Here is a 56,750-nt window from a genome sequence, read left to right on the forward strand (position 1 = left end):
AACTGAGCGTTACCTCGCCTTGCAACAGCGCCGGCCCCTTCGGGTTGCGCAATGTGGCTTGCTCGAAACTCCAGCCCAAACCACACGCTTGGGTCGGGTCCTTGACGTTGGCGGCCTTCATGCCCTTCACCACCCGGGGGATGGCTTTGGCGATGGAAGGCAACTTGCGGAGCATCATGCCCCAGGTAATCGTGTCGTTCGACGTACGGCTCATGATTGCTCCCGTTCGATCTTTTTTTATTGTCGGGCGGCGATGACTGAGCCCGAAAATACGTCAACGGTTCTTGAGCTGTACACGCGGTTTTTGAAATGTTTTGTATCCGCGATCTTGATCCGCGATTGCGCTGCGCGAAGATGATCCCGTGCGCGCCAATTGGTTCCATCGAGTCGCCGACGTACCTGCAAAATGCAGGATGCACGATGGCCATTCATGCAGATTGCACGAAAGCAAAAATCACTAAAAATAGTAAGCTATTGATTTTATTAATATTTAACAACTTAAAATACTGGCACAAAGGCTGCAACAGTCTCTCCATGCTTGCCATTCAAGTCATCATGGAGCTGAACGACATGAGCCTTATTCAGGAAAAATTTTCGTCCTTGTTCTCCAACTTCGCAGTCACTACCCAGGACCGCCCTGATGGCGGGATTCTGCTGACCTTGCGCAGCGCCGACGGCAGAGAATTCATGCGCTCGATCTCCTACCAGCAATTGCACAATGGCGATCAACTGTCCTGGGTCATCAGCGCGATTCGCCGCGACCTCGCTGAACAAGCCAGCGAATTACCGCAGATTTCCATGCTGCAGAGCCAGCAACGGTTTGCCCTGCCGACCTATCACTCGCTGTAAAAAATGTGGGAGCGAGCCTGCTCGCGAAGAGGGCGTGTCATTCAACGTTGATGTTGACTGACACGCCCTCTTCGCGAGCAGGCTCGCTCCCACAGGTTTTGTAGCGTTTAGAAATTAGCAGGATCGATCCGCGCAAAACTGTTCACGGTGACATGCCCTGCCAGTTCGCCGCCTTCGCGGGCCAGCCCGCAAGTAGCCATCCCCGCCGCACGCGCCGCGTCGAGTTCTTCGACGATGTCCGACAAAAACAGAATCTGCCCCGCCTCGAGCTCAATCGCCTGCGTAATGTTGGCGTAGGACTGCGCCTCGCGCTTGGGCCCTGAAGTGGTATCGAAGTAGCCACTGAACAACGGCGTCAGGTCTCCCGCCTCGGAGCAGCCGAAGATCAACCGCTGGGCCTGGATCGAACCGGAGGAATAAACAAACAGTTGAAAACCATCCTGGTGCCAGCGTTTGAGCGCTTCCACGGCGTCCGGGTACACGTGCCCCTTCAACTGCCCGGCCTGATAGCCCTGCGCCCAGACCATTCCCTGCAACGCTTTCAACGGCGTGGCCTTGCGGTCTTCGGCAATCCAGCCCAGCAGGATCTCGACAACGCGCTCGACATCGGCGTCCGGCTCGTTGCTGTCACGACGCACGGCAGCCAGTTGCTCAGCCACATCGGCGCGCTCGGCCTGCTGGCGAACAAACGTCGGCAGATGCTTGGCCGCGTAAGGAAACAGCACGTCGAACACAAAACTCACTGCACTGGTGGTGCCTTCGATGTCGGTGAGAATCGCTTTGATCGTCATCGACTCAGTCCTCAAGACGCGGGAATTGATTGGCGATGTCTTCGCCGGTGAAGTTGGCCACCCAGCCTTCCGGGTTGTTGAACAGGCGGATCGCAATGAAATGCGGGTGCTCGCCCATGTCGAACCAGTGTTTGGTGCCCGCTGGCACCGAGATCAGGTCGTTTTTCTCGCACAGCACGGCGTAGACGTAATCGTCGATGTGCAGGGTAAACAAGCCACGGCCGGCGACGAAAAATCGTACTTCATCTTCGCCATGGCGGTGTTCGTTGAGGAACTTGGCACGCAATTCGGCTTTTTGCGGGTGATCGCTATTGAGGCTGATCACGTCGACGGTGATGTAACCGCGTTCGGTCATCAGCTGGTCGATTTGCTCTTGATAGGCGGCGATCACTTCATCCTGGCTGGCGCCCGGCTGGAGTTTTGTGGCGGCTTGCCAGCGGTCGAAACGCACGCCCTGCTCGGCCAGGGTCGAGGCAATGTCTTCGAAATGGGTCAGCACCTTGTTGGGGATTTCAGGGCTGGAGACGTGATAAACGGACAGGCTGCTCATCAGGGCAACTCCTTAACGGTTCATGCTTTAAAGAGCGAGCGCATCTTCAACTCGCACTCGAACAAAAATTCAAAGGCCTCGATCTGCCGCAGGGCATCGCCCATGCGCGCGCCCCAAGTGTAGAGGCCATGACCACGGATCAGGTAGCCGACGCAATCGGGATGGGCGTCCAGCCAAGGCTGCACCTTGGCGGCCAGGCGCGCAATGTCCTGATCGTTGTCGAAAATCGGCACCCGCACCCGGGATTCGTGGGTGGTCACACCACTGAAGGCTTTTTGCAGTTCGTAGTCTTCGAACTCGATGAAGTCTTGCGGCGTCAGGCGCGACAGCACGGTGGCATTCACCGAATGGGTGTGCAGCACCGCGCCGATCTCCGGGCGCCAGCTGTAGAGCTGGGTGTGCAACAGGGTTTCGGCGGACGGTTTCTTGCCCGGTTCCAGGCTATTGCCTGACAGATCGGTGGCCAGCACATCGTCCATGCCGAGTTGCCCCTTGTGCTTGCCGGACACGGTCAGCAAGGCTTCGGTCGGCGACAGGCGGGTCGAATAATTGCTGCTGGTGGCCGGCGACCAGCCGCGGCCGTACAGAAAACGCCCGGCGTCGATGATTTCCTGGGCGAGGTGTTCACGGGTAAGGCTCATGGCCTGTCCTCTTGCATACGTGTGGCAATGATAACGGCAGCGGCGAGCGCTGCGAGGCTGGCAATACTAAATGTCCATGCCGCACCGAGGGCATTCCAGCTGTAGCCGGAATACAACGCGCCCAATGCACCACCGGTGCCGGCCAGTGCGGCGTACAACGCTTGACCCTGGCCTTGCTGGCGCGCACCGAAACTACGTTGCACGAATGAAATGGCAGCGGCGTGAAAGCTGCCGAACGTCGCCGCGTGCAGCACCTGGGCAAACAACAGCACCCAAAGAAACTCCGCGAGCGAACCCAGCAACAGCCAACGCAACGCCGCCAGCAGAAAACTGGCCATCAACACCCGGCGCAGCGAGAAGCGCGCGAAGATCCGGCTCATGGCCAGAAACATCAGGACTTCGGCGACCACGCCGACCGCCCAGAGCATGCCGATCACGCCACGGCTGTAACCCAGTCGCTCAAGGTGCAGGGTTAAAAACGTGTAGTACGGTCCGTGGCTCATCTGCATCAGCGCCACGCACGCATAAAACGCCAATACGCCGGGGTTGCGCAGTTGCTTGAGGAAGCCCTCCCCCGCCACCCGGTTGCCCGGCGCCGGTTGGGCATTGGGCACCCACAGGCTGCTGAGGACGATACCGGCCATGATCAACACCAGCGCCGCCGGGTAGATGTCCAGGCTCAGCCATTCGAACAGCCGACCCAGCGCGACCACGGTGATGATGAAACCGATCGAGCCCCACAGGCGAATCTGGCTGTAGCGCGAGGTCTGGCCCTGCAAGTGCGCCAGGGTGATGACTTCGAACTGCGGCAGCACCGCGTGCCAGAAGAACGCATGCAAGGCCATGACCATCGCCAGCCAGGCATAGCTCTTGCTGACGAAAATCAGCGAGAACGTCAGCAGCGTGCACACCGCGCCGAAGCGCACGATGGCCAGCCGCTGACCGGTGTAGTCGCCCAGCCAGCCCCAGATATTCGGCGCCACGCAGCGCATCAGCATCGGGATCGCCACCAGCTCGCCGATGCGCGCGGCGCTGAATCCGAGGTGATCGAAGTACAGCGCCAGAAACGGCGCTGTCGAGCCGAGCAAGGCGAAATAGAACAGATAGAAACTGGAGAGCCGCCAGTACGGGAGCGCCGCAGTCGCCATCAGACGGCTGCGACCATGAGGTCAGCCATTTACAACTGACCCAGCACCGGCGTGCTCACACGCACATCGGCATTCTGCCCACGGTGACGCAGCAGGTGGTCCATCAGCACGATGGCCATCATCGCCTCGGCAATCGGCGTGGCACGGATGCCGACGCACGGGTCGTGACGGCCCTTGGTGATCACTTCCACCGGATTGCCATGAATGTCGATGGAACGGCCCGGCGTAGTGATGCTCGATGTCGGCTTCAGCGCCAGGTGCGCAACGATGGGCTGACCGGAGGAAATACCGCCGAGAATGCCGCCCGCGTTGTTGCTGAGGAAACCTTGCGGGGTCATTTCATCGCGATGCTCGGTGCCACGCTGGGCGACGCTGGCGAAACCGGCGCCGATTTCCACGCCCTTCACCGCGTTGATGCTCATCAGCGCATGGGCCAGTTCGGCGTCGAGGCGGTCGAAGATCGGCTCGCCCAGGCCCGGCATCACGCCTTCGGCGACCACGGTGATTTTCGCGCCGACCGAATCCTGGTCGCGGCGCAATTGGTCCATGTAGGCTTCCAGCTCAGGCACCTTGTCCGGGTCCGGGCTGAAGAAGGCGTTCTGCTCGACCGACTCCCAGGTCTTGAACGGAATTTCGATCGGCCCGAGCTGGCTCATGTAGCCGCGAATGACGATGCCCTGGCTGGCCAGGTATTTTTTCGCAATCGCACCGGCCGCGACGCGCATCGCGGTTTCGCGGGCCGAACTGCGACCGCCGCCGCGGTAGTCGCGCTCGCCGTATTTGTGGTGGTAGGTGTAGTCGGCGTGGGCCGGGCGGAACAGATCCTTGATCGCCGAGTAGTCCTTGGACTTCTGGTCGGTGTTGCGGATCAGCAGGCCGATGGCGCAGCCAGTGGTGCGACCTTCGAACACGCCGGAGAGGATTTCGACTTCGTCGGCTTCCTGACGCTGGGTGGTGTGGCGGCTGGTGCCGGGCTTGCGGCGGTCCAGGTCACGCTGCAGATCCTCCAGGGATATCTCCAGCCCCGGCGGGCAGCCATCGACAATGGCGACCAACGCCGGGCCATGGCTTTCGCCCGCGGTGGTGACAGTGAACAGCTTGCCGTAGGTATTGCCGGACATGCAGGACGCTCCGTGAAATGAACCTGAATACGTAATGCGCGCCAGTATACGCAGGCTACCCAAGTAGTTCATCCTCGAACCTTATGGGTGCCTGTGTGTCCAACCGGCATCTTCTGGATAATGGCGCGATGATGCTGCGAGTTCTTGCCTTGAGCCTTACCCTGATTTCCGGCTTCACCCAGGCGACTGTCCTGCAACGACCGATCACATTGGATACCGGCACCGGCGAGCTTTTCGGCTCGCTGTTGCTGCCAAAATCCGACGACCCCGTGCCGGTTGTCCTGATCATTTCCGGCTCCGGCCCTACGGATCGTGACGGAAACAACGTCGATGGCGGGCGCAATGACAGCCTCAAGCGCCTGGCCTGGGTGCTGGCCAAACACAACATCGCCAGCGTGCGTTACGACAAGCGCGGTGTGGCCGCAAGCCTGGCCGCCACGCCGGACGAACGCAATCTGACGGTAGAGGCCTACGTGTCCGATGCGCAAGCCTGGGGCCAGAAGCTCAAGACCGATCCGCGTTTCGGCAAGCTGATTGTGCTGGGGCACAGCGAAGGCGCCTTGATCGCCAGCCTCGCCGCTCCGGGCATCGATGCCGACGCGGTGATTTCTGTCTCCGGCAGCGCCAGGCCGGTCGATCAGGTCATCCGCGAGCAACTGGGCAATCGCCTGCCTCCCCCGCTGATGCTGCGCAGCAATGAATTGCTCGACAGCCTCAAGGCCGGGAAACCCGACGACAATGTGCCGCCACCGTTGCAGGCGATTTTCCGCCCGAGCGTGCAGCCGTACCTGATTTCCCTGTTCCGCCAGGACCCGGCCGCGGCGTTTGCCAAGCTGAAAATGCCGGCGCTGATCATCCAGGGCAGCAACGACATCCAGGTCGGCGTCAATGACGCAAGACTGCTCAAGGCCGCCAAACCGGACGCCGAACTGGCGCTGATCAAGGGCATGAACCACGTCATGCGCATCGTGCCCAACGATGTCAAACGCCAACTGGCCTCTTATAAAGATCCGCAGTTGCCCCTGGCGGCGGAACTGGGCACGCGAATCCTCGGTTTTATTGACGGACTTCGCGCCAGTTAAACGCCCCTGGCCCTCCAGTCTTGAAAAAAACGGCCGATAAGCCTTTGTCGCCAACACATTGGTTGGCAACAAGCTGAGCTTGGACAGGATCTCGCCGTTATGACCGACACCCAGACTTCACCCGACACCAGCGCTGAAAAAGACGCACCGCCAGCGGTCGAGCTGCCCTGGACGGACGTCCACGTCGAGCACCACAAGATGCTCCGTCTGGCGCCACTGCAGACTGACCGCAACACCGGCGGGCGCCCATTGCGCTTTGTCGAGTTCGGCTATGCCGAGCGCAACGACAAAGAACGCAGCCTGATGCGCATGAGCATCACCCTGCCCGGCCAGCGTGTGCGCAAGGAACAGAATCATCTGGACGTGTGGGTCGATCACGCCGAAAAGCGCGTGCATTTCGGACCGGACAGCGGATTGCAGATTGAACCGCTGAACCGTGGCATTGGCCGCTACATGGCGGCCCAGGGCATCAACTGGGTGAAAAAGCGCTGGCCGACCTACACCGTCGACGGCTTTGACCTGAACAACAAGGATGCGCTGAACGAAGACACCCGTCTGCGCCGCGATCATTTTTTACGCGTGCACGGTTTCGACGTGGTGTATGCCGATGCCCAACATTTGAAAGGCAGCGTCAAGCCGGTCAAGGTCGGCGACCTTTCTGGCGACTGGAACAGCGAAAAACTGCAGGTCGTGGAGATTCTCGAGGCGGCGCAGATGCTCCAGCAAGCCGAGCAGAATCTGGCCGAGCAGGAAGTCAAACTCAAGAAACACGAAGAGAAAGTCAGCAAGTACAAACGCGAAGACGCCGGGCTGCGTTTCACCATCACCTGCCTGGTGGCGTTCGCGGTGTTTCAGGCGGGGTTGCTGATCTGGATTGCCACGCACCGGTAATCGGCGGTGCGGCCATTCCTTGTAGGAGCGAGCTTGCTCGCGATGGTCGTTAACGATGACGCGTGCTTTCTGGATAAACACATCGCTCTCAGGTCCATCGCGAGCAAGCTCGCTCCTACAAAGGTCAGACGCGAGAAGCAAACAACGCCTGATGCTCCCGGCACTGCTGCGCACTCAGCATGAACACACCATGCCCGCCACGCTCGAACTCCAGCCAGGCGAAGTCGACTTCCGGGTACAACGCCTCGACGTGCACCTGGCTGTTGCCCACCTCGACAATCAGCAAGCCCTTCTCGGTCAAATGATCCGCCGCTTCGGCGAGCATGCGCCGCACCAGGTTCAAACCGTCATCACCGCAGGCCAGGCCCAGTTCCGGCTCGTGCTGGTATTCGTCCGGCATGTCGGCGAAATCTTCCGCATCGACGTAGGGCGGGTTCGACACGATCAGGTCGAAACGTTGTCCCGGCAAGCCCTCGAAACCGTCGCCCTGGACCGTGTACACACGCTCATCGACACCATGGCGCTCGATGTTCTGGTTAGCCACTTCCAGCGCTTCGAACGACAGGTCCGCCAACACCACCTCGGCATGCTGGAACTCGTAGGCGCAGGCGATGCCGATGCAACCGGAACCGGTGCACAGGTCGAGAATCCGCGCAGGCTCGGTAGCCAGCCACGGGGTAAACCGGTTTTCGATCAACTCGCCGATGGGTGAACGCGGGATCAGCACGCGCTCATCGACGATGAACGACATGCCGCAGAACCACGCCTCGCCCAACAGATACGCCGTAGGCACCCGCTCTTCGATGCGGCGCTTGAGCAAAAGCTGCAGGTGAACCACTTCGTCTTCTTCCAGATTGCAGTCGAGGTAGCTGTCGGCGATTTCCCATGGCAGGTGCAGCGCACCCAACACCAATTGCCGGGCTTCGTCCCAGGCATTGTCGGTGCCATGGCCAAAAAACAGATCCTCCCCATGGAAGCGGCTGACGGCCCAACGGATATGGTCACGCAGGGTGCGAAGGCGGGAAGTGATCACGACGGCAAACTCCAGAAAAATCGACGGGCGATTCTACCAGTCAAACGGCGTCACGACGACGCGGGAAACTACCGATTCAAATGTAGGAGTTATCCGTTTTTTCACCAGGCTATTGAACAAAACGCGACTATTGACAAGGCTACAGGCCAGCAATGACGGCACCTACGATCGTAGCGATTCACAGAACCGCTCAGCCAGAGGACAATGTCGCAAAAGCCCCACTCCAAGGAGCCCCAGAATGACCGTTCCAAAAACGATGTTTCAACTCAGCGGCCGCGGTTATCCGGCAGCCAAACTGAGCCATGCGACCCTTATCATCATCGATGCCCAGAAAGAATATTTGAGTGGGCCACTTGCCCTCAGCGGCATGGATGAGGCCGTCGCGAACATCAAGCAATTGCTCGCCGCTGCCCGTGCCGCCGGCCGGCCGATCGTGCATGTCCGTCATCTCGGCACCCTCGGCGGAATGTTCAACCCGCAAGGCGTCGGTGGTGAATTCATTCCGGGCCTGGAGCCGCAGGGTGACGAAACCGTCATCGGTAAATTGCTGCCAAGCGCGTTCCACGGCACCGAACTGGCCAAACGCCTGGAAGACCTCGGCGCCCTCGACCTGATCGTCTGCGGTTTCATGAGTCACTCCAGCGTCAGCACCACCGTACGCGCAGCGAAGAACCTTGGCTTTCGCTGCACACTCATTGAAGATGCCTGCGCCACCCGCGACCTGCCTTACAAGGGCGGCGTGCTCAGTGCCGAACACGTTCATCAGACGGAAATGGCGATCATGGGCGACAACTTCGCCACCCTCGCGCTGACCCGTGAACTGATCTGATCGACGCTCAATGAGCGGCCTGGAATGCCGCTCATCCGCAAAAGCCTCTCAACTGCCATAATTGTCTTAGCCTCAGGAACATCCCGGTCAACTCCCGGTCGAAGGGCCGATACCCATTGAGGAAGGTCGGAATGAAGTTATCCGATGGTTTTGACGCTCGCCGCTTGCGGCCCAAAGGCCAAAGCAGCTGGCGTTTCCGAATCGGCGTGACGTTCGCGGCATTGCTGGCGATGTGCGGCGTGCTGCTCGCCATGGCCGGTGCCGCCAGCCTGTTCGGCCACGCACCCGCCCTCGGTGAATTGAACACCAGCCGCACCGGTGCTGCCGTGATCCTGGTCATCGGCCTGTTCGTGCTGTACCTCGGCGTGTGGCTATGGCGCCGTTGCCGTCGTCGCTCGCGCCAGTCGCGGGAACTGGCCATGTCGCCGCACCTGATGAAAAAACACGACTGAGCCAAGCGTCGCGCGCGTTATTTGTCGCGCCCGATTCGCTTCGAGTTGGGTAAACTGGCCGCCCTTCGCGGAGGCTGACATGCAAGACAACGATTTTTCCCTGTTCAAAAGCGCGATCCAAGGCGTCAAGCCAATCAGGCACGATCGCGCCGAAACCGGCAAACCCAAGGCTGACCGCGCGCAGATCGCCATGCTGCGCCAAGCGGCCACCGTGCGCACCGAATCCACCACCGTAGACGGGCTGTCCGATCAGTTCGTCATCGACGTCGGTCCTGAAGACGAGTTGATGTGGGCACGTGACGGCGTGCAGGAAAGCCAGATGCGCAAGCTCAAGATCGGACAGATTCCGTTCGAAGGCAGCCTCGACCTGCACGGCATGAGCGTGGAAAAGGCCCGGGAAACCCTTTGGGCGTTCCTCGCCGAAGCCACCCGATTCGAAATCCGATGCGTACGCGTCACCCATGGCAAGGCGGTACGCCTGGATGGCAAGCGGCCGATGATCAAAAGCCACGTCAATACCTGGCTGCGCCAGCATCCACAAGTGCTCGGTTTTACCTCCTGCCAGGCGAAACACGGCGGTGCGGGAGCCGTTTATGTGATGCTCAAACGCACCATGATGGAAGGTCGTGACGAGTAAAGCTGACGCGCCACGCTTGCAGCGTCGTGTCCGCCACCGTACCCTTGCCCTTTGCGTAAAATCCCACAGGTAGTTTCATGTCCCTGGAACAGAATTACACCGCGATCCTTGGCCAACTGGGCGAGGACGTCTCCCGCGAGGGCCTGCTCGACACGCCCAAGCGTGCCGCCAAAGCCATGCAGTACCTCTGCCGCGGCTATGAACAGACACTGGAAGAGGTCACCAACGGTGCCCTGTTCAGCTCCGACAACAGCGAAATGGTGCTGGTCAAGGACATCGAGCTGTACTCGTTGTGCGAACACCACCTGCTGCCGTTCATCGGCAAGGCTCACGTCGCCTACATCCCGAGTGGCAAGGTCCTGGGCCTGTCGAAGGTGGCGCGGATCGTCGACATGTACGCCCGTCGCCTGCAGATCCAGGAAAACCTCAGCCGCCAGATCGCCGACGCGGTCCAGCAGGTCACCGGCGCCCTGGGCGTTGCGGTGGTGATCGAGGCCAAGCACATGTGCATGATGATGCGCGGTGTGGAAAAGCAGAATTCGTCGATGATCACCTCGGTGATGCTCGGCGAGTTCCGCGAGAACGCAGCGACCCGCAGCGAATTCCTCAGCCTCATCAAGTAATTCGCGGCACGAAGAAAACCGGCATTCATCGCCGGTTTTTTTTCGTCCGCAGAAAATCAGGTAAGCTGCGCGCCCTTCTTCGTTTGCACCGTGAGGCTTTCAACGTGTTCGTAAAAGCGCTTCGTGTCGGCCTTGGCCAACTGATCATCTTCATCGACTTCATTACTCGCCCAAGCAAGAAAAAGCGCCCCGCCGCCGCTCAGGCCCAGGTCGAATCCGCCGCCAAGGGTCTGACCCTGTATCAATTCCACGCCTGCCCGTTCTGCGTGAAGACCCGCCGCACCCTGCGCCGCCTGAATGTGCCGGTGGCCCTTCGCGATGCGAAGAACAACGAACAGGATCGCCAGACCTTGCTGGAGCAAGGCGGCAAGATCAAGGTGCCATGCCTGCGCATTGAAGAAAATGGCCAGATCACCTGGATGTACGAGTCCAAGGTGATCATTGATTATCTGGACAAGCGATTTGCTGCAGCCTGATGTTTATGTGGTGATCTGACTGACGCCATCGCGAGCAGGCTAGCTCCTACAGGGGAACGCATCCCAATTGTAGGAGTGAGCCTGCTCGCGATGAGGCCGGCCCTCAGGACGCAAATCTCGGACAAAAATAAACCGGCCCTTGCGCCGGTTTCTTTGTTTTCAGGCCGCTTGCGCCGCTTGCCCCTGTCGCACCACCGCCGCCAAACGCCTCAGCCCTTCATCCAGCCGCGCCGGATCAATGTGGCTGAAGTTCAACCGCAGATACCCCGGATGGTTATCCGGCTCAGGGAAAAACGGCTCGCCCGGCATGAACGCCACGTCATTGGCCAATGCGGCATCGAGCAAGGTGCGGGTGTCTTGCGGCTGCTTGAGTTTCAACCAGAAAAACAACCCGCCCTGCGGTACGTTCCAGTCCGCCAGATCCGAGAAGTGAGTTTCCAGCGCAACCTGAAACACATCCCGACGCCCCCGATAAAAATCACGCAACTCACTGCGGTGTTGCTGATATTTCTCGCTGCCGATCCATTGCAGTGCCTGCCATTGGCCGACCCGATTGGTGTGCAAGTCCGCCGATTGCTTGAGTTTCAACAGATGGGGAAACAGGTCCGGACTGGCAATCAAGTAACCAACGCGCAAACCCGGTAACAGGGTTTTCGACACGGTGCCGGTGTAGATCCAGCTGGCCTTCTTCAAGCGACTGACGATCGGCGTGGCGCTGCCACCGTCGAAGGTCAGTTCGCGGTAAGGCTCGTCTTCAATCAGGGTGACGCCAAATTCATCGAGCAACGCCGCCACCGCGTCACGCTTGGCTTCGCTGTAACGCACCGCCGATGGATTCTGGAAGGTCGGGATCAGGTAGATGAAAGCCGGTCGGTGTTGTTCCAGGCAAACGCGTAGCTCCGTCAGGTTCGGCCCGTCAGCCTCCAGCGGCACGGTCAGGCAATCGGCGCCGAACAGCTGGAAAATCTGTAGCGCCGCCAGATAAGTCGGCGCTTCGAGCAGGATTTCGGTGCCCTTGTCGATGTACAGCTTGGCGGCGAGGTCGAGGGTCTGCTGTGAGCCGCTGACCACCAACACCTGGCTTGCCTCACATGGCACTCCCAACGCTCGCGCCTCGGCGGCCAACGCTTCACGCAACGCCGGCTCGCCTTCGCTCATGCCGTATTGGCCGATGGACACCGGCATCTCGCTCCACTCGACCTTCGGCAGCATGGCTTCGGCCGGAAGGCCGCCGGCAAACGACATCATCTGCGGACGCTGGGCCGCGGCGAGGATTTCACGGATCAAAGAACTTTTAAGGCGTGAGACACGTTCGGAAAAAGCCATGGGGATCACCGGTAGCGAGGCATGTTGAAAATGAGTCAAACTTGTTGACCGAAATTACGCCTCCTCGAACGGATACGTCAATATGCTTGACCTTAAAAACCCGCTTTCCCAGCAGCAAGCCATGGAAGCGTTTTTCTTCGGCTACCAGGCCTTCACCGCCAAGGCCGATGAAATGCTCGAACGTCGCGGCCTGAGTCGGGTGCATCAGCGCATCGTGTTTTTCATCGCCCGCTATCCGAACCTGAGCGTCAAGGAGCTGTTGGCGTTGCTCGGCGTGAGCAAGCAGGCGCTGAACATGCCCTTGCGGCAATTGCTGGAGATGCATCTGGTCGAGAGCGTCGCGTCCGAGACTGACAAGCGCAAACGTCTGCTGGAGTTGACCGATGACGGCGCGCGGTTTGAACAGGCGCTGCGCCGTGAGCAGGTGAAATTGTTGGAGCGGGTGTTTGCCGAGGCTGGGGAGACGGCGGTGAATGGGTGGCTGACGGTGAATCTGGCGTTGGGGGAGAACCAACAAAAAATCTGACCGGCGTTTCTGCCGTAGGTCGGACGCGCAAGCCGACTTTCGAAGGCGTCCGAACAGACGATATATCCCCTTCTCCAAAAAAATCGTAAACAAAATCAAAAACATTATTTGCATTCTTTGTATACAAAAGCATAATCCACTTCGTGCGAGTTCCTGACCAACAGGTCAACAAATTTGCAAATGCCTCAAAGGGCCGCTGCCACCCCTCTCGGATCCGGCCCTGGAAATAACAATAAAACTCTTGAGGAGTATTCGCTGTGGAAAGCCGCAAATCCGAAGCATCGACGCTGGATCTCTCGCCGCCATTACGCAATGGCTTGCTGGAACGTCTGTTCAAACTCAGCTTGCACGGCACCACGGTGAAGACCGAGCTGATTGCCGGTCTGACAACCTTCATCACCATGGCCTACATCATTTTCGTTAACCCCAACATCATGGCCGACGCCGGGATCGACCACGGTGCCGCGTTCGTCGCCACCTGCATCGCCGCGGCACTCGGTTGCCTGTTGATGGGCCTGTACGCCAACTGGCCGGTCGGCCTGGCGCCGGGCATGGGCCTGAACGCCTTCTTCACCTACACCGTGGTCGGCACCATGGGTTACAACTGGGAGACCGCCCTCGGTGCGGTGTTCGTTTCCGGTGTGCTGTTCATGATCCTGACCTTCTCGCGGATCCGCGAATGGTTGCTCAACAGCATCCCGGTCAGCCTGCGCTTCGCCATGGGCGCCGGCGTGGGGCTGTTCCTGGGGCTGATCGGTCTGAAAACCGCGGGTATCGTCGTCGATAGCCCGGCTACCCTGATCAAGCTCGGCTCCCTGCGCGAACCCGGCCCGCTGCTCGCCGCCGTGTGCTTCCTGATGATTGCCATCCTCAGCTACCACAAGGTGTTCGGCGCGATCCTCATCAGCATCATCACCGTGACCCTCGCCGGTTGGGGTCTTGGGCTGGTGCACTACGAGGGCATCATGTCGGCCCCGCCGAGCCTCTCCCCTACCTTTATGGCCATGAACGTCGCCGGCGTGTTCAACGTCAGCATGATCAGCGTGGTCCTGGCGTTCCTCTTCGTGCACATGTTCGACACCGCCGGCACACTGATGGGCGTTGCCCAGCGCGCCAACCTGGTGGGCGCTGACGGCAAGATCGAAAACCTCTCCCGCGCGATGAAAGCCGACAGTGCGTCCAGCGTATTCGGTGCAGTGGTCGGTGTTCCGCCGGTCACAAGCTATGTAGAAAGTGCTGCCGGCGTGGCCGCTGGTGGTCGGACTGGTCTTACCGCAGTCACCGTTGGTGTGCTATTTATAGCCGCAATGTTTTTCGCACCACTGGCCGGCATGATTCCCGCCTATGCCACCGCTGGCGCACTGATTTATGTGGCAATGCTGATGATGGGCGGCATGGCCCACATCGAGTGGGACGAAGCGACCGACAGTATCCCGGCAATCGTCACCGCCATCATGATGCCGTTGACCTTCTCGGTCGCCGACGGTATCGCGCTGGGCTTCATCACCTACGTGGCGCTGAAGGCCGGTACCGGCAAGTACAAGGAAATTTCCGTGAGTTTGTGGGTGCTCTGCGCGATCTTCATCGCCAAGTTCATCTTCCTGTAAACCTTACGCGGGACCCGCTTCAAAACAGCCTCACCCCGTCGGGTGGGGCTTTTGTGCAAATGGAGGAAAGTGATGAGTCTGGAAACCTGGCTGCTGTTCAGCGGCGCTGCGCTGGTAGTGATCCTGATCCCGGGGCCATTGTCGTTGTTGATGATCAGCAACAGCCTGAATTACGGCCTGCGCCGTTCTTACCCGGCGTTTCTCGGTGGCGTGATTGCCTCGATCTGCCTGCTGAGTGCCTCGGCATTGGGTCTGGGCGCCCTGCTGCTGGCGTCGGAACAGCTGTTCAGCGCCCTGAAAATCGTCGGCGCGCTGTACCTGTTCTACCTCGCCTGGCAGAGCTGGCAGCAATCGCGCCAGCCTTCCCACGGCGCGCAAGTGCCACAAGCCGCGCCGGTGCCACGCTTTCGTGCACTGTTCGGGCGTGCGTTCATGTTGGGCGCGAGCAATCCGAAGGACATTCTGTTCTTCGCCGCTTTCCTGCCGCAGTTCCTGAGCGCCGAACAGCCGTTCCTGCCGCAGTTGCTGGTGATGATTGCGACCTGGACCGTGCTCGACCTGCTGTGCAAATTGGCCTACGGGCTCGGTGCCCATGGTGCGGCGCGGTATCTGCGCAGTGGCAAGGGCCAGAGCTGGTTCAACCGGATCAGTGCAGGGTTGTTTGGTGGGGCGGGAGCTGCTTCCCTGCTGAGCCGCTAAGAGCTTCGCTGTAGGAGCGAGCTTGCTCGCGATGGACGTCAACGATAACGCGTGCAGTATGAATTATCGCGCTGTCTGGACCTCCATCGCGAGCAAGCTCGCTCCTACAGAAGACGAAAAAAAGCCCGCAGTGTGAGCGGGCGAAAGACCAAAGAAGCTATATGCGCAGTCGCTTCCAGGGTGCGGCAGTTGCCTGGGGGATCAGCTGCCGCGATAGGTGGAGTAGCTGTAAGGCGAAATCAGCAGTGGAACATGGTAGTGATCCTGCTCGGCAGAGATGCCAAAACGCAGCACCACGACATCCAGAAAAGCAGGTTCCGGCAGCTTGACGCCACGGGCGCGGTAGTAATCGCCGGCATGAAACTGAACCTGATAGACCCCGGAGCGGTAGTCATCGCCTTGCAGCAGCGGTGCATCGACACGACCATCGCTGTTGGTTATCGCGCTGGCGACCAATTCCAGCTGCGCCCCTTCAACGCGGTACAACTCGACCTTGATCGAGCTGCCCGGGCAACCGTGTGCTGCGTCCAAAACGTGTGTAGTCAAACGTCCCATTGATTCTGCGCGCCTGCCTGCGTGGAGCAGTCAGACTTCGCGCCTCCCGAAGTCAGTTGAAAAGGAGACCGCACCGATTCGGAGCACGAAAAGCTGCGGCGAGCGACTAATTAAGACACTTCTCAAAAAAATTGTACACAATAAAAACGACATTTTTCGCATGACTCCCGGCATCGGCATATTTTCCGTCGATTTCCCGCCAAACCGCACCACCTATGAGCCCTTCAATCAATAATTGACCAGTCAGGCAGATTTCTTGCAGGCTCACGCCAATAGCAGTAAAAGATGACAGTCGGTGAAAAATGCGAGAATTCAGGCTTACAAAGTGAATATAAAGTTGTATACAATCAGCCCATCGCTGTGACGCCAGCCTGCCACCCTTTTTTCAGCTGCGTCACACCAACCGTCATCATCGAACAAGAAGGAAGCCTGCAGTGAGCGCTGACTACCCACGCGACCTGGTCGGTTACGGCAGTAACCCTCCGCACCCACACTGGCCGGGCAATGCCCGCATTGCCTTGTCGTTTGTACTCAATTACGAAGAAGGCGGCGAGCGCAACATCCTGCACGGCGACAAAGAATCCGAGGCGTTCCTCTCGGAAATGGTTTCAGCCCAGCCGCTGCAAGGCGCGCGCAACATGAGCATGGAATCCCTCTACGAGTATGGCAGCCGTGCCGGCGTGTGGCGGATCCTCAAGCTGTTCAAGGAATTCGACATTCCGCTGACCATCTTCGCCGTGGCCATGGCCGCCCAGCGTCACCCGGACGTGATCCGCGCCATGGTCGATGCCGGCCACGAGATCTGCAGCCACGGCTATCGCTGGATCGACTACCAGTACATGGACGAAGCCCAGGAACGCGAGCACATGCTCGAAGCGATCCGCATCCTCACCGAAATCACCGGTGAACGCCCACTGGGCTGGTACACCGGCCGCACCGGCCCGAACACCCGTCGCCTGGTGATGGAAGAAGGTGGTTTCCTCTATGACTGCGACACCTACGACGACGACCTGCCCTACTGGGAACCGAACAACCCGACCGGCAAGCCGCACCTGGTGATCCCGTACACCCTGGACACCAACGACATGCGTTTTACCCAGGTCCAGGGTTTCAACAAGGGCGACGACTTCTTCGAATACCTGAAAGACGCGTTCGATGTGCTCTACGCCGAAGGCGCCGAGGCACCGAAAATGCTCTCGATCGGCCTGCACTGTCGCCTGATCGGCCGTCCGGCGCGTCTGGCTTCGCTCAAGCGCTTTATCGAATACGCTAAAAGTCATGAACAGGTGTGGTTCAGCCGTCGCGTCGACATCGCGCGTCACTGGCAAGAAACCCACCCGTACACAGGGGCTGCCAAATGAGCACCTTCCAGACCGTCAAACCCTCGACCCTGAGCCGCGACGCCTTCGTCGCCGCTTTCGCCGACATCTACGAACATTCGCCATGGGTGGCCGAAAAGGCCTTCGACCTGGGCCAGGACGCTTCGATCGACCAGATCGAAACCCTGCACCAGCGCATGAGCGACATTCTGTTGAGTGCTGATCACACAAGCCAACTGGCCCTGATCAACGCTCACCCGGACCTGGCCGGCAAAGCTGCCGTCCAGGGCCATCTGACCGCAGCCAGCACTGAAGAACAGTCTGGCGCGGGTATTCACCAATGCACGGCCGAAGAGTTCCAGCGCTTCACCGAGCTGAACGACGCCTACAAGGCCAAGTTCAAGTTTCCCTTCATCATGGCGGTAAAAGGCAGCAACCGGCATCAGATCCTCGCAGCGTTCGAAACGCGCATCCACAACCCAATTGACACCGAGTTCAAATGCGCGCTGGCGGAGATCAACAAGATCGCCCTGTTCCGCTTACTGACCCTATAGCAAGCCTGGCCCGACGTTGATGAACGCAAAAAACGCTCCGGGCCTCGCAAGCATCCCAAGCCACTTATTTAAAGGCAGACAAGAAGAATGAAAGCTTACGCCGTACCTTTCGAGAAGTTCGTCAACCTGGCCGATGCCCGCCTGGGCACCAAGATCATCTCGGTCACCGATGACTGGTTCGCAGACGCCAACCGTCTGTTCCAACCGACCCCGGCCGTATGGAAGGAGGGCGTGTTCGATGACAACGGCAAGTGGATGGACGGCTGGGAATCGCGCCGCAAGCGCTTCGAAGGCTTCGACAGCGCTGTGATCCGCCTGGGCGTACCGGGTTCGATCAAGGGCGTCGACATCGACACTTCATTCTTCACCGGCAACTTCCCACCGTCGGCGTCCCTGGAAGCCTGCTTCCTGGCTTCGGGCGAGCCAGATGACAACACCCAGTGGACTGAAGTGCTGTCCGCCGTCGAGCTGCAAGGCAACAGCCACCACTACCACGAAATCAACAACGACCAGGCGTTCAGCCACCTGCGCTTCAACATCTACCCGGATGGCGGCGTGGCCCGTCTGCGTGTGTACGGTGTGCCGTTCCGCGACTGGTCGGCTATCGGCGACAACGAGCAGGTCGACCTGGCTGCAGCCCTCAATGGTGGCCGCGCCCTCGCCTGCTCCGATGAACACTTCGGCCGCATGAGCAACATCCTCAACCCGGGCCGTGGCATCAACATGGGCGACGGCTGGGAAACCGCGCGTCGCCGTACCCCGGGCAATGACTGGGTGATCGTCGCGCTGGGTCATGCCGGTGACGTCGAGAAAGTCATCGTCGACACCCTGCACTTCAAGGGCAACTACCCGGACAGCTGCTCGATCCAGGGCGCGTTCGTGAAGGGCGGTACCGACAGCCAGATCGAAACCCAGTCGCTGTTCTGGCGCGAACTGCTGCCAAGCCAGAAGCTGGAAATGCACGCCGAACACACCTTCGCCGAGCAGATCAAGGCACTGGGCCCGATCACCCACATCCGCCTGAACGTGTTCCCGGATGGTGGTGTTAGCCGCCTGCGGGTATTGGGCAAGGTCGCGAAGTAATGCTGAGCCCGTAGGAGCGAGCTTGCTCGCGATGGTCGTCAACGAAAACGCGCCCAACCTGAATGAATGCGGTGTCTTGACGTTTTTCGCGAGCAGGCTCGCTCCTACAAAGAATCATCAACATCAACACAGATTAAGAAGACCAGCATGCGCACATTGACGATTGAACCGCTGACCAAAGAAGCCTTCGCCCCTTTCGGTGACGTGATCGAAACCGACGGCAGCGATCACTTCATGATCAACAACGGTTCGACCATGCGCTTTCACAAACTGGCAACGGTGGAAACCGCTACGCCAGAGGACAAGGCGATCATCAGCATCTTCCGCGCCGACGCGCAGGACATGCCGCTGACCGTCTGCATGCTGGAGCGTCACCCGCTGGGCAGCCAGGCTTTCATTCCGCTGCTCGGCAACCCCTTTCTGATCGTGGTCGCGCCAGTTGGCGATGAACCTGTATCAGGCTTGGTCCGCGCCTTCGTCACCAACGGCAGGCAGGGCATTAATTACCATCGCGGCGTTTGGCACCACCCGGTGCTGACGATCGAAAAGCGGGATGACTTCCTGGTGGTTGATCGCAGTGGCACAGGCAATAACTGCGATGAGCATTTTTTCAAAGAGGATGAGCGTTTGATCCTCGCCCCCCACCAATAAGAGAAGGTCTGATCACTCGACAACAGAGTGACAGGCGAGAGGTAAAGACTGTGGAAGCACATCTGTTGGAATGGCTGAACCTGAGCGTGCGCTGGGTTCACATGATTACTGGCGTGGCCTGGATCGGTGCGTCGTTCTATTTCGTATGGCTGGAAAACAACCTCAACCGGGTCAACCCGAAAAGCGGTCTGGCTGGCGATTTGTGGGCAATCCACGGTGGCGGTATCTACCACCTGGAAAAATACAAACTGGCTCCACCGACCATGCCGGACAACCTGCACTGGTTCAAATGGGAAGCCTACTTCACCTGGATGTCGGGTATCGCGCTGCTGTGCGTGGTGTTCTACTCCAACCCGACGCTCTACCTGCTGGCTCCGGGCAGCACCCTGAGCGGTCCTGAAGGCGTGGCCATCGGTCTCGGCTCGCTGTTCATTGGCTGGTTCATCTACTCCTTCCTGTGCGACTCGGCCCTGGGCAAACGCCCTGCCCTGCTAGGTGGAATCCTGTTCGTCCTGATCATCGCCGCGGCCTACGGTTTCAGCAAAGTGTTCAGCGGTCGGGGTGCGTACCTGCACGTCGGCGCGATCATCGGCACCATCATGGTCGGCAACGTGTTCCGCATCATCATGCCGGCGCAGCGCGCACTGGTGGCGGCGATCGCCGAGAACCGCACGCCGGATCCGGCGCTGCCAGCCAAAGGCCTGCTGCGTTCGCGTCACAACAACTACTTCACCTTGCCAGTGCTGTTCATCATGATCAGCAACCACTTCCCGAGCACCTACGGCAGCCAGTACAACTGGTTGATCCTGGCCGGGATCGCGGTACTGGCAGTGTTGGTGCGTCACTACTTCAACACCCGTCACGACAGCCACAAGTTTGCCTGGACTCTTCCAGTCGCAGCCGTCGGCATGATCAGCCTGGCTTACGTCACCGGCCCTGCGCCGCTGAACAGCCCGGAAGTGGCCAAGGCACCCGCCAGGATCGAATACCAGCCGCTGCCGGAAACAGCAGTGGGCGGTGGTTTGAAACCGGCTGAAGCCAAACCTGCAGAAACGCCAGCCGCCGCACCGGCGCAAGCGTCCAACACAGGCCCTGGCTTTGACAAAGTGCACAGCGTGATTCAGGAACGTTGCGCGGTTTGCCATTCGGCCAAGCCAACCAGCCCGCTGTTCAGTACGGCCCCTGCCGGTGTGATGTTCGACACCCCCGAGCAGATCCGCCAGAACGCACCGCGAATTCAGGCGCAAGCCGTCACCAGCCAGATCATGCCACTGGGCAACATCACCCAGATGACCCAGCAGGAACGTGACCTGATCGGTGCCTGGATTGTGCAGGGCGCCCAGACCAACTAATCGCTAAAAGCTTCGCTGGCAAGCCAGCTCCTACAGGTTCCATGTCGTGCGCCTAACCGGTGAACAACACAAATCTGTAGGAGCTGGCTTGCCAGCGATCAACCGCGCAGCGGTTGCCTGATACGAAAAATCACAAGAATAAAAAAATCCGAGGTGTTGCATGTCCGAGCTATCCACAGCACGCATCCCCGACGCACCCGCCATTCAGCGTTTGCCCCTTTTGCAACTGATCCTGGTCGGTTTGCAACATGTTCTGCTGATGTACGGTGGCGCCATCGCGGTGCCGCTGATCATCGGACAGGCCGCTGGCCTGAGTCGTGAAGAAATCGCCTTCCTGATCAACGCCGACCTGCTGGTGGCGGGTTTTGCCACCATCGTCCAGTCCCTCGGCATCGGCCCCATGGGCATTCGCATGCCGGTGATGATGGGCGCCAGTTTCGCTGCCGTCGGCAGCATGGTCGCCATGGCCGGCATGCCCGGCATCGGCCTGCAAGGGATCTTCGGCGCGACCATCGCTGCCGGGTTCTTCGGCATGCTCATTGCCCCGTTCATGTCCAAGGTCGTGCGCTTCTTCCCGCCGCTGGTGACCGGCACGGTCATCACCTCGATCGGTTTGTCGCTGTTCCCCGTGGCCGTGAACTGGGCCGGCGGCGGTGCCAGCGCCACTCAATTCGGTTCGCCGATTTACCTGACCATCGCCGCGCTGGTGCTGGGCACCATTTTGCTGGTGCACCGTTTCATGCGCGGCTTCTGGGTCAATATTTCCGTGCTGATCGGCATGTGCCTGGGCTACGTGCTCTGCGGCCTGCTAGGCATGGTCGACCTCAGTGGCATGGCTCAGGCGCCATGGCTGCAATTCGTCACCCCGCTGCACTTCGGCATGCCGAAATTCGAACTCGCGCCGATCCTGTCGATGTGCCTGGTGGTGGTGATCATTTTCGTCGAGTCCACCGGGATGTTTCTTGCGCTGGGCAAGATCACCGGCCAGGAAGTCTGCCCACGGATGCTGCGTCGCGGCTTGCTGTGCGATGCCGGCGCTTCGTTCTTCGCCGGGTTCTTCAACACCTTCACCCACTCCTCCTTCGCCCAGAACATCGGCCTGGTGCAGATGACCGGCGTGCGTTGCCGCTCGGTGACCATCGTTGCCGGCGGGTTGCTGATTGTCCTGAGCCTGCTGCCCAAAGCCGCGTTTTTGGTGGCGTCGATTCCTCCGGCAGTACTGGGTGGCGCAGCGATTGCGATGTTCGGCATGGTCGCCGCTACCGGGATCAAGATTCTCCAGGAAGCCGACATCGGTGACCGTCGCAACCAGTTGCTGGTGGCGGTGAGCATCGGCATGGGTCTGATCCCGGTTGTACGCCCGGAATTTTTCGCCCACCTGCCCGTGTGGATGAGCCCGATCACCCACAGCGGCATCGCCATGGCCACCCTCAGCGCGCTGACGCTGAACCTGTTGTTCAACATCCTGGGTGGCGCCGAACGCGCGGCCATGAATGACTGCCAGGCGCATACACATTGACTGGACAGGCACCGCTCTACTGTAGGAGCGAGCCTGCTCGCGATGGTCGCTAACGGTTACGCGTGCTTGCTGGATGAACGCGGTGACTGGAAGTCCATCGCGAGCAGGCTCGCTCCTACAGGGATCGGCAGCAACCTGCGCCTCAAAAATAAAAACAAGAGGGAGCAACAGATGATTCGGACACAAACCAACTTGTTGTTGAGTGGCGGCCTGCTGGCCGCGAGTCAGGCCATGGCCGGCGATTTATTGCTGTGGCAGACCAACAGCCTGAGCTACCTGTACGGCAAGGACTTCGTGGTCAACCCGTCGATCCAGCAGACGATAACCTTCGAACACGCCGACCGCTGGAAGTACGGCGACAACTTCATGTTCATCGACAGCACTTACTACAACGGCGAGAAAGACCGCAACAAAGGTGCTCACGCCTACTACGGCGAGTTCAGCCCGCGCCTCTCCTTCGGCAAGATCCTCGACCGCCGTTTCGAATTCGGCCCGATCAAGGACGTTCTGCTGGCAATGACCTACGAGAACGGCGAAGACGACACCGAGGCCAACCTGATCGGCCCCGGTTTCGATCTCGCGATACCGGGCTTCAATTTTTTCACCTTGAACTTCTATTACCGTCAGACCGAAGGCTCGCGTCCCGGCGACGATGTCTGGCAGATCACACCGGCCTGGTCCTACACACTGCCACTGGGCAACTCGAACCTGCTGATCGACGGTTACATGGACTGGGTGGTGGATAACGACCAGAACTCCCATGGCACTTATCACGCCAACCTGCACTTCAACCCGCAGATCAAGTACGACCTGGGCAAGGCCCTGAGCTGGCGGGAGAAACAAGTGTACGTCGGCGTCGAATACAGCTACTGGAAAGACAAGTACGGCATCGAAAACAGTTCCAGCTTCGACACCAATGAAAACACCACTAGCCTGCTGGTGAAGGTGCACTTCTGATGCTGCCCCGCAACCGTGCCCCAAACCTGTCGTCGGTGCGCCGTTGCGGAGCACTTGAGACCTGGCCGAGGAGTCAGTATTCTCCGCGGCCGCCCGAATCCGGTTTAAAAAAAAGCCCGGATATAAAACCTGACCATAAGGCCAACTTATCCCGGCTCTGGCAGGCACCAAGGCACTCCAAAACCCCTCTCAATCGACCGCTCTTGAGCCGTCGAACGGGAGTTTTTTGGCTTTTTGAAAGCCTTGGCTCAGCTCTTGCTAACAGCACTAAAGCTGACCGAATGGATGATTTTTAGCGCTACAGAAACAGGCGCCACACCAGAGCGCTGACTTAAAAAATAACGTGGAACCACCTACTTTTTGGGAGCAACCGAATGAAACGTACGTGCACTAGCCTGATGCTGGCGGGATCATTGCTGGCGGGGGGTCAGGCCATGGCCGGCGACTTGCTGCAATGGCAGAACAACAGCCTGAGCTACCTCTATGGCAAGGACTTCCAGGTCAACCCGCGCATTCAGCAGACGGTGACCTTTGAACACGCCGATGGCTGGAAGTACGGCGACAACTTCTTCTTCATCGACAAGATCTTCTACAACGGCAAGGAAGACCATTTCGCTGGCGAGAACAGCCATTACGGCGAGCTCAGTCCGCGCCTGTCGTTCAACAAGATCTTCGACCAGAAGTTCGAGTTCGGCCCGATCAAGGACGTGCTGCTGGCCATGACCTACGAGTTCGGTGAAGACGATACCGAGTCGTACCTGATCGGTCCTGGTTTCGACCTGGCCATCCCGGGCTTCGATTACTTCCAGTTGAACTTCTACAACCGCCACACCGAAGGCGACCGCCCGGGCGACAACATCTGGCAGGTCTCGCCGGTCTGGTCCTACACCATTCCGGTGGGTGGCTCGGATGTGCTGATCGACGGTTTCATGGACTGGGTCGTCGACAACGATGTCAACAGCAAAGGCGAATACCACGCCAACCTGCACTTCAATCCGCAGATCAAATATGACCTGGGCAAGGCGTTGAACCTGGGTGCCAAGCAGCTGTACGTCGGTGTCGAGTACGACTACTGGAAAAACAAGTACGGGATTGAAGACAGCCAGGGCTTCAAGACTGATCAGAGTGTGACCAGTTTCCTGGTTAAAGTTCATTTCTGACGGAATGCAACGTCCCAACCTATCGGATAAGGCAGGTTGGGACTCGCTCACTCTGTGAGCCAATTTCGCCAGCATGAACTTCTGAGATCAGTTGCTGATATCACGTTCATAGACTCGTTGTAACGAATATGCTGAAAATATAGTGGTGTCTGCATTGTTTTTTGCCATTGAGGCCCTTACTGCCGGATCACTTTTAAATATTGAAACTGCTTCACTCCACGTATTCACTTGACCTTGTGAAACAAGCGTATTCACTCGATTTATAAACCGGTCGTCCTCACTCATGGCACCGGGACCAATGCTTGGTGTTCCCACCTTGCTCCGCGACACCCTGCGCACCCCCTCCAATCTAACGTCGACTTTATCTAAATTCCTGTAAGAAAACTTAACTTCAATATCAGGCAAATAAAAGTTATCTACCGTCCCCACCAAATGACTTAACTCATGCCCCAATGTGATCAGCATATCGTGATTGTTTGTTATAAAACCCTCATTTATCCATACTCGCCCATAGGGATCATCTTCAAACACATAAGCCTTAGTAGTTGCTTCCGCAGGAAGGCGAACCTTAACAAATTTGTCCCGCCCAAGTTCAGCTTGATACCCACCTATCAATTTTTCACTGGCCTGCCACACACCGACCACATCACTTAATTCCGATAGCGACGCAGCCGCATAATAGTCCTGAACCACCGGCGCACTCTCACGCTCAAACTCCTCCATCATTAGAGTAGCAACTTGATAGGCTTGTCGTGCCCGTTTCAGATTTGAAGTGATCGCCATTTGTTCAGAAAAACTAAATTCCGATAGACCTCGCGCGACGATTTCGTGTCCGAATCCGTTAACGGGATCTATCACTTTACGTTCATATTCATCATCCTTACCCTCATAAAACCGCCCATCCCTATCAATACGAACCATTGGCCCATTGACCACAAAAGCATAAAGATTCAATCCATCAACTATTCCTGCCGGATCACCACTCACCCAGCGCTGCAACCACGGCGCGTAATATCGATACCCGTAATAATAAAGCCCTGTCACATCCCGCTCTTTTCCGGAATAACGAATCGTCTTGTACCTGGTCTCAACTTCACTGGTGCCCGCCCACAATGCCGTCCCGCCAAACGGGTAATAAACCTCCCGACTGAACAGCGCTCCCTGCTCATCCAGTTCCAGCGTGCACGAGTTCAAGTGGTCACTCAGGCAAAAACGCAGTTGGTTATTGCGCATCCCATTGGGCAGTTTCTCAACCCAGTGCAAGGCCCGCACATGGCTAAGCCCCGCCTCGACACTCAGCACATGCCACTCTTCGCCGGTAGCCGTATCACGATGGATTTCCAGCCCCGGCAAGTAACGAACCTCAGTACGCAACGTGCGACGAGCCGTCTCGGTGAGTCGGACTTTTCTCAGTCGATGCCCGGGACTGTCGTAGAAATAACACTCGGTATCGTCAGCCCCATCCTCACGCCGGACCATCGTCACGCGACTCAACTGATTGCGAATGTCCCAACTCATTTCCTGGCCGCGCAACAGCTCCAGCTGATTGCCGTTGGCATCAAAGCCATCCGCCAGATTGCCTTCCTGCGCAACGCTGCGATTGCTGTCGGTCGAGGTAAACATCTCGAAGGTTTCCACGTCGCTGTGGTGGCGGGTTTGCAGATTACCGGCAGCGTCGTAATTGAAGGATTGGGTGTAATTGCGCAACTGGTTGGGGTCCAGCGGTGTGGTTTGCCAGGCAGGTAAAGCGGGGCCATGACCGGGTTGGCTCACTTCCCGGCCAGTGGCTTCAATCAGTTGATACAGGCTGTCATAGCGATAGCGGTTGATCGGCTCGATGCGCTGTTGATTGAAATAGCGTGTCAACGCAACCTTGTCTTCGACACTAGAGATATTGCCGACCGGATCGTAGGCATATTCGAAGTGCTGGAGCGGCGTGCCTCGGGCATCGCAAGACAGCAATCTGGTCAGTCGCCCATCTTCAGCTGCGTACCGGGCGGTCGTCAGGACACCATTTGCCGCACGCTCACTTTCAACCCGGCCGACGGCGTCGTAGCGGATGTCACCGATCAGCACCTGCGGCGCATCGCAAGCGCCAGCCAAACTCAGTCGGGCTTCCAGCAACTCGCCAGACTGGTTGTAAGCGAATGCCTGGAGATTTTCCATGGCGTCAGTCTGACGGAGCATTTCCCCTGACGGCCCATACTGCTGAGCCGTCCTGAAAACCTCATCCTCCAGGCGGGCATCGGCAAATTCTGACGACCAATCCGGCGGGGCCAACTCGAGCATGAAGCGGGTCTCTTCCACCAGAAGCAAGCCAGCCACACCATACTCGCAAAGGCTGCGACTGCCCGCCGGATGGTCATGACAGATCAGTTGGCTGCACTGGTTATGCACCGCAAACTCATCACCGCCCCCCGCGTAAGCAAAACGCTCGGCGACGCGCGGCGAGTCATCCTTCATCTGCTCCGTCACGCTCGTCGGACGCTGAAGCTCATCGTACTCAGTGTGCCGCTGACTCCCGCGACCATCCCAGAATGAGCGCACCATACCGGCCTGATCCAGCAAACTCAGTTGCCAACCGGCATCGACGCTGTCCACCAGCAGAGGCTGATTCTGTAGATTGTGCGTGGTGGCGAGGTTGGGTTTTGACGCCGCTCCCCACAATCGTGGATCCCAGGAAGCAACCAACCGTCCGGCAGCGTCAAAGTGATTGCGCGTGATGCGAGTCTCAATGGACGGGTTCAGCGGATGACGGCAATAGGCGACATTTCGTACAACCAATCCGCGTGAGTCCACCACCGACACGCTCGGTGTGTGAGCATCAGTCCATTGTGCAGCAGCCATCTTCGAACCCTCTGCCTGAGGGGTTCAATTTGATGGAAAAAACTGAGTACATCTACTGTCAGATCTGACAGTTCAAACGGCCTCAGCCACCGAGATCCCGAGAAACCGGCACAACTCCCCGCGCTTGGCCAACGCATCCCGTCGCCCCAGCTCAATCAACTCGCTGCAATACCCCGCCTCGAACAACAGATAGCTCAGCACCCCTGCCCCGCTGGTCTTGGTCGCGCCCGGCCCGCGCAGAAACAGGCGCAGTGCCGCCGGCAATTCCTGACGATGTCGCGCGGCAATCTCATCGATCGGCTGGCTCGGTGAAATCACCAGTACGTCCACCGGTGCCACGCCCAATGCGCGGGTCGGCGTGCCGTCGGGCATCAGGTGACTGAACTGGTTCAGGCGCTGCAACAACTCGATGTCGCTTTCCAGGCTGTCAATGAACGTACTGTTGAGCATGTGTCCGCCAATCTGCGCCAGGGTCGGCTGCTGACCGGTGTAGCTGCGCTGCAAGGGTTGTTGCGGGTCGACGCCGCGGGGGTTGCCGCTGACGCCCACCACCAGCACGCGACTGGCGCCCAGATGCAGCGCCGGACTGATCGGCGCCGACTGACGCACCGCGCCATCGCCGAAATACTCTTCGCCGATTTTCACCGGGGCGAACAACAGCGGAATGGCCGAACTGGCGAGTAGATGTTCCACGGACAGTTGGGTGGGAACGCCGATGCGTCGATGGCGCAGCCAGGCATCGATCTTGCCGCCGCCCTGATAGAAGGTCACGGCCTGGCCGGACTCATAACCGAACGCGGTGACCGCCACTGCATGCAATTGTTGCTGTGCGATCGCTTCGGCGATACCGCCCATATGCAGCTTGTCGTTGAGCAAGTCCCGCAGCGGAGAACTGTTGAGCAGCGCCACCGGCATGTGCTTACCGATGCCGAGCAAACTGTGGCTGACAAAACGGCTGGCCTGGCGGATCACCCCGGGCCAGTCACTGCGCAACACCAGGTGACTGCGAAAGCCCTGCCAGAAGGCCGTCAGGCGTTCGATGGCGTTACGAAAGTCCATTGCCCCGCTGGCGAGGCTGACGGCGTTGATCGCGCCGGCCGAGGTGCCGACAATCACCGGAAACGGGTTGCTCGCCCCCGGTGGCAGCAATTCGGCAATCGCCGCCAGCACCCCGACCTGATAGGCCGCCCGAGCCCCGCCACCGGAAAGAATCAACCCTGTAACCGGTTCGCCTGGACTCATGCACAACTCTCCATGGTGCTTGATGGGATTTCGTTGTTTCGACCTGTTCCCTTGTAGGAGCGAGCTTGCTTGCGATGGTCGTGAAAACGCCGCGGGGTGTCAGGTGCCCAGCGTTATCTTGGCTACCATCGCGAGCAAGCTCGCTCCTACAGGGTATCGGGATTCAACCACGTTTGGCGTACAGCTTCGGCTCGCCCGGTGGACGGCTCTTGAAGCGACGATGAGCCCACAGGTATTGCTCGGGATGCTCCCGCAGAACGCTTTCGATCCATTGGTTGATGCGGATGCAGTCGTCTTCTTCGGTTTCGCCGGGGAAACCTTCGAGCGGCGCATGGATCACCAGGCGATATCCGCTGCCGTCCGCCAGACGCTCCTGGGTGAACGGCACCACCAGCGCCTTGCCCAGCCGCGCAAACTTGCTCGTGGCGGTGACGGTCGCAGCCTGAATGCCGAACAGCGGCACAAAAACACTTTGCTTGGCGCCGTAGTCCTGATCCGGTGCGTACCAGATCGCCCGGCCCGAGCGCAGTAATTTGAGCATGCCGCGCACGTCTTCGCGCTCCACCGCCAGCGAGTCGAGGTTGTGCCGCTCGCGGCCCTGGCGCTGGATGTAGTCGAACAGCGGATTCTTGTGCTCGCGGTACATGCCGTCGATGGTGTGCTGTTGGCCGAGCAGCGCGGCGCCGATTTCCAGCGTCGTGAAGTGCAGCGCCATCAGGATCACGCCCTTGCCTTCGCGCTGAGCCTTTTGCAAATGCTCCAGCCCTTCGACATGAGCCAGGGTCGCCAGGCGCTTGCGCGACCACCACCAGCTCATCGCCATCTCAAAAAAAGCGATACCGGTGGAGGCGAAGTTCTCCTTGAGCAGGCGCTTGCGTTCGGCGGCGGTTTTTTCAGGAAAACACAGTTCCAGGTTGCGCTTGGCAATGCGCCGTCTGTCGCCGGCCACGCGATACATCAATGCGCCCAGTACACGGCCGATTCCCAGCAGTGCCGGATACGGCAACTGGACGATCAGCCACAACAGCCCCAGGCCACACCACAGCGGCCAGAAACGTGGAGATAGAAATGCTTTTCGAAAACGCGGGCGGTCCATTAATGCTTCCGGAATGACAATGGCCGCGCATTCTACATCGTTCGACCCGGCTTGCGGCCTGCGGGCGTTCTCGTTATAAGTCTCGGCACTTTTAGTGACAAGTCGTTGTATGCCGACCATGAGCCAAACCGAACCGCTAGACCAAGATCCCGTGTTCCAGTTGAAGGGCAGCATGCTGGCCATTACGGTGCTGGAACTGGCCCGTAACGACCTCGAAAGCCTTGATCGGCAACTGGCCGCCAAGGTCGCCCTGGCGCCCAACTTCTTCAGCAACGCGCCGCTGGTACTGGCCCTGGACAAACTCCCGGCCAACGAAGGCGCGGTCGATCTGCCAGGGCTGATGCGCGTCTGCCGCCAGCATGGCCTGCGTACCCTGGCAATCCGCGCCAGCCGCATCGAAGACATTGCCGCCGCCATTGCTGTCGACCTGCCGGTGCTGCCACCGTCCGGCGCCCGGGAGCGTCCACTGGACCTGACCGAAGGCGAACCGAAGAAAAAACCGGAAAAACCGCCCGAGCCGAGCATCAAACCGACGAAAATCATCACCTCGCCAGTACGTGGTGGCCAGCAGATCTATGCCCAGGGCAGCGATCTGGTGGTGATCTCCTCGGTCAGCCCGGGGGCGGAACTTCTCGCCGATGGCAACATCCATGTATACGGCCCGATGCGGGGTCGCGTGTTGGCCGGCGTCAAGGGCGACACCAAGGCGCGGATTTTCTGTCAGCAAATGAGTGCTGAACTGATTTCCATTGCCGGGCATTACAAGGTTTCCGAAGACCTGCGCCGCGACCCTCTATGGGGTTCGGGTGTGCAGGTCAGCCTGTCCGGCGACGTGTTGAACATCATTCGGCTTTAACGGATACTGCCGCATTTTCCAAGCATCTCTAAAACGTAGCGAAAACGGCTCAAACGAAGTAGGAAAAAGGCCGAAAGCAGTGTTTACCGGGGGTAAACGCCGCTCAAAACCGGATTCCAGCCAAGGCTGTCCGACTGCAGTAGTTTTTCAGGAGATGTTTTTCAGGGACTGAAAAGTCCTTCTTCCTTAGGGGTGAAACACCTTGGCCAAGATTCTCGTGGTTACATCCGGCAAGGGTGGTGTGGGTAAGACCACCACCAGCGCCGCTATCGGTACCGGCCTCGCTCTGCGCGGCCACAAAACAGTTATCGTCGACTTCGACGTGGGTTTGCGTAACCTCGACCTGATCATGGGCTGCGAGCGCCGCGTGGTGTATGACTTCGTCAACGTGGTCAACGGCGAAGCCAACCTGCAACAGGCCCTGATCAAAGACAAGCGCCTGGAAAACCTCTACGTGCTGGCCGCCAGCCAGACCCGCGACAAAGACGCGCTGACCGTCGAAGGCGTGGAAAAAGTCCTGATGCAACTCAAGGAAGACTTTGAGTTCGTGGTCTGCGACTCCCCGGCGGGCATCGAGAAAGGCGCCCACCTGGCCATGTACTTCGCCGATGAAGCGATCGTCGTGACCAACCCGGAAGTCTCCTCGGTACGCGACTCCGACCGCATGCTCGGCCTGCTGGCCAGCAAGTCCCGTCGTGCCGAACGCGGCGAAGACCCGATCAAGGAACACCTGCTGATTACCCGTTATCACCCGGAACGTGTGAGCAAAGGCGAAATGCTCGGCGTAGAAGACGTCAAGGAAATCCTTTCGGTGGCCCTGCTCGGCGTGATCCCTGAATCCCAGGCGGTGCTCAAGGCATCCAACCAGGGCGTTCCGGTGATTCTCGACGACCAGAGCGATGCCGGCCAGGCCTACAGCGATACCGTTGACCGCCTGCTGGGCAAGACCGTGGATCATCGATTCCTTGATGTACAGAAGAAGGGATTCTTCGAGCGCCTGTTTGGAGGCAACTAAGCAATGAACCTTTTTGACTTCTTTCGTGCCAACAAAAAGCAAAACACCGCGTCGGTAGCGAAAGAGCGTCTACAGATCATCGTGGCGCACGAACGCGGCCAACGCAGCACCCCGGACTACCTGCCAGCCTTGCAGAAGGAACTGGTCGAGGTGATCCGCAAGTACGTCAATATCGGGTCCGATGACGTGCATGTCGCACTGGAAAGCCAGGGCAGTTGCTCGATTCTGGAACTCAACATCACCCTGCCAGATCGCTGAGTCGATTCGTCAGGAGCCACGGCGGCTCGGGTTTCCAACCTTGGCGTAGGAGCTGCCGCAGGCTGCGATCTTTTGATCTTGTTCTTGAAACAAAGTCAAAGGATCGCAGCCTGCGGCAGCTCCTACACGGGGATCAGGGAAGCCTGAGCCGCCGTTGGCGTTTGTTACGAGGCTGTTTTAATGCCGTTGTCCAACATCCACATCATCCATCAGGATGCCGCCGTACTGGTGGTGAACAAACCGACCCTGTTGCTCTCCGTCCCCGGCCGGGCCGATGACAACAAGGACTGCCTGATTACCCGTCTGCAAGAAAACGGCTACCCGGAAGCGCGCATCGTCCATCGGCTGGACTGGGAGACTTCCGGCATTATCCTGCTGGCCCGCGACCCGGATACCCATCGCGAGCTGTCCCGGCAATTTCACGACCGCGAAACCGAAAAGGCCTACACTGCCCTGTGCTGGGGCCAGCCGGAACTGGACAGCGGCAGCATCGACCTGCCCCTGCGCTACGACCCGCCGACCAAGCCACGGCATGTGGTCGATCACGAATTCGGCAAACATGCGCTGACCTTCTGGCGAGTGCTCGAACGTTGCGGCGACTGGTGCCGCGTGGAGCTGACACCGATCACCGGCCGCTCCCACCAGTTGCGCGTGCACATGCTCTCGATTGGTCATCCACTGCTGGGTGACGGGCTCTATGCCCATGAACAGGCTTTGGCGGCCTGGCCGCGTCTGTGCCTGCACGCCAGCATGCTCAGCTTCACCCATCCCCAGACCGGTGAGCGCCTGCGCTTCGAGTGCCCTGCGCCGTTCTGAGCAAAAGCAAACCCTGTAGGAGCGAGCTTGCTCCGGGCGGCGTTCCGACGATGATCCCGAGAACGCCACGGGGCGCCAGGCTTCCCGCGTTATCGTTGACGACCATCGCGAGCAAGCTCGCTCCTACAGGGGATTGCGCCACTCCACCCGCACTCCGCCGCCAATTCCCTGACCAATACGTTAAACTGGCGCCACTGCTGTCTGGAGCTACTTTATGCGCGAAGAGTTGAACCAAGGCCTGATCGATTTCCTCAAGGCCTCCCCTACCCCGTTCCATGCCACCGCCAGCCTTGTTCAGCGCCTGGAAGCGGCGGGCTATCAACGCCTCGACGAGCGCGAGCCGTGGAATACCGAAGCCAACGGTCGCTACTATGTCACCCGCAACGACTCTTCGATTGTCGCGATCAAAATGGGCCGCCATTCACCGTTACACGGTGGCATTCGCCTGGTCGGCGCCCACACCGACAGCCCGTGCCTGCGGGTCAAGCCGCAACCGGAACTGCAACGCCAGGGTTTCTGGCAATTGGGCGTCGAAGTCTATGGCGGCGCGCTGCTGGCACCCTGGTTCGACCGTGACCTGTCCCTGGCGGGCCGCGTAACCTTCCGTCGTGATGGCAAGGTCGAGAGCCAGTTGATCGACTTCAAGGCTCCGGTCGCGATCATTCCGAACCTGGCGATTCACCTCAACCGTGAAGCCAACATGGGCTGGGCCATCAACGCCCAGACCGAACTGCCGCCGATCCTCGCGCAATTTGCCGGTGACGAGCGCGTGGATTTCCGCGCTGTGCTCACCGATCAGCTCGCCCGCGAACACGGCCTGAACGCTGATGTGGTGCTCGATTACGAGCTGAGTTTCTACGACACTCAAAGCGCTGCTGTCATTGGTTTGCATGGCGACTTCATCGCCGGCGCGCGCCTGGACAACCTGCTGTCGTGCTACGCCGGCCTGCAAGCGCTGCTGACGACCGACACCGACGAGACCTGCGTGCTGGTCTGCAACGACCACGAAGAAGTCGGTTCCTGCTCGGCCTGCGGTGCCGACGGCCCGATGCTCGAGCAAACCTTGCGTCGCCTGCTGCCTGAAGGTGACGAATTGGTACGCACCATTCAGAAATCCCTGCTGGTTTCGGCTGACAACGCCCACGGCGTACACCCGAACTACGCCGACAAACACGATGCCAACCACGGCCCGAAACTCAACGCCGGCCCGGTGATCAAGGTCAACAGCAACCAGCGCTACGCTACCAACAGCGAAACCGCCGGATTCTTCCGTCACCTGTGCATGGCTGAAGAAGTGCCGGTGCAGAGTTTCGTGGTGCGCAGCGACATGGGCTGTGGTTCGACCATCGGACCGATCACTGCCAGCCACCTGGGCGTGCGCACCGTGGACATCGGCTTGCCGACGTTCGCCATGCACTCGATCCGCGAATTGTGCGGCAGCCATGACCTGGCACATCTGGTCAAGGTGCTGAGCGCGTTCTACGCCTGCCGCGAGTTGCCGTAACAAAACCCTGTAGGAGCGAGCTTGCTCCGGGCGGCGTTCCGACGATGGACGCTAACGATTACACGTGATTTCTGGATAGTCGCGGAGCCCTGAAGTCCATCGCGAGCGAGCTCGCTCCTACAGACAACACCGCGCAAAAAAGCCGCCTAGACTTCAAGCATCCCTTCGACAAGGCCGTCACCATGATCTCGATGTCTACCTTCCACGCCATGCTGGTCCCGATCCTTGCCGGGATGATCATGCTGGCTGTCGGCTTCAACTTCCGCGATAAAAACGCCGGCGTGTTCGGCATGTGGATCGGCATGCTGACCATTCTCGCAACCGTGGTGATCAAGATCCTCGCCAAACTCAACGAATAATTCATCGCCCTTGGCTCGCATTGATTTTGACAGGCTCGTACACTCGGCCGATCCGCTCCCTGCGAGGTTGACCGCCTAGTGTTCGCTCGTCTTTTTGCCCTGCCGTGTATTTTCCTTGTCTGCCTGATGACACTGCTGTCAGTGGCGCCTGCCCAGGCGGCCGGCCTGCCAGGCCTGCTCGGCAGCCAGGCCAAGACCCAGCCCGAAGCACAGGAACCGCTGGGGCAATCCCTGGACGAAGTGATCAAGTCTCTGGAGAACGATCAGCAACGCACCAAGCTGCTGACCGATCTGAAAAAGCTCCGTGACACCACCAAAAAGGCTCAACCAACGACCGAGGAAGGCGTGCTGGGCCTGATTGGCGGAACCCTGTCCAACATCGAGAAGAAGTTATCCGGCGACGACAGTCCGCTCACGCGCTGGTCCAGTGAGTTCGATCAGGCCAGGGAAGAACTGGTGGCGCTGGCGCTGCCGGCCAATGAATGGCTGCCCATGCTGTTCGCCTTTGCCATGATCCTGATGGTCTGGAGCCTGCTGGCCGCCGCCCTGATCTGGATCAGCCACCGCGTGCGGATGCGTTTCGGCCTGACCGAAGAACTGCCGCAACATCCCAGGGCCCTCGACATGTTGCGCTTCGCCTTGCGCAAACTCGGGCCATGGCTGATCGCCCTGGTGATCACGGTCTACATGAGCTACGCCCTGCCCTCGTCCCTGGGCAAAAGCCTGGCCATGGTACTGGCCTATGCACTGGTGGTCGGAACCTGCTTCTCGGCCATCTGCGTGATTGCCTTTTCCCTGCTCGACGGCCCGCACCGCAACCGCGCCTTGTACATCCTGCGGCACCAGGCGTTTCGGCCGCTGTGGCTGATCGGCAGCTTCGCCGCGTTTGGCGAAGCGCTGAGCGACCCGCGACTGGTCGACAGCCTCGGCAGCCATCTGGCCCATACCGCTGCGACTGTCGCCAATGTCCTGGCAGCGCTGTCCACAGGACGGTTCATCCTGCGCTTCCGCCGACCGATCGCCCACCTGATCCGCAATCAGCCGCTGTCCCGGCGCCTGACCCGCCGTGCCCTCAATGACACCCTGTCGATCCTCGGCACCTTCTGGTACGTGCCGGCATTGGTGCTGGTGGCCATCTCCCTGTTCGCCACCTTTATTTCCGCTGGCGACACCAGCACCGCCCTGCGCCAGTCGTTGATCTGCACCGTTTTGCTGGTGTTGTGCATGGTCATCAACGGCCTGGTACGCCGCTACGCCCTCAAACCCCGGCACGGCATCCGGCGTTACGCCGTGTATTCGGAACGGCTGAAAAACTTTTTCTACACCATCGTTCATCTGCTGGTGTGGCTGGCCTTCATCGAGCTTGGCCTGCGGGTCTGGGGCATGTCGTTGATCCGCTTCACCGAAGGCGACGGCCATGACATCAGCGTCAAACTGTTCAGCCTCGCCGGCACGCTGCTGTTCGCCTGGCTGATCTGGATTCTCAGCGACACCGCCGTGCATCACGCGCTGACCCGCTCGCGCAAAGGCCTGGCCAATGCCCGCGCACAGACGATGATGCCGCTGATCCGCAACGTGCTGTTCGTGGCGATTTTCATCATCGCGCTGATCGTTGCCCTGGCGAACATGGGCATGAACGTCACGCCACTGCTGGCCGGTGCCGGTGTGATCGGTCTGGCCATCGGTTTTGGTGCACAGTCGCTGGTAGCCGACCTGATTACCGGGCTGTTCATCATCATCGAAGACTCCCTGGCCATCGACGACTACGTGGATGTCGGCGGCCACCTCGGCACGGTCGAAGGCCTGACCATCCGCACCGTGCGCCTGCGGGACATCGACGGCATCGTCCACACCATTCCATTCAGCGAAATCAAAAGCATCAAGAACTACTCCCGGGAATTCGGCTACGCGATCTTCCGGGTCGCGGTGCCGGCCAGCATGGACATCGATAACGCAATCAAACTGATGCGCGAAGTTGGTCAGAAAATGCGCACCGATCCGTTGCAGCGGCGCAATATCTGGTCGCCACTGGAGTTTCAGGGGGTGGAAAGTTTCGAGTCGGGCAATGCGATCCTTCGCGCCCGCTTCAAGACCGCGCCCATCAAGCAGTGGGAAGTGTCGCGAGCGTTCAATCTGTCACTCAAGCGGCACATGGATGAAGCCGGACTGGATCTGGCGACACCGCGGATGAGTATTCAGGTGATGACCGCTGGTGGCTCCCTGGAACAACCCCTGTAGGAGCTGCCGCAGGCTGCGATCTTTTAAGAATCAAGATCAAAAGATCGCAGCCTGCGGCAGCTCCTACGAAAAGCAGTATCAGACAACATCAACGCCGACATGAATCGCATCATGCCGCCAGAACTCCAGGTCGCAGTCGATCAACCGTTCATGCTGGTCATAGTTGACCCGGGCAATCCGCAGACCCGGGCTGCCCACAGACACTTTCAACGCCGCCGCCGCATCCACCGACAACGCCGTGGGCACAATCTCGAAGCGCACCCGTCCGTAGTGCAAATCGTAATGCCGCGCATACAGCTCGGTGATCGACTGGTTCAAATCGAAATCGAGGATCCCGGGAAAGTACTGCGGGTTCAGATAGTGCTCCACATACAGCACCAGTCGCCCGTCGATCCGTCGCGAGCGGCAGATCTGGATCACGCTCGACAGCGCTGGCAATTGCAGCCAGGCACAGACCGCCGCCGATGCCGGTTGCAATCGCGCTGAAATCACCTCGGTGGACGGAATGCGCCCCTGGGCGCTGACCATCGCGTGAAAGTGGCTGCGCTGCATGAGGTTGTACGCCAGGCGCGGCGGCGAGACGAACCAGCCGCGCCGTTCCTCGCGGTAGATCTGCCCTTGTGACTCCAACTGCAACAACGCCTCACGCAAAGTGATCCGCGTGGTGCCGAACAGCTCACTGAGCTTGCGTTCGGCCGGCAATTTGCTGCCAGGAGCCAACAGACCGTGGTCGATCTGTTCCTGGAGTACCTGGCCAATGGCTGTTACCGCTTTTGTTGCCTCTTCACGCATCAACGTTTCCTTTCTGGACTAGACCAGCACCAATTCAGGGCAGAACAGCAGCGCAAACCGGCTCATTCAATAGTCTGCAAGCGTAGGCAGTGCAGATGACCGAGGTGTGACAAAGTCGCCCAACGGTCGCCACCCCGGCTTTCAAGAACCTGCAATTCATCGGCCAAGTCCCTTGCCAGCCGGGGCTTTGACCATGGTCTACGCTTAGCAGGCCACCCGCGATACCGCCGAACAAAAAGTCATCCCTGGCGACGAACGACATCAAAGTGTCATCCAGCCCCCTTAAATTGGCTCAGGTATTGCTGACCTAGACCAACACAAACCGCAATCGCAGCGTTGAACACGACCCAAGGAGCTTCGGAATGAAACAGTTTTTCCTGGCATCACTGTTAGGCTCGACCATTGCAATGTGCACCGCCGCCATGGCGGCCGACACCGATCTGAAAACCCTGGAAGCCGCGGCGAAAGCGGAAGGCGCCGTCAACAGCGTCGGCATGCCCAATGACTGGGCCAACTGGGCCGGCACCTGGAAAGACCTGAGCGACAAATACGGCCTCAAGCACATCGACACCGACATGAGTTCGGCCCAGGAAATCGCCAAGTTCGCCGCGGAAAAAGACAACGCCAGCGCCGACATCGGCGACGTCGGTGCAGCATTCGGCCCGATCGCGGTCAAGCAAGGCGTGGTCCAGCCTTACAAGCCTTCGACCTGGGATCAGATTCCAGCCTGGGCCAAGGACAAGGACGGCAACTGGGCACTGGCCTACACCGGCACCATCGCGTTCATCGTCAACAAGAAGTTGCTGCACGGTTCCGAAGTGCCGACCAAGTGGGCTGACCTCAAGACCGGCAAGTACAAGGTTTCCATCGGTGACGTGAGCACTGCTGCCCAGGCTGCGAACGGCGTACTGGCCGCGGCACTGGCCAATGGTGGCGACGAGAAAAACCTCAAGCCTGCCCTGGATCTGTTCGCCGACATCGCCAAGCAGGGTCGCCTGTCGATGTCCAACCCGGTCATTGGTGCCATGGAAAAAGGCGAAATCGAAGTCGGCGTGGTCTGGGACTTCAACGGCCTGAGCTACAAGGCCAAGATGGCCAATCCGGATGATTACGTGGTGCTGATCCCGTCCGACGGCTCGGTGATTTCCGGCTACACCACCATCATCAACAAGTACGCGAAAAACCCGAACGCCGCCAAGCTGTCCCGCGAATACATCTTCAGCGACGCCGGCCAGATCAATCTGGCCAAGGGCAACGCCCGTCCGATCCGTGCCGAGCACATCACACTGCCAGCCGAGGTGCAGGCCAAGCTGCTGCCTAATGAGCAATACAAGAAAGTGACGCCGATCAAGGATGCGGATGCCTGGGAGAAGACCTCCAAGGCCCTTCCGCAGAAGTGGCAGGAAGAAGTCATCATCAATATGCAGTAATGCTGCATCCGTAGGAGCTGCCGCAGGCTGCGATCTTTTGATCTTGTAAAACCAAATCAGAAGATCGCAGCCTGCGGCAGCTCCTACGCCATCCGGTTTTGATTGCGGAGTCCTATCCCCTATGAAGCACAACGTCATCCTTGTCGTGCTCGACGGCCTCAACCATGAGGTCGCCCGCCACGCCATGGGGCACCTGCAGGCGTACGTCGGCGCCGGACGCGCCGCACTCTACAAACTGGAGTGCGAGTTGCCAGCCCTGTCCCGCCCGCTGTACGAATGCATCCTGACCGGCGTTGCGCCCATCGACAGCGGGATTGTCCACAACAATGTCTCGCGCCTGTCCAACCAGCGCAGCATCTATCACTACGCCACCGACGCCGGTCTTGTGACTGCCGCTGCGGCTTATCACTGGGTCAGCGAACTGTACAATCGTTCGCCCTTCGTGGCGGCGCGGGATCGCCACACCGATGATCCGCAACTGCCAATCCAGCACGGGCATTTCTACTGGATCGATCACTACCCCGATTCGCACCTGTTCGCCGACGCTGAAAGCCTGCGCCTGCGCCATGCGCCGAACTTCCTGTTGATCCACCCGATGAATATCGACGACGCCGGGCACAAGCACGGCCTCGACACCCCGCAGTACCGCAACAGCGCCCGCTCGGCCGACATCATCCTGGCCGACTACCTGCAAGGCTGGCTCGATGCCGGCTATCAGGTGCTGGTCACCGCCGACCACGGCATGAACAATGACCGCTCCCACAACGGCCTGCTGCCGGAAGAACGTGAGGTGCCGCTGTTCGTTCTCGGTGATGCATTCAGCTTCAACGTGGACGCCGCGCCGAAACAGACCGAGATCTGCGGCACCGTCTGCGAATTGCTGGGCGTGCCCCACGACAAACCGGTCTGCCGGGAGCTGTTGAAGTGAATTCCATGACCCGCAGTAAATGGCTCGCTGCCCTGTGCCTGCTCCCGTTCACGCTGTTCTTCATCGTATTCGAGATCGCACCGCTGACCTGGGTAATGATCAACAGCCTGCAATCGGAAGAATTCGGCTGGGGCCTGGCCAACTTCAGCAAGATCTTCAGCTCGAAGTTCTACCTGCAGGCCATCCAGTACAGCCTTGAGATCAGCTTCTGGTCCAGCGTGTTCGGGATCATCATCGCCATACTGGGCGCCTACTCCCTGCGCCGGGTCGATTCGAAACTGCGCAACTTCGTCAACGCCTTCGCCAACATGACCAGCAACTTCGCCGGTGTGCCCCTGGCCTTTGCGTTCATCATTTTGCTCGGCTTCAACGGCAGCTTCACCATCATGCTCAAGCAGGCCGGAATCATTCAGGACTTCAACCTGTACTCGAAAACCGGGCTGATCATTCTCTACACCTACTTCCAGATCCCTCTCGGCGTACTGCTGCTGTACCCGGCCTTCGATGCACTGCGCGAAGACTGGCGCGAGTCCGCCTCGCTGCTCGGTGCGAGCGGCTGGCAGTTCTGGCGGCACATCGGATTGCCGGTGTTGACGCCGGCACTGCTGGGCACCTTCGTGATCCTGCTGGCCAACGCCCTCGGCGCCTATGCCACGGTGTACGCCCTGACCACCGGCAACTTCAACGTGCTGACGATCCGTATTGCGGCGATGGTCTCCGGCGACATTTCCCTGGACCCGAACCTGGCCAGCGCCCTGGCCGTGGTGCTGGTGGCCTTGATGACCCTGGTGACCATCGTGCATCAGTTGCTGTTGAAGAGGAGTTACCATGTCTCGCGCTGAACTGGGGCCTGTCGGTGTCTACCACCGCGTCGTGGTGTACTTGCTGTTTGCCATCCTGCTGTTGCCGCTGGCCGGCACGCTGATCTACTCGATCGCCAGCAGTTGGTCGGCGACCATCCTGCCCAGCGGTTTCACCCTCAAATGGTACATCCAGCTGTGGAGCGATCCACGCTTCCTGGATGCGTTCGGGCAATCGTTGCTGGTCTGCGTCGGTTCGCTGATTCTTTCAGTAGTGCTGATTCTGCCGCTGCTGTTCGTGGTGCATTACCACTTCCCGAAACTCGACGCGCTGATGAACATCCTGATCCTGCTGCCCTTCGCCGTACCGCCGGTGGTGTCGTCGGTGGGGCTGTTGCAGCTTTACGGCTCCGGACCGTTCGCCATGGTCGGCACACCGTGGATCCTGATCGGTTGCTACTTCACCGTGGCGCTGCCGTTCATGTACCGGGCGATCACCAACAACCTGCAAGCGATCAACCTGCGCGACCTGATGGACGCCGCCCAATTGCTCGGCGCCAGCACCTTCCAGGCGGCTTTCCTGGTGGTGCTGCCGAACCTGCGCAAGGGCCTGATGGTGGCACTGCTGCTGTCGTTCTCGTTCCTGTTCGGTGAATTCGTGTTCGCCAACATCCTCGTGGGCACCCGCTACGAAACCCTGCAGGTCTACCTCAACAACATGCGCAACAGCAGCGGTCATTTCACCAGTGCGCTGGTGATTTCCTACTTCTTCTTTGTGCTGGTTCTGACCTGGATCGCCAATATCTTGAACAAGGACAAAAGCGAATGAGCTATGTCAGCGTCCAACATCTTCAGAAAAACTACGCGGGCACCACGGTGTTCAGCGACATCAATTGCGAAGTCCGCAAAGGCGAATTCGTCACCCTGCTCGGCCCCTCCGGCTGCGGCAAATCCACCCTGCTGCGCTGCATCGCCGGCCTGACCTCGGTGGATGGTGGCAAGATCCTCCTGGACAATCAGGACATCGTGCCCCTGAGCCCGCAAAAACGCGGGATCGGCATGGTGTTCCAGAGCTACGCCCTGTTCCCCAACATGAGCGTGGAGCAAAACGTCGCCTTCGGCCTGCGTATGCAGAAGGTCAACGCCGACGACAGTCAGAAGCGCGTCGCCGAAGTGTTGAAACTGGTGGAACTGAACGACTTCACCTCGCGTTATCCGCATCAATTGTCCGGCGGCCAATGCCAGCGCGTGGCTCTCGCCCGCTCGTTGGTGACCCGCCCGCGCCTGTTGCTGCTCGACGAACCGTTGTCGGCCCTGGACGCGCGGATTCGCAAGCACCTGCGCGAGCAGATCCGTCAGATCCAGCGCGAGCTGGGCTTGACCACGATTTTCGTCACACACGATCAGGAAGAAGCCCTGACCATGTCTGACCGGATTTTCCTGATGAATCAGGGAAAGATCGTACAAAGCGGCGACGCCGAAACCCTCTACACCGCGCCCGTAGATGTATTCGCGGCCGGCTTCATCGGCAACTACAACCTGCTGGACGCCGACAGCGCTTCGAAGCTGTTGCAGCGACCGATCAGCAAGCGCATCGCCATCCGCCCGGAAGCCATCGAACTGAGCCTCAATGGCGAACTGGACGCGCAGGTGCGTAGCCACAGCCTGCTGGGCAACGTGATTCGCTACCGGATCGAAGCCCGGGGCGTAGAATTGGTTGTGGACGTTCTGAACCGCTCGGCGGCCGACCTGCATCCCGACGGTCAACGTCTGGCGCTTTCCATCGATCCGACGGCCCTGTGTGAGGTAGCCTGATGACTTTGCTGACGCTGAAGAGAGAACTGCACTGATGGCCCTGGCAATTTTTGATCTGGACGAAACCCTGATCCACGGCGACTGTGCCACCCTTTGGAGCGAACAGATGGGCCGCCTGGGCTGGGTCGATCCCGAATCGTTCATGCGGCAGAACAACGAGCTGATGGATGCCTACAGCCACGGCAAATTGCGCATGGAGGATTACATGGCCTTCAGCCTGGAGCCGATGATCGGCCGCACGCCGCAAGAGGTCGAGCATCTGGTTGGCCCATGGGTGGAAGACTTCATCGAACCGATCATCTTCAGCGATGCCACCAAAGCCATCGCCGCCCACCGCAAGGCCGGCGACCGGATTCTGGTGATATCCGCTTCGGGCACCCACCTGGTCGGCCCCATCGCCGAACGCCTGGGCATCGACGAGATCCTGGGCATCGAACTGGAAGTCGCCCACGGCGTTTACACCGGTCACACCGTTGGCACCCTGACCTACCGCGAAGGCAAGATCACCCGTTTGCTGGAATGGCTGGATGCGGAAGAGGAAAACCTCGAGGGCGCGAGCTTCTATTCCGACTCACGCAACGACCTGCCGTTGTTACTGAAAGTGGATTTTCCCCACGTGGTCAACCCCGATCCAGTGCTGCGCGAGCAGGCTGAAAAGGCTGGCTGGCCGATACATCTCTGGAAGTAACCGAAAAGATCGCAGCCTGCGGCAGCTCCTACATGGGAATGCAATCTCCTGTAGGAGCTGCCGCAGGCTGCGATCTTTTCAAAGCCAACCCGATATCAGCTCAAGCTTTCATCAATCACCAACACCACCTTCCCCGCCACGGTATTACTCGCCAGCTCGGTAAACGCTGCCTCGGCATCCTTGATCGGGAATGTCCTGGCCAGTTGCGGGCTCAACCGCCCTTCGGCGAACAACGGCCACACATGTTGACCGAGATCACTGAATAGATCCGCCTTGAACTGATCATCACGGCTGCGCAGGGTCGAGCCCAGCAACTGCACACGCTTGGCCAGCACCTGGGCCAGATCCAGCTTGGCCTCTCGGCCGCCCATCAGGCCGATCAACACCCAACGGCCATCCTGCGCGAGCAGCTTGAGGTTCAATGCCGCGTAATTACCACCCACCGGGTCGAGAATCACGTCGAACGGCCCCAGATCCCGCAGACTCTCCAGATCGCCATCGCGCACCACGCCGCCCTGGGCGCCCAGCGCTTCGCAGTACGCCAGTCGCTCGGCGGAGCCGACGCTGACCCAGCACGGGTTACCGAAGGCCTTGCACAGCTGAATAGCCGCTGAACCAATTCCACTTGCTCCGGCGTGCAGCAGAACTTTCTGACCCGGCTTGAGCGCAGCCAGTTGAAACAAATTCAGCCAGACCGTTGCATAGACTTCGGGCAGTGCTGCCGCTTCGACCAGTGACACTCCATCGGGAACCGGCAGCACGTGCCGCCCGTCGACAACCACTTCTTCGGCCATGCCGCCCCCGGCCAGCAAGGCGCAAACCCGATCACCAATCTGCCAGGAGGACCCGGCGCCCACCTCACTGATCACGCCCGAGCACTCTAGACCAAGCACTTGGCTGGCCCCTGGCGGCGGCGGATAAAGGCCGGCTTTCTGTAATAAATCGGCGCGATTGAGGCCCGCTGCCGACACTCGAATACGAACTTGTCCTACATCACATGCAGGACTCGGCTCATCAACCCATACCACTTGACCGTCAACGCCTTGCAATGCTTTCACAGTGCCTCCATAGTGAGTCTGGACTGAGCCCGAAGCTATAGCGTCGGGCTTTTTGCATTATGCGACCGGTTCCCAAAGATCCGGCGACTTCAAAGACGGCCTAATATGCGTTATCAATTGTCCCCGCGTCGAATCAGCATGAAGCATCTGTTCCCCAGCACTGCCCTCGCTTTATTCATCGGTATCGGCTTGCTGCCGATGTCGAGCAATACATTCGCAGCCAATAGCTGGGACAAGCTTCAACCCGATCGTGACGAAGTGATCGCCAGTCTGAACGTCGTGGAGTTGCTCAAACGCCACCACTACAGCAAGCCGCCACTCGATGACGCGCGCTCTGTGATCATCTACGACAGCTACCTCAAGCTGCTGGATCCGTCGCGCAGCTACTTCATGGCCAGCGACATTGCCGAATTCGACAAGTGGAAGACGCAGTTCGACGACTTCCTCAAGAGTGGCGACCTGAACGCAGGGTTCACCATCTACAAGCGCTACCTGGACCGCGTAAAGGCGCGTCTGGACTTCGCCCTTGCCGAGCTGGGCAAAGGCGTCGACAAGATCGACTTCACCACCAAGGAAACCTTGCTGATCGACCGCAAGGACGCCCCTTGGCTCAAATCCACCGCAGAACTCGACGACCTGTGGCGCAAACGCGTCAAGGATGAAGTGCTGCGGATGAAGATCGCCGGCAAAGAGCCCAAGCAGATCCAGGAAACCCTGACCAAGCGCTACAAGAACCAGTTGGCACGCCTGGACCAGACCCGCGCGGAAGACATCTTCCAGGCGTACATCAATACCTTCGCCATGTCCTACGACCCGCACACCAATTATCTGTCGCCGGATAACGCGGAGAACTTCGACATCAACATGAGCCTGTCCCTCGAGGGCATCGGCGCCGTGTTGCAGAGCGATAACGACCAGGTGAAAGTCGTACGCCTGGTGCCGGCAGGTCCGGCGGACAAGACCAAGCAGGTTGCACCGGCCGACAAGATCATCGGCGTTGCCCAGGGCAACAAGGAGATGGTCGACGTGGTGGGCTGGCGCCTGGACGAAGTGGTCAAGCTGATCCGTGGTCCGAAAGGCACCATTGTGCGCCTGGAAGTCATCCCGGCCAGCAATGCGCCGAACGACCAGACCACCAAGATCGTGCCGATCACCCGTGAAGCGGTGAAGCTCGAAGATCAGGCCGTGAAGAAATCGGTCTTGAATCTGAAGCAGGACGGCAAGGACTACAAGCTCGGCATCATCGAAATCCCGGCGTTCTATCTGGACTTCAAGGCCTTCCGTGCCGGCGACCCGGACTACAAGAGCACCACCCGCGACGTCAAGAAACTGCTGACCGAGTTGCAGAAAGAGAAAGTCGACGGCGTGGTCATCGACCTGCGTAACAACGGCGGCGGTTCCTTGCAAGAGGCCACCGAGCTGACCAGTCTGTTCATCGATAAAGGCCCGACCGTGCTCGTGCGTAACGCCGATGGCCGCGTCGATGTCCTGGAAGATGAAAACCCGGGCGCATTCTACAAAGGCCCGATGGCATTGCTGGTCAACCGCTTGTCCGCCTCGGCATCGGAGATTTTTGCCGGCGCCATGCAGGACTACCACCGCGCACTGATCATCGGTGGCCAGACCTTCGGCAAAGGCACCGTGCAGACCATTCAGCCGCTCAACCATGGCGAACTGAAACTGACCCTGGCCAAGTTCTACCGGGTTTCCGGGCAGAGCACCCAGCATCAGGGCGTCTTGCCGGACATCGATTACCCGTCGATCATCGACACCAAGGAAATCGGTGAAAGCGCCCTGCCGGAAGCCATGCCATGGGACACCATCAAGGCCGCCATCAAGCCTGCGCTGGATCCGTTCAAGCCGTACATTTCGCAGCTCAAGTCCGAACATGACGTGCGTACGGCCAAGGATGCAGAGTTCGTGTTCATCCGCGACAAGCTGGCCCTGGCGCAGAAACTGATGTTGGAAAAAACCGTCAGCCTCAATGAAGCCGAGCGTCGTGCCCAGCACGCCGACATCGAAGCCAAACAGCTGACCATGGAAAACATCCGTCGCAAGGCCAAGGGCGAAGAACCACTCAAAGAGCTGAAGAAAGAAGACGAGGACGTTATTGCGGCCGAAGCTGACAAGACCAAACCGGAAGACGATGCCTACCTCAGCGAAACCGGGCGGATTCTGCTGGATTACCTGAAACTCAACACGGCAGTGGCCAAGCACTGAGTTTTTACATACAGCTGATGGCAATTTAATGTTAACGCCCCCGAAGCGTCATCAAACAGTCATCGTTCTGTCGTGAAATAAAGGACCGGGCGTGCTCTTTACCAAGGGCACGCCCGGTCCTTTTTTTATCGCCAGAGATCGCCATGACCACAACCGAACAGCTGAGTGCATTGAGCTCGATCCTGACTCAAAGCGGTTTGCACAGCCTGTTCCAGCCGATCATCAGCCTCTCTGAACGGCGCATTCTCGGCTACGAAGCCCTCAGTCGCGGCCCGTCCAACAATCCTCTGCACTCCCCTGTCGCCCTGTTCGCCGTCGCCCGTCAGGCCGGACGTCTGAGCGAGCTGGAAATTGCCTGCCGCGAGAGCGCTTGCCGACGCTTCAATGAACAGCAATTGCCTGGCTTGTTGTTCCTTAACGTATCCCCGGAATCCCTGCTTGAAGCGGCCCATCAACCGGGGCGCACCTTGCAACTGCTGCAAGACTTCGGCATCCCTGCGAGCCAGGTGGTCATCGAGTTGACTGAACAAACGCCAACGGATGATTTCCAGCTGCTGCAAACCGCCCTGCATCACTATCGGGCGATGGGGTTTTCGATTGCGCTGGATGATCTGGGGGCGGGCTATTCGAGTTTGAGGTTGTGGTCCGAGCTGCGGCCGGATTACGTGAAAATTGACCGGCACTTCATTGATGGCATTCATCAGGATGCGCTCAAGCGTGAATTCGTCGGCTCGATCCTGCAAATCGCCAAGGCCTCGCGGGCGCAAGTCATCGCCGAAGGTATCGAACTGCCGGAAGAGCTCACGGTGCTGACCGAAATGGGCGTGGACCTGGTGCAGGGTTACCTGCTCTGCCGCCCCCAGGAACACCCACCGCGGGATGCCCGGGCAATGATGCCCCGACAGGACAGCATCGCCGTTGTACTGAGCGAAGACGGCAGTGACCTCAGCGCCCTGCTCAACGAGCAACCCGCGGTGAACCGCGACACCCCCACCGCCACGGTGCTCGAAACCTTTCGCCGCCAGGCCAACCTGAACTCGCTGGCGGTCCTGAATGAACAGAGTCAGCCCTGCGGCATTGTTCATCGTCATTCGCTCTCCGACGTCCTGCTCAAGCCCTTTGCCACCGACCTGTTCGCCCGCAAACCGATCAGCCGCTTGATGAGCGATGACTTCCTCGCCGTCGAGCTGAGTCAGTCACTGCAACAGGTCAGTCGCCTGATCACCAGCCGTGCCCGCCAGCGCATCGAAGAAGATTTCATCATCACGCTCAATGGCGGCTATCTCGGGCTTGGCCGGGTGATTGACGTGCTCAAGTTGATTACCGAACTGAAGATCCAGCAGGCCCGCTACGCCAACCCGCTGACCTTGCTGCCGGGCAACGTGCCGATCCAGCAATGCCTGACACGGCTGCTGCAACAGCAACGGGAATCGGTGATCTGCTACGTGGACATCGACAGTTTCAAGCCTTTCAACGACATCTACGGCTACGGCCGCGGCGACGAAGTCTTGCTGTGCCTGGCGCAATGCCTGAACGACCGCGTCGACCCGGCTCGCGACTTTGTCGGCCACATCGGCGGTGATGACTTCCTGCTGGTGCTCGGCCCGCAAGACTGGCGCAAACGTTTGAACCAGTTGCTCGACGACTTCCAGAGCCAGTGCCGGCGCTTCTACCGCAGCGAACACCTGGAAGCCGGCTGCTTCATCGCACCGAATCGCCAGGGCCAGCGCCAGGAGTTTGCGCTGTTGTCGCTGTCGATCGGGGTGGTGCATCTGCATCCACAGGCTTGTGAACAACTCGATGCGAGCCAGTTGGCCGAGATGGCATCACAGGCCAAGCACCATGCGAAGAGTGTGCAAGGGTATAGCGTGCATGTGATTGATAGCCTGGCGGCACCGGAGCCCAAAGCGGTTTGGCTGACGGGGCAGCGCTGACTGATCTGACGCCCCCCCCTGTAGGAGCTGGCTTGTCAGCGAAGACGCCAGATCAAACAACCTGAATCTCGATTTGATCCCCACCTATATCCTTCAAGAAGGCCTGGACCGCAACCGTCGCCCGGTCACGTCGAGCACATCACAACTATCACCCGGCAGCCTTGGGGTTATAGGTCAGTCTCGCGAGACGCCAGCTCTTGCAACTTGATCGCCGCCAACGGATGCCCGGCCTTCGCTGCAATCTCCCAGAACCGCACTGCTTCAACCGGGTCCGGAGCCTTGCTCGCCGTCCCGGCCAGGCTGATCACGCCCACTTGATACGCCGCCTTGCCATCGCCCGCCAACGCCGCCAGGCGCAACAAACGCACGCCCTCCTCACGAGCACCGAGGCCGACGCCGCGAAACGTCAGGATGTGCCCATAGAAGCTCTGGGCGCCGACATCGCCCAGGTTGGCCATGCGTGCGAACTGACCTTCGAGCCAGCGCCAGCCACGTGGCTGACGGACAAACCATGGCCAGTGAAACAATCGGCGCGCGAGCCAGTAACCGGCCCGTGCCTTGAGTTGTAAAAACACTCAGGCCTCAGCCGATTCCGGGTATTCGTACTCGAACACCCGCACCACTTCCGAAGCATGCCAGGACGCGGCGGCAACGCCGTCCGACGGCCCGGAAAAACGTCCGAGACGCTCGACACACTCAAAGAATCCGGTGCGCGGCAAGCGGCTGGCGCCCTGACTGATCACCAGTGAACTGCGCAATGGCTGCTCCGCCCTGGCGTCCAGCGCCGCCAGATGCTCAAGGGCCGCTGTCAGGGTTTGCATGGCCGGAGTCGGCAACTGCAAACGTTCCAGTAATGCCCGATAAGTCAGGAGATGGCGCTGACGACGCGCCTGATCCAGTTCGCCCAGCAATCCGTCCCAATGTTGACGACTGATGCGTACGCTCACGATTCATCCCTCCACCCCGGCACCGTCAACTCCCAAGCCAGGCTGCGCCGAATCGCGGCGTCGGGCAGACGCTCGCCACTTTCGATCATGGCCAGGTAAGACGGGCTGATGCCTACCGTGCGGGCCAGCGCCTCGATGGCGATGCCCTTTCCTTCGCGCAAACTGCGTAGTTGATCCAGACCCGGAAGAATCGCGTCTGGTGTTGCCGCCCGAAGCTTCGTGGCCTCAGGCGACGCTTGCTCCTTGATGCCTGCTGCTTTCAGTAACGCCTGATACTGAGCCCATGGCAGAACCGCATATTCGGGCTCGCCTTCGCGTGTAATTATCTGAATATCCATGACTACCCCGTAGGACAACAACACTTAGCGAGTCAGCACTTTTCCCTAGAAGTGTAATCCTAACAGCGGCCAAGGTCGCGGGGGGCATCAATCTGTGAACAGGTCGCAATCGACTCAGTGTTTTTTCGGACCTTGAAGTTGCAGTTGCTCGGGGGTATCAGGCAGGCGCTCAACCACCGCGAGTTTCTCCGGCACCTGCCGTTTGCGCCAGGCGCGAAAGGCATTGAGTTCGTCGTCGAGCACTTTCATAAGCCACGCCAATACCGCGATGTCATCGAGCATGCCGAACACCGGAATGAAATCCGGGATCGCATCCACCGGGCTGAGGAAGTACATCAGGCCCGCGACGACCGAAACCAGCGCCCTGGGGCTGATGGCGCGATATTCACCACGCCAGTAGGCCAGGCAGAGTGCCTGCAACAGCTTCAAGTCATCCTTGAGTTTGCCTAGTCGGTTGCCCTGGCTCGCGCCCTTGCTGGCGACTGCGAACAACAGGGTCGGCAATCGGCCGCGTGCCAGCAGACGTCCGGCCAGCGGCAGGAAACGAGCAAAATTCCAGGGTGCTTTCATGATTCCTCCCGTTGAAATGTTATCCACACAAATTGTGGATAACCTTGTGAACAGAGCTGCTTTTCAGCGCTGCAAGCCCCGTTTTACAAGGCCTGCGTTCAGATCGGGCGTTTTTTACCCATCAAAAAAAACCTATAATTTCATTGACTTGGCGGACTTGTACGGCTAACGCCAACGTCTACTATGCCTGAGACTCCGGCCTGGAGCGTCTGTTCGTTTTGTTTACCTGTGCCAAACGCCAGATGCAACAACGCCCCGCATGAGCGAGGCGTTGTTATCGAAGCAGGCGCCGATTACTTGGCTGCGTCGTCTGCTTTTGCCGGATCCTTGATGGCCAGCAGTTCCAGGTCGAATACCAGCACCGAGTTGGCCGGAATCGCCGGGCTCGGGCTTTGAGCGCCGTAAGCCAGATCAGCAGGGATGTACAGTTTGTACTTCTCGCCAACGTGCATCAGTTGCAGGCCTTCGACCCAACCCGGGATCACACCGCTGACCGGCAGATCGATCGGGCTGCCGCGCTCGACGGAACTGTCGAATACGGTGCCATTGGTCAGCTTGCCGGTGTAGTGAACGGTCACTACGTCAGTCGGCTTTGGCTGAGGGCCATCGGCTTTCTGCACGACTTCGTACTGCAAGCCCGAAGCGGTGGTGGTCACGCCGGCTTTCTTGGCGTTTTCTTCGAGGAATTTCTTGCCGGCAGCGGCCGACTCTTCACTCATCTTGGCCATGCGTTCTTCGGCACGCTTTTGCAGCGCGGCGAACGCCTCAACCAGTTCTTCGTCCTTGAGCTTCTGCTCTTTCTTGCCGACGGCGTCTTCGATGCCCTGGGCTACAGCTTTGGAATCCAGGTCATCCATGCCTTCCTGAGCCAGGCTCTTGCCCATGTTCAGTCCAATGCCGTAGGAAGCTTTTTGCGCCGGAGTTTTCAGCTCTACGCTGGTCTGCGAATCACAACCCGCGAGTACCAGGCCAACCAGGGCCACCGCCGCCGCCAACCGATGCTGTTTCATGCTATTTCCTTGTTCATGCGCCTAAAGGGCAATCGAGTAAAGCCGCGAGCTTATCAGGCCGCCACGACCAATGGCTACCGGCATGAGAGCCGGAAACAATTGATAAGTTCAGGTGTTTAAACGCAATTCACAATTCGGCTGATGAAGCTTCTTTCATCTTGTTCCGACGCAGACTGATTCTTGAACCCACAACATCTGGCGTAATGGCCTCTTGCCCCACCTTGGGTACTCGGGCATAACGACATGATCATTCGACAAGGACGTTTATCTTGCGCCTCTTCTTTCGCTTACTGGTTCTCATCGCAGTACTGCTTGGGCTGGTCTTGGCCGTGGTTCTTTACTACGTCGCCAACCCGAAATTGCCGGCCTGGTCGCCTCCGCAACAAGTTCATTACCTGGAGCAATGGAGCGCCGCCGACCGAGAGACTTATTACTTCACACCCCAGGGCACTCAGGTCAAAGGCCTGCGCTATGACTGGTTCACCGCCCTCGAACTGCCCTTCTCGCAGCAACGCTTCGCCGCCCCCGAATACCTCGCCCGCTTCGGTTTTCTGGTGGACCCCGGCCAGAAGCCGACACTGAACAACCCCGGCAACCTCCCGGCAGGCTTTACCCGGCACCAGAATACGGGGAGCCCGGATGTGTTTCTGGATGTCACCTGCGCGGCCTGCCACACCGGTGAACTGCGCTTCAAGGGCCAAGCCGTGCGTATCGACGGCGGCTCGGCGCAGCACGTCCTGCCGTCCAGTGTTCCTACACTCAAAGGGGGCAGTTTCGGACAGGCACTGGTGGCCAGCCTGGCCTCGACTTACTACAACCCGTGGAAGTTCGAACGTTTCGCACGCAACGTGCTGGGCCAGGACTACGACGCCCGCCATCAACAGTTGCGCAAAGAATTCAAATCCTCACTGGATACGTTCCTCAAGGTGGCCTGGAACGACACCCATCGCGGGCTCTATCCGACCGAGGAAGGCCCGGGGCGCACAGACGCCTTCGGGCGCATCGCCAACGCCAGCTTCGGTGATGCGATCTCCCCCGACAATTACCGCGTGGCCAATGCCCCCGTTGACTATCCGCAGCTGTGGGACATGTGGACGTTCGAATGGGTGCAGTGGAACGGTTCGGCGAAACAACCGATGGCGCGCAACATCGGCGAAGCGTTGGGTGTCGGCGCCACGCTGAACTTCTTCGACAAGAACGACCAGCCACTGATGGGCGATGCCCGCTACCCCTCCAGCGTCCGTGTGCGCGACCTGCACCTGATCGAAGAAACCCTGCGACGACTCAAGCCTCCAGCCTGGCCGGAAGATCTGTTGGGCGCGATCGACAAACCTCTGGCAGCAAGGGGGCGCGCCTTGTTCGCCGAAAACTGCGCGGGTTGTCACGTACCGCACACCACCCAGGGCGACGGGCGATACGTTCAGCACCTGAAAATGATCCCCGTGGAATACATTGGCACAGACCCCGGCGCAGCCAACAACATCGCCGACCACCGCTTCGACCTGACTGCGCTGCAATGGAAGCAGGCGGAGCTGGAAAAACTTGATGTGGAGCCAAAACCCACCGAACCAATGGACCTGAGCAAAATGTCCGTGGCCAAGGGGCTGGCCTATGTCACCGCCTATGTCCAGGACCGTGCGTATCAAGACGCCAATGTCGGCCCTGCCGAGCGTGCTGAAATGGATGGTTTCGGCCTGCCGATCGGCGTGCGCGAATTGCGTTCGTACAAGGCCAGGCCATTGGCGGGCGTATGGGCGACAGCGCCGTTCCTGCACAACGGTTCGGTGCCGAGCATTTATCAATTGCTGTCGCCTCAGGATGAGCGTGCGACCACGTTCTACAAAGGCACTTTCGAATTCGACCCACAGCATCTGGGATATCGCACCGAAGCCTTCAACAACGCTTTTCTGTTCGACACGCAAATCACCGGCAACCACAACAGCGGTCATGAATTCCGTGCCGGCAAACTCGGCAATGGCGTGATCGGCCGCGGGTTGCAGCCGCAAGAACGCTGGGCACTGCTGGAATACCTGAAAGTGTTGGGCGGCCCGCTGGAGGCGCAATTGCCATGATCACAGCCTCAGTCAAAAGGACTTTCCCATGCTGATAACTCTCTGGCTGCGCCTGGGCGCCTTCCTTGCCAAGCTGTTGCTGTGGTTGCTGGGTCTCGGCGTGCTGGGCTGGGCTCTGGCCAGCGCCTGGTTTGCCTGGCAGCATCGCGGGCCGGTCTCGGCGCAGGAGTTGATTGCGGACGGCGAAGCCGCGATGACCCAGGACATCATCCAGACCGCCGTGCGCATCGTCGATCAGCACCGCGAAAGCACCCGCTACCTGCGCGATGCCCACGCCAAGGCCCACGGCTGCGTGAAGGCCGAGGTTCAGGTGCTGCCGGAACTGCCAGGCGAGCTGCGTCAGGGCGTGTTCAGCGAACCGGGAAAAACCTGGCAAGCGACGATGCGCCTGTCCAACGGCAATGCCTACCCGCAGTTCGACAGCATCCGCGACGCCCGGGGCATGGCGATCAAACTGTTCGATGTTCCAGGCAAACAACTGTTGAGCGATCAGCAGGGGCGAGGCGAACAGGACTTTGTAATGTTCAGCCACCCGAACTTCTTTGTCAGTAATGTCGCCGAATACCGTCAGAACGTCGCCGCCCAGGCCGACGGTAAAAAGATGATGGCCTTCTTCCCCGGCCGGGATCCACGCACCTGGCAGGTTCGCCACCTGTTTATCGCCCTGGCGACGCTGTCCCCAGCCCCGCCAAGCCCAACCCGGACGACATACTTTTCGGTTTCGCCCTACAAATTCGGTGAAGCCAATGCGAAGTTCCGGGTTGCACCCGATCCGGACAATTGCCCGGCCTACAGCCTGCCGGAACAGAATCGCAAGCTGCCGAACTTTCTGCGCAATGCGCTGAATCAACAGTTGTCGACTGATCGGGTGCCCGCTTGTTTTGTCTTGCAAATCCAGCGACAGGACGCCAACAAGTACATGCCGATCGAAGACACCAGCATTGAGTGGCGCGAAAGCGATGCACCCTTCGAGACCGTGGCGCGAATCAAAGTGCCAGCGCAGGACTTCGATACACCGGCGCTGAACCTGCAATGCGACAACCAGTCGTTCAATCCCTGGTTCGGCGCTGAAGCACACCGTCCCATCGGCGGGATCAATCGCCTGCGCAAGGCCGTGTATGAAGCCGTCAGCGACTACCGACACAGGCGCAACACCGGACTGTAGGTGTAGGAGCGAGCTTGCTCGCGAAAAACCCACGTGCGCCGCTGGCTATCTGAATTTACGCGTTATCGTTCACGACCTTCGCGAGCTAGCTCGCTCCTGCAGAGCGCGAGGAAAGCCAAACCCCAGACAGCAAAAAGCCCGCACAAGGCGGGCTTTCTGTGGTGACCTGGCGTTCAGTGTTCCAGGTTACCGAATATGGCGCAGCGGACGGGACTCGAACCCGCGACCCCCGGCGTGACAGGCCGGTATTCTAACCGACTGAACTACCGCTGCGCGTAGCGTTGAAAGTGGTGGGTGATGACGGGATCGAACCGCCGACATTCTGCTTGTAAGGCAGACGCTCTCCCAGCTGAGCTAATCACCCTTTACCTTCGTTGCGGGACACATTATGCCACAGGTTTTTATAAAGTGTTGATTTATTTGAAGTTTTTTTCAAAAAAATCTAAAAACCGGTGAAACGATGCAACCCACAGGAACAACAGTGAAACTTGAGGCAGAAAAAAACCCGCCTAAGCGGGCTTTTCCGTGGTGACCTGGCGTTCAGTGTTCCAGGTTACCGAATATGGCGCAGCGGACGGGACTCGAACCCGCGACCCCCGGCGTGACAGGCCGGTATTCTAACCGACTGAACTACCGCTGCGCGTAACACTTGAAACGAATGGTGGGTGATGACGGGATCGAACCGCCGACATTCTGCTTGTAAGGCAGACGCTCTCCCAGCTGAGCTAATCACCCTTCGCTTCGGTGTGGCGCGCATTCTACGGAGCGACCCAACCTCTGGCAAGCACTTTTTAAAATAATTTTCTCAGGCCTTCCAAAGGCTTAGAGAAAGGTTGGCCTATGGCACGGCGAAGACAATAATGCCCGCCTTTGTATAAAGGAGAGACTCACCCCATGTGGTTCAAAAACCTGCTTATCTATCGCCTGACCCAAGATCTGCCTGTTGATGCCGAGGCGTTGGAAACTGCACTGGCCACCAAACTGGCGCGCCCATGTGCAAGCCAGGAGTTGACCACCTACGGTTTCGTTGCGCCATTCGGCAAAGGCGAAGATGCGCCGCTGGTGCATGTCAGCGGTGACTTCCTGCTGGTGTCCGCGCGCAAGGAAGAACGTATATTGCCGGGCAGCGTCGTGCGTGACGCGGTCAAGGAAAAGGTCGAAGAGATCGAAGCCGAGCAAATGCGCAAGGTCTATAAGAAGGAACGCGATCAGATCAAGGATGAAATCATCCAGGCCTTCCTGCCTCGCGCCTTTATCCGCCGCTCGTCGACCTTCGCCGCCATCGCGCCGAAACAGGGCCTGATCCTGGTCAACTCGGCCAGCCCGAAACGCGCCGAAGACTTGCTGTCGACCTTGCGCGAAGTGATCGGTACCCTACCGGTGCGTCCGCTGACCGTGAAAATGTCCCCGACCGCGACCATGACCGAGTGGGTCACCACGCAGAAAGCCGCAGACGACTTCTTTGTGCTGGACGAGTGCGAACTGCGCGACACCCACGAAGACGGCGGCATTGTGCGTTGCAAGCGCCAGGACCTGACCAGCGAAGAAATCCAGTTGCACCTGAGCACCGGCAAAGTGGTCACTCAGTTGTCCCTGGCCTGGCAGGACAAACTGTCGTTCGTCCTTGACGACAAAATGGTGGTCAAGCGCCTGAAATTCGAAGACTTGCTGCAAGACCAGGCGGAACAGGACGGCGGCGACGAAGCCCTGGGCCAACTGGACGCCAGCTTCACCCTGATGATGCTGACCTTCGGCGATTTCCTGCCGGCGCTGGTTGAAGCGCTGGGCGGCGAAGAGACTCCGCAAGGCATCTAAAGCCTTGTGATCTCTCCTGTAGGAGCGAGCTTGCTCGCGATGGAGTGTCAGTAGCCCCTCTTTGTCTGACACACCATCGCGAGCAAGCTCGCTCCTACAGGGGTTTTGTAGCGTCGCTTAAAATAAGGATCAAGCCATGCGCGCACTGGCTGCATTGAGTCGTTTTGTCGGCAACACTTTCGCTTACTGGGTACTGATTTTCGCTGTCGTGGCGTTTCTGCAGCCGGCGTGGTTCCTCGGCCTCAAAGGCGCCATCGTGCCCTTGTTGGGGCTGGTGATGTTCGGCATGGGCCTGACCCTCAAACTCGAAGACTTCGCCGAAGTCGCTCGCCATCCATGGCGCGTGGCCCTGGGCGTGGTTGCACATTTCGTGATCATGCCGGGCGTGGCGTGGTTGCTCTGCCAGGTGTTCCACTTGCCACCGGAAATCGCCGTCGGTGTGATTCTGGTCGGCTGCTGCCCGAGCGGCACCTCGTCGAACGTGATGACCTGGCTGGCCCGCGGCG

57 protein-coding genes and 4 tRNA genes (2 of these 61 running past the window's edge) are annotated in these 56,750 nt (G+C 59.3%); 38 read left to right on the top strand and 23 right to left on the bottom strand.

Annotated features, from left to right (window positions below; all coding sequences use genetic code 11):
- A protein-coding gene (locus C8K63_RS24165) for a long-chain-acyl-CoA synthetase (RefSeq protein WP_108218967.1) crosses the window boundary here: on the bottom strand, positions 1–214 show its 5' portion. 1,625 nt of this gene lie to the left of the window's left edge; 214 of the gene's 1,839 nt are visible here — the first part of the coding sequence; the start codon lies at positions 212–214; the stop codon falls past the left edge of the window.
- A gap of 356 nt (positions 215–570) precedes the next feature.
- Here C8K63_RS24165 and C8K63_RS24170 point away from each other — a divergent pair, with 356 nt between their 5' ends.
- The gene (locus C8K63_RS24170; protein ID WP_108219055.1) at positions 571–849 is read left to right on the top strand and encodes a DUF3509 domain-containing protein; all 279 of its coding nucleotides are present in this window, start codon (positions 571–573) and stop codon (positions 847–849) included.
- Between the two features lie 107 nt (positions 850–956).
- Here C8K63_RS24170 and mtnC read toward each other — a convergent pair whose 3' ends face one another.
- From mtnC to aroC, 5 genes are read right to left on the bottom strand one after another with little or no spacing between them, the layout of a single operon-like run.
- A complete protein-coding gene (gene mtnC, locus C8K63_RS24180) occupies positions 957–1,640 on the bottom strand; it encodes an acireductone synthase (protein WP_108218968.1) in 684 nt (227 codons plus the stop codon).
- A 4-nt stretch (positions 1,641–1,644) separates the two neighbouring features.
- Positions 1,645–2,190: an acireductone dioxygenase gene (locus C8K63_RS24185; protein ID WP_108218969.1), complete on the bottom strand. Its 546-nt coding sequence runs from the start codon at positions 2,188–2,190 to the stop codon at positions 1,645–1,647.
- Between the two features lie 20 nt (positions 2,191–2,210).
- Positions 2,211–2,831, bottom strand: coding sequence for a methylthioribulose 1-phosphate dehydratase (locus tag C8K63_RS24190; protein ID WP_108218970.1), 621 nt, complete (start codon positions 2,829–2,831; stop codon positions 2,211–2,213).
- The gene (locus C8K63_RS24195; protein ID WP_108218971.1) at positions 2,828–3,979 is read right to left on the bottom strand and encodes an MFS transporter; all 1,152 of its coding nucleotides are present in this window, start codon (positions 3,977–3,979) and stop codon (positions 2,828–2,830) included. The genes C8K63_RS24190 and C8K63_RS24195 overlap by 4 nt, the downstream gene beginning before the upstream one ends.
- A gap of 29 nt (positions 3,980–4,008) precedes the next feature.
- Entirely contained in the window at positions 4,009–5,100 is a 1,092-nt protein-coding gene (aroC, locus tag C8K63_RS24200) for a chorismate synthase (protein ID WP_085716874.1), read from the bottom strand.
- Positions 5,101–5,183: 83 nt separating this feature from the next.
- On the opposite strand from aroC, the gene C8K63_RS24205 reads away from it, so the two are divergent.
- Both C8K63_RS24205 and C8K63_RS24210 read left to right on the top strand, forming a co-directional pair.
- Positions 5,184–6,182, top strand: a complete 999-nt coding sequence (locus tag C8K63_RS24205; RefSeq protein WP_108218972.1) for an alpha/beta hydrolase — start codon at positions 5,184–5,186, stop codon at positions 6,180–6,182.
- A 99-nt stretch (positions 6,183–6,281) separates the two neighbouring features.
- Positions 6,282–7,073, top strand: coding sequence for a hypothetical protein (locus C8K63_RS24210; protein WP_108218973.1), 792 nt, complete (start codon positions 6,282–6,284; stop codon positions 7,071–7,073).
- A 124-nt stretch (positions 7,074–7,197) separates the two neighbouring features.
- Here the strand turns inward: C8K63_RS24210 and prmB are convergent, their stop codons facing one another.
- Entirely contained in the window at positions 7,198–8,106 is a 909-nt protein-coding gene (prmB, locus tag C8K63_RS24215; RefSeq protein WP_008048406.1) for a 50S ribosomal protein L3 N(5)-glutamine methyltransferase, read from the bottom strand.
- A gap of 238 nt (positions 8,107–8,344) precedes the next feature.
- Here prmB and C8K63_RS24220 point away from each other — a divergent pair, with 238 nt between their 5' ends.
- The 5 genes from C8K63_RS24220 (at position 8,345) to C8K63_RS24240 (ending at position 11,123) form a co-directional block, all read left to right on the top strand.
- Positions 8,345–8,935 carry a cysteine hydrolase family protein gene (locus C8K63_RS24220; RefSeq protein ID WP_108218974.1) on the top strand — a complete coding sequence of 197 codons (591 nt, stop codon included), beginning with the start codon at positions 8,345–8,347 and terminating at the stop codon, positions 8,933–8,935.
- A 131-nt stretch (positions 8,936–9,066) separates the two neighbouring features.
- Complete coding sequence (locus C8K63_RS24225) at positions 9,067–9,387, top strand: hypothetical protein (protein WP_108218975.1); 321 nt, start codon at positions 9,067–9,069, stop codon at positions 9,385–9,387.
- Between the two features lie 79 nt (positions 9,388–9,466).
- Positions 9,467–10,024, top strand: coding sequence for a Smr/MutS family protein (locus C8K63_RS24230; RefSeq protein WP_108218976.1), 558 nt, complete (start codon positions 9,467–9,469; stop codon positions 10,022–10,024).
- Between the two features lie 77 nt (positions 10,025–10,101).
- Positions 10,102–10,647 carry a GTP cyclohydrolase I FolE gene (folE, locus tag C8K63_RS24235; protein WP_003204506.1) on the top strand — a complete coding sequence of 182 codons (546 nt, stop codon included), beginning with the start codon at positions 10,102–10,104 and terminating at the stop codon, positions 10,645–10,647.
- 104 nt (positions 10,648–10,751) lie between these two features.
- Positions 10,752–11,123, top strand: coding sequence for a glutathione S-transferase N-terminal domain-containing protein (locus C8K63_RS24240; protein ID WP_108219056.1), 372 nt, complete (start codon positions 10,752–10,754; stop codon positions 11,121–11,123).
- A gap of 159 nt (positions 11,124–11,282) precedes the next feature.
- Here the strand turns inward: C8K63_RS24240 and C8K63_RS24245 are convergent, their stop codons facing one another.
- Positions 11,283–12,449: a PLP-dependent aminotransferase family protein gene (locus C8K63_RS24245; RefSeq protein WP_108218977.1), complete on the bottom strand. Its 1,167-nt coding sequence runs from the start codon at positions 12,447–12,449 to the stop codon at positions 11,283–11,285.
- A gap of 82 nt (positions 12,450–12,531) precedes the next feature.
- Between C8K63_RS24245 and C8K63_RS24250 the strand changes: the two genes are divergently transcribed.
- The 3 genes from C8K63_RS24250 to C8K63_RS24260 all read left to right on the top strand — a co-directional run bounded on the left by C8K63_RS24250 (position 12,532) and on the right by C8K63_RS24260 (position 15,281).
- Positions 12,532–12,975 (top strand): MarR family winged helix-turn-helix transcriptional regulator, encoded by a 444-nt coding sequence (locus C8K63_RS24250; RefSeq protein ID WP_108218978.1) that lies wholly within the window; start codon positions 12,532–12,534, stop codon positions 12,973–12,975.
- 257 nt (positions 12,976–13,232) lie between these two features.
- Positions 13,233–14,582, top strand: coding sequence for an NCS2 family permease (locus C8K63_RS24255; protein ID WP_108218979.1), 1,350 nt, complete (start codon positions 13,233–13,235; stop codon positions 14,580–14,582).
- Positions 14,583–14,654: 72 nt separating this feature from the next.
- A complete protein-coding gene (locus tag C8K63_RS24260) occupies positions 14,655–15,281 on the top strand; it encodes a LysE family translocator (protein ID WP_108218980.1) in 627 nt (208 codons plus the stop codon).
- A gap of 201 nt (positions 15,282–15,482) precedes the next feature.
- Here the strand turns inward: C8K63_RS24260 and uraH are convergent, their stop codons facing one another.
- Positions 15,483–15,836, bottom strand: coding sequence for a hydroxyisourate hydrolase (gene uraH / locus C8K63_RS24265; protein WP_108218981.1), 354 nt, complete (start codon positions 15,834–15,836; stop codon positions 15,483–15,485).
- A 434-nt stretch (positions 15,837–16,270) separates the two neighbouring features.
- Here uraH and puuE point away from each other — a divergent pair, with 434 nt between their 5' ends.
- The 8 genes from puuE (at position 16,271) to C8K63_RS24305 (ending at position 24,431) form a co-directional block, all read left to right on the top strand.
- Positions 16,271–17,197 (top strand): allantoinase PuuE, encoded by a 927-nt coding sequence (puuE, locus tag C8K63_RS24270; protein ID WP_108218982.1) that lies wholly within the window; start codon positions 16,271–16,273, stop codon positions 17,195–17,197.
- Positions 17,194–17,709 (top strand): 2-oxo-4-hydroxy-4-carboxy-5-ureidoimidazoline decarboxylase, encoded by a 516-nt coding sequence (gene uraD / locus C8K63_RS24275; protein WP_108218983.1) that lies wholly within the window; start codon positions 17,194–17,196, stop codon positions 17,707–17,709. The genes puuE and uraD overlap by 4 nt, the downstream gene beginning before the upstream one ends.
- An 87-nt stretch (positions 17,710–17,796) precedes the next feature.
- Entirely contained in the window at positions 17,797–18,792 is a 996-nt protein-coding gene (gene alc / locus C8K63_RS24280; protein ID WP_108218984.1) for an allantoicase, read from the top strand.
- A 147-nt stretch (positions 18,793–18,939) separates the two neighbouring features.
- Positions 18,940–19,443, top strand: a complete 504-nt coding sequence (locus C8K63_RS24285; RefSeq protein ID WP_108218985.1) for an ureidoglycolate lyase — start codon at positions 18,940–18,942, stop codon at positions 19,441–19,443.
- Positions 19,444–19,493: 50 nt separating this feature from the next.
- Positions 19,494–20,795: a urate hydroxylase PuuD gene (locus C8K63_RS24290; RefSeq protein WP_108218986.1), complete on the top strand. Its 1,302-nt coding sequence runs from the start codon at positions 19,494–19,496 to the stop codon at positions 20,793–20,795.
- A 160-nt stretch (positions 20,796–20,955) separates the two neighbouring features.
- Complete coding sequence (locus tag C8K63_RS24295) at positions 20,956–22,314, top strand: nucleobase:cation symporter-2 family protein (RefSeq protein ID WP_108218987.1); 1,359 nt, start codon at positions 20,956–20,958, stop codon at positions 22,312–22,314.
- Positions 22,315–22,485: 171 nt separating this feature from the next.
- Positions 22,486–23,271 (top strand): outer membrane protein OmpK, encoded by a 786-nt coding sequence (locus C8K63_RS24300; protein ID WP_108219057.1) that lies wholly within the window; start codon positions 22,486–22,488, stop codon positions 23,269–23,271.
- 374 nt (positions 23,272–23,645) lie between these two features.
- Entirely contained in the window at positions 23,646–24,431 is a 786-nt protein-coding gene (locus C8K63_RS24305; protein ID WP_108218988.1) for an outer membrane protein OmpK, read from the top strand.
- 87 nt (positions 24,432–24,518) lie between these two features.
- On the opposite strand, the gene C8K63_RS24310 is transcribed toward C8K63_RS24305, so the two are convergent.
- The 3 genes from C8K63_RS24310 to C8K63_RS24320 form a co-directional block, all read right to left on the bottom strand.
- Entirely contained in the window at positions 24,519–27,278 is a 2,760-nt protein-coding gene (locus C8K63_RS24310; protein WP_108218989.1) for an RHS repeat-associated core domain-containing protein, read from the bottom strand.
- A 72-nt stretch (positions 27,279–27,350) separates the two neighbouring features.
- The gene (locus C8K63_RS24315) at positions 27,351–28,520 is read right to left on the bottom strand and encodes a patatin-like phospholipase family protein (protein ID WP_108218990.1); all 1,170 of its coding nucleotides are present in this window, start codon (positions 28,518–28,520) and stop codon (positions 27,351–27,353) included.
- A gap of 163 nt (positions 28,521–28,683) precedes the next feature.
- A complete protein-coding gene (locus C8K63_RS24320) occupies positions 28,684–29,616 on the bottom strand; it encodes a lipid A biosynthesis lauroyl acyltransferase (protein WP_108218991.1) in 933 nt (310 codons plus the stop codon).
- Positions 29,617–29,734: 118 nt separating this feature from the next.
- On the opposite strand from C8K63_RS24320, the gene minC reads away from it, so the two are divergent.
- The 7 genes from minC (at position 29,735) to C8K63_RS24355 (ending at position 36,662) form a co-directional block, all read left to right on the top strand.
- On the top strand, positions 29,735–30,472 hold the full coding sequence (minC, locus tag C8K63_RS24325) for a septum site-determining protein MinC (RefSeq protein ID WP_108219058.1): 738 nt from the start codon (positions 29,735–29,737) through the stop codon (positions 30,470–30,472).
- Positions 30,473–30,674: 202 nt separating this feature from the next.
- Entirely contained in the window at positions 30,675–31,487 is an 813-nt protein-coding gene (minD, locus tag C8K63_RS24330) for a septum site-determining protein MinD (protein ID WP_060541535.1), read from the top strand.
- A 3-nt stretch (positions 31,488–31,490) separates the two neighbouring features.
- Positions 31,491–31,745, top strand: a complete 255-nt coding sequence (gene minE / locus C8K63_RS24335) for a cell division topological specificity factor MinE (protein ID WP_108218992.1) — start codon at positions 31,491–31,493, stop codon at positions 31,743–31,745.
- Positions 31,746–31,925: 180 nt separating this feature from the next.
- Entirely contained in the window at positions 31,926–32,561 is a 636-nt protein-coding gene (locus C8K63_RS24340; RefSeq protein ID WP_090324073.1) for an RluA family pseudouridine synthase, read from the top strand.
- 214 nt (positions 32,562–32,775) lie between these two features.
- A complete protein-coding gene (locus C8K63_RS24350) occupies positions 32,776–34,065 on the top strand; it encodes a M18 family aminopeptidase (protein ID WP_108218994.1) in 1,290 nt (429 codons plus the stop codon).
- A 182-nt stretch (positions 34,066–34,247) separates the two neighbouring features.
- The gene (locus C8K63_RS30520; protein WP_177413295.1) at positions 34,248–34,424 is read left to right on the top strand and encodes a hypothetical protein; all 177 of its coding nucleotides are present in this window, start codon (positions 34,248–34,250) and stop codon (positions 34,422–34,424) included.
- A 126-nt stretch (positions 34,425–34,550) separates the two neighbouring features.
- Positions 34,551–36,662 (top strand): mechanosensitive ion channel family protein, encoded by a 2,112-nt coding sequence (locus C8K63_RS24355; protein ID WP_256594988.1) that lies wholly within the window; start codon positions 34,551–34,553, stop codon positions 36,660–36,662.
- Positions 36,663–36,740: 78 nt separating this feature from the next.
- Here C8K63_RS24355 and C8K63_RS24360 read toward each other — a convergent pair whose 3' ends face one another.
- Positions 36,741–37,454, bottom strand: a complete 714-nt coding sequence (locus C8K63_RS24360) for a UTRA domain-containing protein (RefSeq protein WP_108218996.1) — start codon at positions 37,452–37,454, stop codon at positions 36,741–36,743.
- Positions 37,455–37,816: 362 nt separating this feature from the next.
- Between C8K63_RS24360 and C8K63_RS24365 the strand changes: the two genes are divergently transcribed.
- The 6 genes from C8K63_RS24365 (at position 37,817) to C8K63_RS24390 (ending at position 43,115) form a co-directional block, all read left to right on the top strand.
- Positions 37,817–38,884, top strand: a complete 1,068-nt coding sequence (locus tag C8K63_RS24365) for an ABC transporter substrate-binding protein (RefSeq protein WP_108218997.1) — start codon at positions 37,817–37,819, stop codon at positions 38,882–38,884.
- Between the two features lie 121 nt (positions 38,885–39,005).
- On the top strand, positions 39,006–39,812 hold the full coding sequence (locus C8K63_RS24370) for an alkaline phosphatase family protein (protein WP_108218998.1): 807 nt from the start codon (positions 39,006–39,008) through the stop codon (positions 39,810–39,812).
- Between the two features lie 5 nt (positions 39,813–39,817).
- Positions 39,818–40,654 carry an ABC transporter permease gene (locus tag C8K63_RS24375; RefSeq protein WP_371920794.1) on the top strand — a complete coding sequence of 279 codons (837 nt, stop codon included), beginning with the start codon at positions 39,818–39,820 and terminating at the stop codon, positions 40,652–40,654.
- Positions 40,641–41,441 carry an ABC transporter permease gene (locus C8K63_RS24380; RefSeq protein WP_108219000.1) on the top strand — a complete coding sequence of 267 codons (801 nt, stop codon included), beginning with the start codon at positions 40,641–40,643 and terminating at the stop codon, positions 41,439–41,441. Before C8K63_RS24375 ends, C8K63_RS24380 begins: the two co-directional genes overlap by 14 nt.
- On the top strand, positions 41,438–42,427 hold the full coding sequence (locus C8K63_RS24385) for an ABC transporter ATP-binding protein (RefSeq protein ID WP_108219001.1): 990 nt from the start codon (positions 41,438–41,440) through the stop codon (positions 42,425–42,427). Before C8K63_RS24380 ends, C8K63_RS24385 begins: the two co-directional genes overlap by 4 nt.
- A gap of 34 nt (positions 42,428–42,461) precedes the next feature.
- Positions 42,462–43,115 carry an HAD family phosphatase gene (locus C8K63_RS24390; protein WP_108219002.1) on the top strand — a complete coding sequence of 218 codons (654 nt, stop codon included), beginning with the start codon at positions 42,462–42,464 and terminating at the stop codon, positions 43,113–43,115.
- 95 nt (positions 43,116–43,210) lie between these two features.
- Here the strand turns inward: C8K63_RS24390 and C8K63_RS24395 are convergent, their stop codons facing one another.
- Positions 43,211–44,173: a zinc-binding dehydrogenase gene (locus C8K63_RS24395; protein WP_108219003.1), complete on the bottom strand. Its 963-nt coding sequence runs from the start codon at positions 44,171–44,173 to the stop codon at positions 43,211–43,213.
- A gap of 138 nt (positions 44,174–44,311) precedes the next feature.
- On the opposite strand from C8K63_RS24395, the gene C8K63_RS24400 reads away from it, so the two are divergent.
- Together C8K63_RS24400 and C8K63_RS24405 are read left to right on the top strand one after the other, a co-directional pair.
- The gene (locus C8K63_RS24400) at positions 44,312–46,393 is read left to right on the top strand and encodes a carboxy terminal-processing peptidase (protein ID WP_177413296.1); all 2,082 of its coding nucleotides are present in this window, start codon (positions 44,312–44,314) and stop codon (positions 46,391–46,393) included.
- 143 nt (positions 46,394–46,536) lie between these two features.
- Positions 46,537–48,327: a bifunctional diguanylate cyclase/phosphodiesterase gene (locus C8K63_RS24405; RefSeq protein ID WP_108219005.1), complete on the top strand. Its 1,791-nt coding sequence runs from the start codon at positions 46,537–46,539 to the stop codon at positions 48,325–48,327.
- A 167-nt stretch (positions 48,328–48,494) separates the two neighbouring features.
- Here the strand turns inward: C8K63_RS24405 and C8K63_RS24410 are convergent, their stop codons facing one another.
- From C8K63_RS24410 to C8K63_RS24430, 5 genes are all read right to left on the bottom strand, one after another.
- A complete protein-coding gene (locus C8K63_RS24410) occupies positions 48,495–48,902 on the bottom strand; it encodes a sel1 repeat family protein (protein WP_108219006.1) in 408 nt (135 codons plus the stop codon).
- Positions 48,903–49,274 (bottom strand): hypothetical protein, encoded by a 372-nt coding sequence (locus tag C8K63_RS24415; protein ID WP_007898892.1) that lies wholly within the window; start codon positions 49,272–49,274, stop codon positions 48,903–48,905.
- Positions 49,271–49,612 carry a helix-turn-helix transcriptional regulator gene (locus C8K63_RS24420; RefSeq protein WP_108219059.1) on the bottom strand — a complete coding sequence of 114 codons (342 nt, stop codon included), beginning with the start codon at positions 49,610–49,612 and terminating at the stop codon, positions 49,271–49,273. The genes C8K63_RS24415 and C8K63_RS24420 overlap by 4 nt, the downstream gene beginning before the upstream one ends.
- Before the next feature lie 114 nt (positions 49,613–49,726).
- Positions 49,727–50,182: a YkvA family protein gene (locus C8K63_RS24425; protein ID WP_108219007.1), complete on the bottom strand. Its 456-nt coding sequence runs from the start codon at positions 50,180–50,182 to the stop codon at positions 49,727–49,729.
- Positions 50,183–50,475: 293 nt separating this feature from the next.
- Positions 50,476–51,192, bottom strand: coding sequence for an FKBP-type peptidyl-prolyl cis-trans isomerase (locus tag C8K63_RS24430; protein ID WP_108219008.1), 717 nt, complete (start codon positions 51,190–51,192; stop codon positions 50,476–50,478).
- A gap of 269 nt (positions 51,193–51,461) precedes the next feature.
- On the opposite strand from C8K63_RS24430, the gene C8K63_RS24435 reads away from it, so the two are divergent.
- Positions 51,462–53,264, top strand: coding sequence for a di-heme-cytochrome C peroxidase (locus C8K63_RS24435; protein WP_108219009.1), 1,803 nt, complete (start codon positions 51,462–51,464; stop codon positions 53,262–53,264).
- A gap of 28 nt (positions 53,265–53,292) precedes the next feature.
- Positions 53,293–54,429 carry a catalase family protein gene (locus tag C8K63_RS24440; RefSeq protein WP_108219010.1) on the top strand — a complete coding sequence of 379 codons (1,137 nt, stop codon included), beginning with the start codon at positions 53,293–53,295 and terminating at the stop codon, positions 54,427–54,429.
- 196 nt (positions 54,430–54,625) lie between these two features.
- On the opposite strand, the gene C8K63_RS24445 is transcribed toward C8K63_RS24440, so the two are convergent.
- The 4 genes from C8K63_RS24445 to C8K63_RS24460 form a co-directional block, all read right to left on the bottom strand.
- Positions 54,626–54,702, bottom strand: a tRNA-Asp gene (locus C8K63_RS24445).
- 15 nt (positions 54,703–54,717) lie between these two features.
- A tRNA-Val gene (locus C8K63_RS24450) sits at positions 54,718–54,793 on the bottom strand.
- 199 nt (positions 54,794–54,992) lie between these two features.
- Positions 54,993–55,069, bottom strand: a tRNA-Asp gene (locus C8K63_RS24455).
- A 19-nt stretch (positions 55,070–55,088) separates the two neighbouring features.
- Positions 55,089–55,164 (bottom strand) — tRNA-Val (locus C8K63_RS24460).
- A gap of 159 nt (positions 55,165–55,323) precedes the next feature.
- Here C8K63_RS24460 and rdgC point away from each other — a divergent pair.
- Both rdgC and C8K63_RS24470 read left to right on the top strand, forming a co-directional pair.
- Complete coding sequence (gene rdgC / locus C8K63_RS24465) at positions 55,324–56,244, top strand: recombination-associated protein RdgC (protein WP_007969735.1); 921 nt, start codon at positions 55,324–55,326, stop codon at positions 56,242–56,244.
- Positions 56,245–56,380: 136 nt separating this feature from the next.
- Positions 56,381–56,750, top strand: partial view of a bile acid:sodium symporter family protein gene (locus C8K63_RS24470; protein WP_108219011.1) — the 5' end (the start) only. Its footprint extends 596 nt past the window's final position; 370 of the gene's 966 nt are visible here — the first part of the coding sequence; it begins with the start codon at positions 56,381–56,383; its stop codon lies beyond the right edge, outside the window.

The sequence above is a fragment of the Pseudomonas sp. GV085 genome, from assembly GCF_003050925.1.
Taxonomy (GTDB): Bacteria; Pseudomonadota; Gammaproteobacteria; order Pseudomonadales; family Pseudomonadaceae; genus Aquipseudomonas.

Coding starts and splice junctions, on each gene's coding strand:
- C8K63_RS24170 (WP_108219055.1), top strand. CDS start 571: ATGAGCCTTATTCAGGAAAAATTTTCGTCCTTGTTCTCCAACTTCGCA.
- mtnC (WP_108218968.1), bottom strand. CDS start 1,640: ATGACGATCAAAGCGATTCTCACCGACATCGAAGGCACCACCAGTGCA.
- C8K63_RS24185 (WP_108218969.1), bottom strand. CDS start 2,190: ATGAGCAGCCTGTCCGTTTATCACGTCTCCAGCCCTGAAATCCCCAAC.
- C8K63_RS24190 (WP_108218970.1), bottom strand. CDS start 2,831: ATGAGCCTTACCCGTGAACACCTCGCCCAGGAAATCATCGACGCCGGG.
- C8K63_RS24195 (WP_108218971.1), bottom strand. CDS start 3,979: ATGGCGACTGCGGCGCTCCCGTACTGGCGGCTCTCCAGTTTCTATCTG.
- aroC (WP_085716874.1), bottom strand. CDS start 5,100: ATGTCCGGCAATACCTACGGCAAGCTGTTCACTGTCACCACCGCGGGC.
- C8K63_RS24205 (WP_108218972.1), top strand. CDS start 5,184: ATGGGTGCCTGTGTGTCCAACCGGCATCTTCTGGATAATGGCGCGATG.
- C8K63_RS24210 (WP_108218973.1), top strand. CDS start 6,282: ATGACCGACACCCAGACTTCACCCGACACCAGCGCTGAAAAAGACGCA.
- C8K63_RS24220 (WP_108218974.1), top strand. CDS start 8,345: ATGACCGTTCCAAAAACGATGTTTCAACTCAGCGGCCGCGGTTATCCG.
- C8K63_RS24225 (WP_108218975.1), top strand. CDS start 9,067: ATGAAGTTATCCGATGGTTTTGACGCTCGCCGCTTGCGGCCCAAAGGC.
- C8K63_RS24230 (WP_108218976.1), top strand. CDS start 9,467: ATGCAAGACAACGATTTTTCCCTGTTCAAAAGCGCGATCCAAGGCGTC.
- folE (WP_003204506.1), top strand. CDS start 10,102: ATGTCCCTGGAACAGAATTACACCGCGATCCTTGGCCAACTGGGCGAG.
- C8K63_RS24245 (WP_108218977.1), bottom strand. CDS start 12,449: ATGGCTTTTTCCGAACGTGTCTCACGCCTTAAAAGTTCTTTGATCCGT.
- C8K63_RS24250 (WP_108218978.1), top strand. CDS start 12,532: ATGCTTGACCTTAAAAACCCGCTTTCCCAGCAGCAAGCCATGGAAGCG.
- C8K63_RS24260 (WP_108218980.1), top strand. CDS start 14,655: ATGAGTCTGGAAACCTGGCTGCTGTTCAGCGGCGCTGCGCTGGTAGTG.
- uraH (WP_108218981.1), bottom strand. CDS start 15,836: ATGGGACGTTTGACTACACACGTTTTGGACGCAGCACACGGTTGCCCG.
- uraD (WP_108218983.1), top strand. CDS start 17,194: ATGAGCACCTTCCAGACCGTCAAACCCTCGACCCTGAGCCGCGACGCC.
- alc (WP_108218984.1), top strand. CDS start 17,797: ATGAAAGCTTACGCCGTACCTTTCGAGAAGTTCGTCAACCTGGCCGAT.
- C8K63_RS24285 (WP_108218985.1), top strand. CDS start 18,940: ATGCGCACATTGACGATTGAACCGCTGACCAAAGAAGCCTTCGCCCCT.
- C8K63_RS24295 (WP_108218987.1), top strand. CDS start 20,956: ATGTCCGAGCTATCCACAGCACGCATCCCCGACGCACCCGCCATTCAG.
- C8K63_RS24300 (WP_108219057.1), top strand. CDS start 22,486: ATGATTCGGACACAAACCAACTTGTTGTTGAGTGGCGGCCTGCTGGCC.
- C8K63_RS24305 (WP_108218988.1), top strand. CDS start 23,646: ATGAAACGTACGTGCACTAGCCTGATGCTGGCGGGATCATTGCTGGCG.
- C8K63_RS24310 (WP_108218989.1), bottom strand. CDS start 27,278: ATGGCTGCTGCACAATGGACTGATGCTCACACACCGAGCGTGTCGGTG.
- C8K63_RS24315 (WP_108218990.1), bottom strand. CDS start 28,520: ATGAGTCCAGGCGAACCGGTTACAGGGTTGATTCTTTCCGGTGGCGGG.
- C8K63_RS24320 (WP_108218991.1), bottom strand. CDS start 29,616: ATGGACCGCCCGCGTTTTCGAAAAGCATTTCTATCTCCACGTTTCTGG.
- minC (WP_108219058.1), top strand. CDS start 29,735: ATGAGCCAAACCGAACCGCTAGACCAAGATCCCGTGTTCCAGTTGAAG.
- minE (WP_108218992.1), top strand. CDS start 31,491: ATGAACCTTTTTGACTTCTTTCGTGCCAACAAAAAGCAAAACACCGCG.
- C8K63_RS24340 (WP_090324073.1), top strand. CDS start 31,926: ATGCCGTTGTCCAACATCCACATCATCCATCAGGATGCCGCCGTACTG.
- C8K63_RS24350 (WP_108218994.1), top strand. CDS start 32,776: ATGCGCGAAGAGTTGAACCAAGGCCTGATCGATTTCCTCAAGGCCTCC.
- C8K63_RS30520 (WP_177413295.1), top strand. CDS start 34,248: ATGATCTCGATGTCTACCTTCCACGCCATGCTGGTCCCGATCCTTGCC.
- C8K63_RS24355 (WP_256594988.1), top strand. CDS start 34,551: ATGACACTGCTGTCAGTGGCGCCTGCCCAGGCGGCCGGCCTGCCAGGC.
- C8K63_RS24360 (WP_108218996.1), bottom strand. CDS start 37,454: ATGCGTGAAGAGGCAACAAAAGCGGTAACAGCCATTGGCCAGGTACTC.
- C8K63_RS24365 (WP_108218997.1), top strand. CDS start 37,817: ATGAAACAGTTTTTCCTGGCATCACTGTTAGGCTCGACCATTGCAATG.
- C8K63_RS24370 (WP_108218998.1), top strand. CDS start 39,006: ATGAAGCACAACGTCATCCTTGTCGTGCTCGACGGCCTCAACCATGAG.
- C8K63_RS24375 (WP_371920794.1), top strand. CDS start 39,818: ATGACCCGCAGTAAATGGCTCGCTGCCCTGTGCCTGCTCCCGTTCACG.
- C8K63_RS24380 (WP_108219000.1), top strand. CDS start 40,641: ATGTCTCGCGCTGAACTGGGGCCTGTCGGTGTCTACCACCGCGTCGTG.
- C8K63_RS24385 (WP_108219001.1), top strand. CDS start 41,438: ATGAGCTATGTCAGCGTCCAACATCTTCAGAAAAACTACGCGGGCACC.
- C8K63_RS24390 (WP_108219002.1), top strand. CDS start 42,462: ATGGCCCTGGCAATTTTTGATCTGGACGAAACCCTGATCCACGGCGAC.
- C8K63_RS24400 (WP_177413296.1), top strand. CDS start 44,312: ATGAAGCATCTGTTCCCCAGCACTGCCCTCGCTTTATTCATCGGTATC.
- C8K63_RS24405 (WP_108219005.1), top strand. CDS start 46,537: ATGACCACAACCGAACAGCTGAGTGCATTGAGCTCGATCCTGACTCAA.
- C8K63_RS24420 (WP_108219059.1), bottom strand. CDS start 49,612: ATGGATATTCAGATAATTACACGCGAAGGCGAGCCCGAATATGCGGTT.
- C8K63_RS24425 (WP_108219007.1), bottom strand. CDS start 50,182: ATGAAAGCACCCTGGAATTTTGCTCGTTTCCTGCCGCTGGCCGGACGT.
- C8K63_RS24430 (WP_108219008.1), bottom strand. CDS start 51,192: ATGAAACAGCATCGGTTGGCGGCGGCGGTGGCCCTGGTTGGCCTGGTA.
- C8K63_RS24440 (WP_108219010.1), top strand. CDS start 53,293: ATGCTGATAACTCTCTGGCTGCGCCTGGGCGCCTTCCTTGCCAAGCTG.
- rdgC (WP_007969735.1), top strand. CDS start 55,324: ATGTGGTTCAAAAACCTGCTTATCTATCGCCTGACCCAAGATCTGCCT.